The following is a 56779-nucleotide window of genomic DNA, read 5'->3' on the forward strand; positions in this document are numbered from 1 at the left end:
CCGATGAAGGAGGGTCGTACCCTTCATCACGATACGTTCGGTCACTACGGTGCCGGCAAGGTTGTTGTCCGTGCGGCTGAAGCCGGTACGGGTATCATCGCCGGTGGTCCGATGCGTGCAGTGTTCGAAAGCCTCGGCGTCAATGACGTTGTGGCCAAGAGCCTCGGTACGCGGAACCCGCACAACATGATCAAGGCAACCTTTGCTGCGCTTGAGAAGGCCAGCAGCCCGCGTCATGTTGCTTCCCGTCGCGGCAAGAAGGCTGCAGAACTGTTTGGCAAGCGCGAGCAGGGCCAGACGGAAGCGGAGGTGACAAATGGCTGAGAACGGCAAGACCGTCCAGGTTACGCAGATCGCATCGGTCATCGGTCGTAAACCGGGCCAGGCTGAGACCATCACCGGTCTTGGGCTGCGTGGAATTGGTTCCACGCGTACGCTGGAGGATACTCCGGCCGTGCGTGGAATGATCCGCAAGGTTGCCCACCTCATCAAGGTGGAGGGTTGAAATGAACCTCAACGAACTGCGCGATAACGAGGGCTCTCGTTATCGCAAGAAGCGTCTCGGACGCGGCATCGGGTCCGGCAAGGGCAAGACGTCGGGTCGTGGCGTCAAGGGTCAGAAGGCTCGTGAGGGCGTGTCCCTCAACGGCTTCGAGGGTGGCCAGCTTCCGCTGTACCGTCGTATGCCGAAGCGTGGCTTCGTGAACATTTTCCGCAAGGAATATGCTCCGGTGAACCTCGGTGCGATCTCCAAGGCCATCGAAAGCGGAAAGCTGGACAAGGCTGCAACCGTCAATGAGGAGGCCCTGCGCAAGGCTGGTCTCGTCAACGGTAGCAAGCTGGCCGGTGTCCGTCTTCTTGCCCATGGTGAGCTTTCGCATGGTGTGACCATCGAAGTGGCTGGCGCTTCCGCTGCGGCTCTGGCTGCGGTTGAGAAGGCTGGCGGCACCGTCAAGGTGCTCGAAACCAAGAAGGAAGCTCAGGCTGACGCCTGATATTTCTTCTCCGGGCTTGGGCCCGGAATAGGGTTGGATAGTGAACAGCGTCCCGTGCTCTCGTGCGGCGACGCTGTTTTCATGAAAGGACAGGTGGATGGCTTCCGCAGCAGAGCAGCTCGCCGCCAATCTCAATATGAGTTCGTTTTCCAAGGCGACCGAACTCAAGAAGCGCATCTGGTTCACCCTGGGTGCGCTGATCGTCTATCGGCTTGGCACGTATATTCCGGTTCCCGGCGTGGATGCGACCGTGATGGGGCAGCTTCTTGCCCAGCATCAGGGTGGTATCCTGGGGATGTTCGACATGTTCACGGGTGGTGCGCTTGGGCGTATGACCGTGTTCGCGCTGAACATCATGCCGTATATCAGTGCCTCGATCATCATCCAGCTTCTTTCCACGGCGCTTCCGTCCATGGAAGCAATGAAGAAGGAAGGTGAGGCGGGTCGTAAGAAGCTCAATCAGTACACGCGCTATCTTACGGTTTTCATCGCCCTTTTTCAGGCCTATGGCATTGCTGTCGGGCTTGAGAACATGACGGCGCATGGTGCGAATGCTGTGGTGGCCCCTGGGATGTTCTTCATTGCATCCTGCGTCGTGACGCTTGTGGGCGGCACGATGTTCCTGATGTGGCTTGGAGAGCAGATCACGTCCCGAGGTGTTGGGAACGGGATTTCCCTCATCATTTTCGCGGGTATCGTGGCGAACCTGCCGCATGCTCTGGCCAGTCTTTTCGAACTGGGACGGACAGGGGCTCTTTCGCCCATTTTCGTTGTGATCTTCCTTGTTCTGGCGATTGCCGTCATTGGCTTCATCGTCTTCATGGAACAGGCACAGCGCCGCGTCGTGATCCAGTACCCGAAGCGTCAGGTTGGAAACCGCATTTTTGGCGGTGACTCCACCCACATGCCGCTGAAGGTCAATACGGCCGGTGTCATTCCGCCGATCTTTGCATCCTCTGTTCTTCTGATTCCGGTGACCATCTCCGGCTTCATGAACGGGCATTCGATGCCGGGATGGCTCTCGGTTCTGGGTCAGCAGCTGGGGCAGGGACAGCCGCTGTACATGCTGTTCTATGCCGCGATGATCCTGTTCTTCTCCTATTTCTATGCGGCGATCACATTCAATCCCGAGGAAACGGCAGAGAACCTGCGCAAGCAGGGGGGCTTCATCCCCGGCATTCGTCCAGGTGCAAGCACTGCAACGTATTTCGACAAGATCCTGTCCCGTCTGACGGCGATCGGTGCGATGTACCTCGTGGTGGTCTGCCTGTTGCCGCAGATCCTGATCAGCAAATATAACGTGCCGTTCTATTTCGGCGGCACCAGTCTGATCATTATCGTGTCGGTCACGATTGATACGGTGACACAGGTTCAGTCCCATCTGGTGGCGCATCAGTATTCGGGCCTGATCCGCAAACAGCGTAGCCGCGGTTCCCGTGGTGGTATTCCGGGAGGCTCGAAGCGTCGATGAACATCATTCTTCTTGGCCCGCCGGGGGCAGGCAAGGGAACTCAAGCCAAACGTCTTGAAGCTCTCTATGGCCTCAAGCAGATTTCCACTGGCGACATGCTGCGGGCGGAAGTCGCTGCGGGTTCGGCGATTGGCAACGAAGCCAAGGCGATCATGGAGAAGGGGCAGTTTGTTCCCGATCCGATTATCGTCGCCATGATCCAGAACCGGATTGCACAGCCGGACTGCGAGCGGGGCTTTATTCTTGATGGCTTCCCGCGGACCGAAAGTCAGGCTGAGGCGTTGGACACCATGCTATCCGCTCGTGGCCTGACGATCGATGCCGTTATCCTTCTGGACGTCAACGAAGAAAAACTCGTTGAGCGGATCGCCAGTCGCTGCGGCGAAGATGGTACGCGGCGTCCGGATGACAATCCCGATGTGGTCCGTGCCCGTCTGGATGTCTATCGCAAGCAGACCGCGCCCATCCTTCCTTATTATGAGAGGGCCGGGCGTCTGCTGCATGTTGATGGTATGAAAGACGTTGAGAGCGTTGGCAAAGAGATCGATGCCATCGTTGCGGCAGCGAAGAAACACTGAGCATTCTGATGGAATCACGAAAAAGTGATCTCTATCATTTGACTCAGGTAGGGTGGGCAGTATATTGCGCGCCCTCGACACAGGTGCAGTCAGACCGTGTATGCGCATGCCGGAATCGGCAGGTGACAGGTCCGGCTGCGAGATAATCGACCTGGCCACGGCTAGGCACGTAACAGTCTGGTACGGCCCTGAGCCGTTCCAATGGGAGTAACAGGCGTGGCACGTATTGCCGGCGTAAACATTCCGACCAACAAGCGGGTCGTCATTGCCCTGCGTTATGTCTACGGCATCGGCCCGTCGACGGCGCAGTCCATCTGCAACAAGCTCGAAATCCCCGATGCCAAGCGCGTCAACGAGCTGTCTGACGATGAAATCGTGAAGATCCGCGAGCTGATCGATTCCGAACTGCGCGTTGAAGGCGACCTCCGTCGCGAGACCGCAATGAACATCAAGCGTCTGATGGACCTCGGTTGCTACCGTGGCCTTCGTCACCGTCGTGGCCTGCCGGTCCGCGGTCAGCGCACGCACACGAACGCCCGTACCCGCAAGGGCAAGGCCGTGGCGATTGCCGGCAAGAAGAAGGTCACGCGCTAATCCGCGCCTGACATCTTCATCGACGTTTTTCGTTAAACTTTTAGGACGACCTCTCTCATGGCCAAGGCCGCTGCTCCGCGTATCCGTAAAAAGGAACGCAAGAATATCATTTCCGGTGTTGCTCACGTGCTTTCCACGTTCAACAACACCATGATCACCATTTCTGACGCACAGGGCAACGCGATTGCCTGGTCGTCGTCGGGTGCGCAGGGCTTCAAAGGCTCCCGTAAGTCCACGCCGTATGCTGCTCAGGTCGCTGCAGAAGATGCCGGCCGCAAGGCACGCGAGCATGGCATGGAAACGCTTGAGATCGAGGTCTCCGGTCCGGGTTCGGGTTCGGGGCGTGAAAGCGCTCTCCGTGCCCTTCAGGCCGTAGGGTTCAACATTACGTCCATCCGCGACATGACGCCCGTGCCGCACAATGGTTGCCGTCCCCGGAAGCGTCGTCGCGTCTGAGTGATGCTTTGCTGCGTATCGTGCGCGATACGCAGCATCTGTAAGTGATTGCATCTTTTGCCGCACCTTCGGTGCGGGCCCAGGTGCCGCCAATTTCCCTTGGCGTGCTTCGTTGTTTGAAAGGCCACGACCTTGGTTCTCCAGAAAAACTGGCAGTCCCTCATCAAGCCGGAGAAGCTTGAAGTCGAGCCCGGACCGGTTGCCTCGCGCATCGCCACTGTCGTGGCCGAGCCTCTGGAACGCGGCTTCGGCATGACGCTCGGTAACGCACTGCGTCGTATTCTCCTGTCGTCGCTGCAGGGCGCCGCCGTGACTGCCATCCAGATCGATGGCGTGCTGCACGAGTTCTCCGCCGTGCCGGGTGTTCGCGAAGACGTCACGGACATCGTCCTGAACGTCAAGCAGCTCGCCCTGCGTATGCATGGTGAAGGCCCCAAGCGCATGATCCTGACGGCCACGGGCCCGGGTGAAGTGACGGCTGGCCAGATCCAGGCGGGTCATGACATTGAGATCATGAACCCCGATCTCGTGATCTGCACGCTCGATGACGGCGTGAAGCTCGGCATGGAATTCACCGTCAATATGGGCAAGGGCTATGTTGCAGCAGCGGCAAACCGTCCGGAAGATGCCCCGATTGGCCTGATTCCCATCGACGCGATCTATTCGCCGGTGCGTCGGGTTTCCTACAAGATCGAGCAGACGCGTGTCGGTCAGGTCACTGACTATGACAAGCTGCTGCTGACGGTCGAGACCAACGGTGCGGTGACGCCGGAAGACAGCCTGGCTCTTGCAGCCCGGATTCTTCAGGATCAGCTGCAGCTGTTCATCAACTTCGATGAGCCGCGTCCGGTCCAGCATGAAGAGCCGCAGGATGACCTGCCGTTCAACCGCAATCTTCTCCGCAAGGTTGACGAACTCGAGCTGTCGGTGCGTAGCGCCAACTGCCTCAAGAACGACAACATTGTCTATATTGGCGATCTGGTGCAGAAGTCCGAACAGGAAATGCTCCGTACGCCCAATTTCGGGCGCAAGTCGCTCAACGAGATCAAGGAAGTTCTCACCGGTATGGGGCTGTCGCTCGGCATGAGCGTCCCGGCCTGGCCGCCCGAGAACATCGAGGATCTGGCCAAGCGTCTCGACGAGACGTTCTGAGAACTTTCAAGGTAAGGAAAACTAGCAATGCGTCATGGTGTGAGCGGGCGTAAGCTCAACGTCACCTCTTCTCACCGCGCTGCCATGTTCCGCAACATGGCCGTGGCTCTCATCAAGCACGAGCAGATCACGACGACGCTGCCGAAGGCGAAGGAACTTCGCCCGGTGGTCGAGAAGCTGATCACGCTCGGCAAGCGTGGCGATCTGCACGCCCGTCGTCAGGCTTTCGCACAGCTGCGTGACGACGCCGTCGTGACGAAACTGTTCTCGGCTGTTGCCGAGCGCTACAAGGGACGTGCCGGTGGCTACTCCCGCGTCCTGAAGGCTGGCGTCCGTTATGGCGACAATGCCGATATGGCCGTGATCGAACTGGTCGATCGTGATGTCGCTGCAAAGGGCCAGGACAGCGGACCGAAGCAGAACGTTGCAGAGGAGCAGGAAGCCGCCTGAGGCTCCTTGTTTTCGAAGCTTTAAAAAAGGCCGGGGCAGGAATGCTCCGGCCTTTTTTGATTCGTGGTTTCTTTGCCACGATGTTGTGTGATATGCAGTCCCCACTCTTTGCAGACCCATTCCTGTCCTGTGTCGGGACAGCGTGAGATTCCGTTTCCTCACGGGAGCGGTTCCCGCCCTTTTTGGAGAACGTTCCGCCGTTCTTCGCGGTGGGTCTGCACAATTCTGAGAAACAGGTCCGAGCACTCTCGTAGGGCCTGCCACGACGCATCGAATATGTATCCTGGCAATGAGGCCCGGATGGGTTCGTGATGCGTCTAGCGTTTGGAGAGCGTTATAATGTCCGAATCTTCCCCCCCCAAGCACGGGCTTGCGGAAGCCCTTGGGATACCCAGAGCCCTGTTCTGGGCATTTGTGGGACAGCTCCTGTTCATGGTCGGTGATGGCGTGGAGGCGGGGTATCTCGATACCTACATGCTTCATCACGGCCATACGCAGGGTTTCGTGAACGAAATGTTCACTTTCTACGGAATCACCGTGATGATCGCCGCCTGGTTCTCCGGGCCGTTGTCGGATCTCATGGGGCCGAAGAAAGTCATGTGGCTTGGTCTCGTCCTGTGGGCCATTCTTGAAGTGGGCTTCCTGTCCCTGGGTCTTGGACCCAACAGCGGACCGATGATCCTGCTTTTCTATACGCTTCGCGGCTTTGCCTATCCGCTTTTTGCGTATGGCTTCCTTGTCTGGATTGCCGCTGCCACGCCGACCGCCATGCTGGGTTCGGCTGCTGGCTGGTTCTGGTTTTCCTTTTCGGCCGGCCTGCCGACGCTTGGCTCGCAGTTCGCGCGTTTTGCCATTCCGCAGATCGGTGAGCTTCGGACCTTCTGGTGCTCCCTCGGACTGGTGATCATTGGTGGTCTTGTCGCTCTGCTGTTTACGCATGAGCCGACCGGCAAGAAGCGCCTTCTGCCGGACCATGTTCCGACCAAGGACATTTTCTTTGGTTCCATGAGCATCATGTGGCGTGAGCCCAAGACGCTGATCGCCGGTATCGTCCGTGTGATCGACACGTCTTCGGAATATGCATTCCTGGCGATCATGCCGGCGTTCTTCGTCGACCATCTCGGCTTTTCCCTCGGCCAGTGGCTGAACCTGCTGTCGCTCATCTTCCTGAGCAACATCCTGTTCAACCTTGTCTCGGGTATGGTTGCCGATAGCCTTGGGCACCGGTTCGTTGTCGCCGTGTTCGGTGGCATTGGCGGCTTCATCGCCATTCCGCTGTTCTATTATGTGCCGCTGTGGTTCCCCGGAAACTTCTGGGCCGTGGCCGCCGCAGGCATCTTCTACGGTGCGACCGTCGCAGCGTTCGTTCCGCTGTCCGGCCTGATGCCGCAGATCTGCCCGCGTGAGAAAGCGGCGGCTCTGTCCATTCTGGGTCTGGGTGCAGGTGCATCCACTTGGGTTGGTCCGGCAGTTGTGGCCGGCTGTGAAGCGGTCTTCGGTCCGGGCATGCAGTATGTGATCTGGACCTTTGCCGTGATCTATCTGGCCTCTGCCGGCATGACGACGGCTCTGACCATCTCGCCGGAAGCACGTCGCTACAGCGAAGAAGCTGCAGCACGGGGCGAGAGCGCTCCAGTGGTTGGGCACTGAGTTCAGGGCATTTCGTCATTGCTCTGACACTGTAAAAGAAGGGGGCAGTCCGGGATCGGGCTGCCCCCTTCCGCGTTGGGAGGCAGTCATGTCAAGGAGAAGAGCTATGGACGCCGATCTGGAACAGTATCTGGAGGCAGGGGTAGGGCGGTTGCAGGACGATGCCAGCGCCTGTCCCTGGATGAACGGTCTTGAGAAAAAAGTTTCCAGTGCAGCAAGAGAAACTGAGGCACTTGTCAGCGATTTGATGGTGGATCAGCCACTGTTCTGGTTGCTGACCTCGTTTTTCATCGGGATTTTGTTGGGAAAAGGTCTTTTTCGGAAAAGTTAAACTTCCGCAGGCTCGTCACGTTACGACATGACCACGAACTCTTGGGCGAGGAGCCTGCGTCATGCTGCACTATGCGATTGTTTTCTTTATCATTTCCATCATTGCCGGTGTTTTCGGCTTTTCCGGTATTTCGGCCGCAACGGCTGGGATCGCCAAGCTGTTCTTCATCGTCTTCCTGGTGCTGGCAGTGCTGGCCATTCTCGCAGGTGTCGCGGGGCTGCACGCTCTCTGATTCCGGCAGACGGGGCGGATATGAAAAGGGCGGGTGCCAATGGCCCCGCCCTTTTTCTGTGCTTCAGTTTCCGTTCTTGTCCCTCTGGATGAAGGACGGAAGCAGCGGATTGTCCGTCTGGAGCGAGTTTTTGCTCGGAAGCTGCTGCGTGGTCCAGCCGCCGCCAAGATCCGTTATCAGCTTTACTTCGGCAAGGAACTGCTGCTGCCGCACGCTGAGCTGGGTTTCCTGATATTGCAGGGCATTCTGCTCGGCCGTGATGACCGTCGTATAGATCTGGGTTCCGGCAAGATATTCGTTCATCGAAACCTGAACCGCGGCCTCGGCGGATTTTACGGCAGCATTCTGCAGGGCCAGCTGCTGATCGAGATAATGCAGACCTGACATCTGATCCTCGGTGTCCTGCAGCGCGGCCAGGACTGTCTGACGGTAGGTGGCGACAGCGTTGTCGTAATCGGCTTCTGCACTGCGAACTGCAGCGGAGCGCGAGCCGCCCTCGAAGATGGTCTCCGTTGCCGCGGCGCCAAGGCTCCAGGTCCGGGTAGCGGTCTGGATCAGCTGCTGGAGCGGATTGCCGCTGTAGCCGTAGGATGCGGAGAGTGTGACCTGTGGGAAGAAGGCCCCGATCTCGTATCCGATTTCGGCATTATAGGCTTCCATGTTCCGCTCGGCCTGCGCCACATCTGGACGGCGCTGAAGCAGCATGGACGGGACCGCAGCAGGCGCCGGGGGGATCGTCTCGGGCAGAGGAGAGGGCGCCAGCGTGAGCTCTGCCGGAGCGCGGCCCGTCAGCATCGCGATGGCATGCTCATACTGCGAGCGGGCAATATGCGCGTTGGAGAGGCTGGCCTGTGTCGATTGCAGGAGATACCGGGCCTGAAGCACGCTTGCGGGATCGGCGACACCGGCTTCGAGCTGGTTCTGAAGGATCTCCAGGTTGTGGCGATACAGATCCACGTTGCGGGCATAGAGCGCAATCAGGCTGTCCTGATAACGCAGATCAAAATAATCCTGAGCCAGCTGGAGCTGATAGGACAGGCGCATGTTGGCAACCAGCGCGGCATCGGCCTGGGTTGCTGCAACCTGCTCCTGCACCTGACGGCGGATCATGCCCCAGACGTCCACGGTCCAGCTTGCGGAAGGGCCGGTCGTCCATGTGTTGGACGTGTAGGACCGGCTGGACGTGTAGGGAATGCCGTTGCTGGCATTCGAGGTGCTGCCGCCCTCCGAGTTGCGGTTGAAGCTGAACTTGCCGCTCAGGGTCGGGAACAGCTGCGCGCGGATCGAGTCAATCGTGGCGGCAGCCTTGCGGTACTGCGCCTCGTATTCCTTCAGGCTCTGATTGGATGTGGCAACCCGCTCTTCAAGATCGTTCAGGATGGGATCGTTGAAGATCGTCCACCAGTCTCCCTTGGGCATCTTTGCAAGATCCGGGGCGGCCATCTGCCAGCCGGGGGGCGGGGGGGCTTCCTTGAATTTGGCAGAGATGATGGCCTTCGGACGATGATAGTTCGGTCCGACCATGCCGCCGATGCAGCCGCTCAGGAAAGGCAGGGTCGCTGCCCCCAGCAGGGCAGTGCGCAGGGTAGACTTACGGAGGGCGGTCATCAGGACTGTGTTTCCCGGGAAGAAAGATGGAAGAAGGAGGCGATATGGGCCCGCAGACGGCCCATGGCGCGCCCGAACCGGTCGAGATACAGGAAAATGACGGGGGTGCTGTAGAGCGTCAGAAGCTGGCTGACCACGAGACCGCCAAGGATGGCGATGCCCAGCGGACGCCGCAGTTCACAGCCATATCCGTTGCCGATGATCAGGGGCACGGCGCCGAATGCGGCTGCCAGCGATGTCATGAGGATCGGGCGGAAGCGCAGATGGCTCGCCTGACGGATGGCATCCGTGGGGGACAGCCCTTCACGCTGCGCCACCAGGGCGAAGTCGATCAGCATGATGGCGTTCTTCTTGACGATACCGATCAGCAGGATCACGCCGATCATCGCCATGAGGGAAAACTCCTCACCACACACCTGAAGGGCCAGGATGGCGCCCACACCCGCAGACGGCAGGGTCGAGAGGATCGTCAGGGGGTGGATCAGGCTCTCATACAGAATGCCGAGCACGATATAGACGGCCGCGAGTGCCGCGAGGATCAGCAGGGCCTCGTTGCCGACCGACTTCTGGAAGGCCGCCGCGTTGCCGGCAAATCCGCCATGAATGTCCGCAGGGACATGCAGCTTGACCATGGCGGCCTGAACGGCATCGACAGCCGGACCAAGCGAGACGCCTGGGGCAAGGTTGAAGGAGATGGTCGTCGCGACGGACTGTCCGTCATGGCTGACGGTCAGGGTCGTGTTGGTGTTGCGGTGGCGCGAGACCACGGAGAGCGGCACCATCGTGGATGCGCTCGTGGCCACCGCGGAGCCGCTCGAGGCTGACTTGCCGCCGGCCAGCGCATTGGCCACCGAGTTCTGATAGGAGATTTCGCTCTCGGACAGGGTGGTGGTCGTGCTTGTGGCCTTGACGCGGATGTTGTTGGACGCCGTTCCGCCTGCGGCTGTCCCGCCCGAGATGCTGACCCACATCTGATCCAGCATTGACGGATCCTGCCAGTAGCGGGGGGCCGCTTCCATGACGACGCGGTACTGGTTGAGATTGCCGTAGATGATGGATGCCGAGCGCTGGCCGAACGCATCATAGAGCGTATTGGAAATCAGCTGCGGCGTGACGGAGTAGCGGGCCTCCGTATCGCGGTTGATCGCGATGTTGATGCCCTGTCCACCCTGTTCCACGTCCGAAGTGACGTCCATGAGTTCCGGCAGCTTCGAGAGCGCGGCCACGATCTTGGGCGTCCATTCGAACAGGTCCTCGGCGGAGGGGCCTTCCAGCGAATATTGATAGGCGGCATCGCCGGCGCGCGCGCCCATCCGCACGCTGCCCGGCGCCATCAGGCGGAGCTGTGCGCCGGGGATGTGGGAGAAGCGGCGGGTCAGGCGCTGAATGGTCGTGGCGAGATCGTCCGTGCGCTCGGATTTGGGCTTGAGGGCGACGAACATGTTGGCGGAGTTGGCCGAACGTCCGCCAACACCGCCCATGACGCCCACGACGTCACGATCGGATGCGACGGCTTTCATGGCCTTGACCACGATTTTCTGGAGCGCCTGGAACGAGATCGACTGGTCGGCAACGACGCGGCCCATGATCTGTCCCGTATCCTCGGACGGGAAAAAGCCCTTGGGCATCTTCACATACAGCACACCCGCAAGAACCAGCGTGGCGGGCAGGGACATCGCGATCAGGAACTGGTGCCCCAGCGCCCAGTCGAGGGAGCGTCCGTAACCTGCGGTAATGCCGTTGATCGAACGTTCGAGGAAGCGGCCGATCTTCTTCCACAGGCCCGGACCCTGATCGTCCGTATGGGTCAGGAGCTGGGCGCTGATCATGGGCGTCAGCGTCAGGGACAGGACCAGCGAGATGCAGAGCGTGATGACCATGGTCATCGCGAACTCGTGGAACAGGCGCCCGGCAATGCCGCCCATCAGCATGATCGGTGCGAAGACGACGATCAGCGAGACGGTGATCGAGACGACGGTGAAGGCCACTTCCGTCGTGCCCTTGATGGCGGCTTCCTGCCGTTCGTAACCCATCTCCATGTAGCGGGCGATGTTTTCCAGAACGACGATCGCGTCATCGACCACGAAGCCGGTCGAGATCGTCAGGGCCATCAGCGACATGTTGTCGAGCTGGTATCCCATCAGCGACATCGCGCCGAAGGTGCCAATGATCGAGACCGGAACCACGATGGCCGGGACCATGATGGCCGACAGGCTGCGCAGGAACAGCAGGACCACGACCACCACGAGCACGACGGCGATGATGAGCGTCTGTTTCGTATCGTCCAGCGAGGCCCGGATCGTTTTGGAGCGATCGATCAGGATCGAGATATCGGTGTTGCCAGGCAGGGCGGACTGCAGGACAGGCAGGCGGCTGCGGATGCCGTCGATCGTCTTGATGACGTTGGCCCCGCCCTGGGTGAACACGGTGCAGATGATGGCGGCCTGACCATTCAGGTAGCCAGCCTGACGGAGATCCTCGACGCTGTCATTGACCTCCGCAACATCCGTGAGACGGACGGGCTGGCTGTCACGGTAGGCGATGATCAGGTCGCGGTATTCTTCGGCCTTCGTGGCCTGATCGTTGGTGGAGAGCATCATGCGCTCGCCATTGGCGTCCAGAAAGCCCTTGGGCGTATGCGCGTTGGCGGATGCCAGGGCCGCGCGGAGATCCTCGAACCCGATCCCATAGCGGAACAAGCGCAAGGGGTTAATCTCGACGCGCACGGCCGGCAGGGAAGCGCCCCGGATGTTCACATCGCCCACGCCTTCGATCTGGCTGAGCTGCGGGATCAGGATATTGCTGGCGAAGTCGTAGAGTTCCTGCGGCGTCCGGGTGCTGGAGGTCAGCGTCAGCGCAAGGACGGGCGGCCCATTCGAGTTCGCCTTCCTATAGGTCGGGTTGCTGCGCAGGGTCGTGGGCAGATCCTGCCGCGCACCCTGCAACGCCGCCTCCACGTCACGCGCCGCGCCGTTGATATCCCGCGACAGGTCGAACTGCAGCGTGATGCGCGTCTGGTTGACCGTGGATTCCGACGTCATTTCGGTCACGCCGGAAATCGCGCCCAGATGCCGTTCCAGAGGGCCGGCAATCGTGCTCGCGATTTCGGACGGGGAGCCGCCGGGCTGGTTCGCGGTCACCATGATGACCGGGAAATCCACGTCCGGCAGATCGGCGACCGGCAGGGTAAAATACCCCATGATGCCGCCCATCACGAGAGCGACGGCCAGCAGCGTCGTGCCGACGGGCCTCAGGACAAAGAGGCGGACCAGATTCACGGAGCGCCTGTCTGCGGGTTGGAGGTCTGGGGCTTCGAAGGTGGGCTGCTGCGACGGTGACGCTTGATGAAAGCGCGGGTTTTCGTGCCGAGTTCATCCATGAACAGATAGATGACGGGCGTGGTGAACAGGGTCAGGAGCTGCGACATCATCAGGCCGAAGACAATGGCCACACCCAGCGGACGACGCAGTTCGGAACCGACACCCGTGCCAAGCAGCAGGGGCAGGGCGCCGAACAGGGCGGCCAGCGTGGTCATCAGGATCGGACGGAAACGGAGCATGGCCGCGCGCTTGATGGACTCAAGGGGCGTATGGCCTTCCAGACGTTCGGCTTCGAGCGCGAAGTCGATCATCATGATGGCGTTCTTCTTCACGATGCCGATCAGCAGCACGATGCCGATGATGCCCATGATGTCGAGATCCATCCCGAACAGATAGAGCCCGATCAGTGCACCGATGGCGGCCGAAGGCAGGGTGGAGAGGATCGTGATCGGGTGGACATAGCTCTCATAGAGAATGCCCAGCACGATATAGACCGCGATCACGGCCGCCATGACCAGCCAGACTTCGTTGGACAGCGACGAGCGGAACGCCGCGGCCGTGCCCTGGAAGGCGGTCTGGAACTCCGGCGGCAGGCCGATCTGCTTTTCCACGCGTTCGATGGCGTCGGTCGCGGTGCCCAGCGAATAGCCATTGGCCACGTTGAACGAGACGGTCGTGGCGGGGAACTGCCCGTAATGGCTGATCAGCAGCGGCGAGAGCGCATGGGTGATCGTCGTCACCTGCGACAGCGGCACGAGACCGGATGTCGGCTGGCGGGTCGGGCCGGACGTGCTGGCGCCGGCTTCGGACGAGATGCCCGGCAGGTAAAGCTGGCTCAGGGATGTCAGATCGGTCTGGAGCTTCGGATCGGCTTCCAGAATGACGCGGTACTGGTTGGACTGCGTGTAGATCGTGGTGATCTGGCGCTGGCCGTAGCTGTCATACAGAAGGTTGTCGATCGTCTGCGGCGTGATGGAGTAACGCGCGCCGGTCGGACGGTCGAGCGAGAGCTGGGCGACCAGCCCCTCGGCCTGAAGGTCGGACGTCACATCCGTCAGGGATGGCTCTTTGCGCAGCGCATCCACGAATTTCGGCACCCAGGTCTTGAAGGTGTCGTAATCCGGGTTTTCCAGCATGAACTGGTACTGCGTGGCGGAGATCGAGGAATCCAGCGACAGATCCTGGATCGGCTGGACATAGAGTTCGGCGCCGGTCACCTGCTGGCCGACGGAAAAGAGGTGGCGCAGGATCGTCTGAAGGTCGCTCGTCCGCTGTTCACGCGGCTTGAGGTTGATGAGGAAGCGGCCGACATTCAGCGTCATGTTCTGGCCGTCGATCCCGACGAAGGACGAGATGCTGGCGACGTCCGGATCCTTGAGGATCACGTCTCCAAGGGCGGCCTGACGCTCCTTCATGCCTTCGAAGGAAATGGCCTGCGACATCACGGAGATGCCCTGAATGACGCCCGTGTCCTGCGTCGGGAAGAAGCCTTTGGGAATGGTCCAGGCCAGAACGCCCGTCAGGATGATCGTGCCGACCGTGACCAGAAGGGTCGTGACACGGAAGCGCAGCACCACGTCGAGCCAGCGGCCATAGCCTGCGATCAGCGCATTGATGCCGCGTTCGGTGCTGTTGGACAGACGGCTCCAGAGCGTGTTCTTCGTGGACGGCGCGTGTGTATCGGAGAGCAGGCGCGCGCACATCATCGGCACCAGCGTCAGGGCGACGACGGCGGAAATGATGATCGTGATGGAAAGCGTCATCGCGAATTCATGGAAGAGACGCCCGACGACATCCTTCATGAATAGTAGCGGAATCAGCACGGCGATCAGCGAGACCGTCAGCGAGATGATGGTGAAGCCGATTTCGCCCGCGCCCTTGAGCGCAGCGGTATAGCGGTCTTCGCCAGCTTCGACATAACGCGCGATGTTCTCGATCACCACGATGGCGTCATCGACGACAAAGCCGGTCGCAATGGTCAGGGACATCAGCGAGAGATTGTCGAGCGAGAAGCCCAGCAGATACATCGCCGCCAGCGTACCGATCAGCGAGAGCGGAACGGACAGGCTCGGAATGATCGTCGCCGGAACGTTTCGCAGGAATACGAAGATCACGCCCACGACCAGCAGCATGGCCAGTGCGAGTTCGTATTCCACGTCATTGACCGAGGCGCGGATGGTGGTGGTCCGGTCGGTCAGGGGCGTGACGTCAATGCCGGGCGGCAGGTCGAGTTTGAGCTGCGGCAGGACGCGCAGCACGTTGTCCACGACGCCAATGACATTCGCGCCGGGCTGGCGCTGCACGTTCAGGATCAGCGCAGGCGTGCGGTTGGCCCAGGCGGCGAGCTGTGCGTTTTCCGCACCTTCGACGACGGTTGCGATGTCCCGCACGCGGATCGGACCGTTGTTCTGATACGCGATCACCTGATTCATGAGCTGTTCGACGGACTGGATCTGACCGTCGATGCGCAGGGAGGTGGAGCGCTTGGGACCGTCGAACGTACCGGTCGGGGAGTTGACGTTCACCGTGCTGATAATGGTGCGCAGCGTATCAATCGCGATGCCGTAGGATGTCAGCTTCGGGATGTTGACCTGGATCCGGTACGCCTTGCGGTTGCCGCCCGACAGGGTGACGAGACCGACGCCGGAAATCTGGCTGATCTTCTGCTCAAGACGTGTGTTGACGTAATCCTCGACTTCCGGAAGCGGCAGCGTCTTGGACGTGATGCCGAGCGTCAGGACGGGAGTGTCAGCCGGATTGACCTTTGCATAGATCGGGGGGGCGGGCAGATCGCTGGGGAGCAGGGAGGTGGCGTTGTTGATTGCGGCCTGAACTTCCTGTTCGGCCACGTCCATCGACATGTCGAGCCCGAAGCGCAGGGTCACGACCGAGGCTCCGCCCGAGGACTGGGACGTCATCTGGTCCAGCCCCGCCATCTGGCCAAGCTGGGTTTCCAGAGGGGCGGTGACGGACGTGCTCATCACGTCTGGCCCGGCGCCCGGATAGAAGGTCGAGACCGTGATCGTCGGATATTCGACCTGCGGCAGGGCTGACACGGCCAGGAAGTGATAGCCGAGCAGACCGCTCAGCAGGATGGCGAACATCAGGAGGCTGGTGGCAACCGGGCGCTCGATGAACAGGCGGGACGGATTCACGGTCTTGCTGTTCCCTAATCTTGCTGTTCTGGGCGGCGATCAGTGGTTGCCGGTATCGGCGGGCGAGGACGGATCGTTGGTTTTCTGCGGTGCGTCGGAGCTCTGCTGTCCGTTGTGGTGACGGCGGTGCTGACCGGCGGTCTGCTGCTCGGCTTCCGAGGTCTGCTTTGCTGCTGAAGACGTGTCGGGGATCGAAACTTTCTGGCCGGGGCGCAGATGGCTGACGCCGTCCGTCACAACACGGTCACCGTCGTTCAGGCCTTTCTGGATCACGGCGTTCGTGCTGTCGGTGGCACCCACGGTGACGGGAACGGTTTCCACGGTCATGTCGGATTTCACGCGGTAGACGAAGCGTCCGTCCGGACCGGTCTGCAGGGCATTGCCGGGGACGAGCAGGACATTATGCAGCGTCGTGACCAGCAGATGCGGATTGACGAACTGGTTCGGGAAGAGGCGTTCATCCTCGTTCGGGAAAATGCCACGCATCCGGACCGTTCCGGTCGAGGTGTCGATCTGGCTGTCGAGGGCCTTCACCGTGCCGGTGGCGAGTTTCTGGGTGTTGTCGCTGTTCCAGGCTTCGACCGTCAGTTCGCCGGATTCACGCAGATGGGTCGCGACTTCGCCAAGCTGGTTCTGCGGGACCGTGAAAATCACGGAGATCGGCTGCATCTGTGTCAGGATCGTCAGGCCGCCGGACTGACCCGCGGTGACATAGTTGCCCACGTCGAGCACGCGGATACCGACGCGACCTTCGACCGGCGCCACGATATGGCAGTACATCACGTTCAGCTCGGCATTGCGGACATTGGCGCGATCGTATTCGACCTGTCCTTCAAGCTGCTGCACCGTGAATTCCTGATCTCGGGCAGTCATGGCCGAGGTCGAGTTCTGCTTGATCAGGCGCTGGTAACGGGCATTGTCTACGCGGGCCTTTTCAAGCTGCGCAATATCGGCCGCAAGCGTGCCGCGATACTGCTCGAGCGTGGCCTCATAAGGACGCGGATCGATCAGTTCGAGCTCGTCACCCTTATGGACGTGCTGGCCTTCCTGATAATAGACGGCGGCGATATGGCCGTTGACGCGCGGTGTGATCGTCACGTTGGTGACCGGGACGACCGTGCCGATTTCCTGAAAAATGACGGGCATGTCGCCGATATGGGCGGTTGCGACAGCGACGGGCTGCACGCTTCCGTCAGCTGCTGCCCCGCGGGCGTGCTTGTGCGTTGCTCCATGGGGGCGGAAAACTGCGAACAGGATCAGAAGAGCGACCAGAAGGACAATTCCCCACAGGATCCAGCGCCGACGGGAGCGTGCGGGTGGGGAGGAGGACTGGGCTGTGCTGTTCGTAAGGCGGTCGTTTGAGCCGGCCGTCTGCTGATCCATGGTGGTTCTGTCTTTCCCGTATACCAGAGCACAGGGCTCTCAGGCGGCGATGCTGTGTGTTTTCATACCTATAAGGCAGGAGGCCAGCGCCTGCCATGACGCGACCTTAAATCCTGTTCAGTTTTGACAATGAAAATCAAAAAGAGCGCAAATGATACGCTTCGTTACCTTTTCCCGGGGCTTGTCTCTTCTGCGCTCAGGGATCATATCGGACAGGAACCGGATGCTCCCGTCGCGCGTTTGAATGCAGACACAGGTCTATCCGGACAGAGGAGAACAAGATGGCTGATACAACTGAGACGAAGGCCGAGGGCCTCCTGGACGAAGCCAAGGGCAAGGTCAAGGACGGTTTCGGCGGTCTGACGGGCGATGCGAAGCTCCAGGCCGAAGGCAAGTTCGACCAGCTTTCCGGCATGGCGCAGCAGGACTTCGCTGACCTGTACGACGAGGGTGAAACCAAGCTCGAAGCCGCGACGGCATTCGTTCAGGATCGTCCCCTGATCTCGCTGGTAATCGCGACGGTCGTGGGAATGATCGTGGGCGGACTGATGTTCGGTCGCAAAAGCTCCTGAGGGAGCAAGAGGCGCTTCGACCACAGCGGCGTCTTTGTGCTAGAAGCCTCCCGGAGTAATCCGGGAGGCTTTTTGCATGGAATGGTTTTACGAGAATAACGGGCAGCAGGCCGGTCCCGTCTCCCGTGAAGAAATTCTGCGTCTGATCATGCAGCAGCGCATCAGACCTGAGACGCTTGTCTGGACGTCGGAATTCGGAGACGTCTGGAAGCCGGCCAGCGCGGCGGGGCTGGTGTCTCCGCTGACGGGGCTGCTGCGCATGTCGGCCGGGATCTCGGAGCACTGGGCCTGGGTCCTGCTGGTCGGGCCATGGCTAATCCAGCGTCTGGCGCTTCTTGTTCTGGACTGGCGGCAGATCCCTGACAGCGAACGGATGGGGACTTTCTCCATCGTCGGAATGATGTCGCTGGCCCTGTTCTTTACGGCTTTCATGCTGGACCGGAACTCCATCCGTGAAAGCGGACAGACGCCGCCGGGCTTCTGGTGGTGGCTGTTTCTGCCCGGATATTTCTGGCGGCGCCGGCAGATTGTCGGGCGCGGACTGTCGCTCCTGATCGTCAGTCTTGTGCTGCTGGCGGCCAATGTGACGGAAAAAATCTATCAGCTGCCCCAGATCGAAACCGAGCTTCAGACCCGGCAGGGACAGCTGAATCAGCCTGCTCCCTCAACCCCGCCAGCCTCTGGTGAGGACAACGAGCAGGAAGAACTCTGACGGTGGTGGGAAAGAGTCTTTCCCACCACACTTGACAGATTAAACTTAGAAAACATGCATTTTTGGGCTTCCCTTTCGAGTCGCCATGATTCAAAACCGATTCGGTCACCTGGTTTCGGGGTGTCTGTCGGGGAGAATGCTCAGAAATGCCGGATTACGCCCTGGAAGCTGCCCATGGGGGGCTGGTCGTCGGGATCGACGAAGTCGGGCGTGGTCCTCTGGCAGGGCCGGTAGTGGCTTCTGCCGTAGCATTCACGGCTCCCCCCTCAGAAACCCTGTCTTCCCTCCTCGATGATTCCAAGAAACTGACGGCCCGTCGCCGGATGCTGGCCTATGAGGCCCTGATGGCCGATGAGCAGGCGCTGATCGGTATCGGCGCCGCATCCGTCGCGGAAATCGAGCGGATCAACATCGCCCAGGCCTGTTATCTGGCCATGCGGCGCGCTTTGTCCCGTCTGGGATGCACTCCCGATCTGGCGCTTGTGGATGGCAAACATGCCCCGAAGCTGCCATGCCCCATCAAAATGGTGATCGGCGGGGACGGGATCAGCCTGTCCATCGCCGCAGCCTCCATCATTGCAAAAGTGACGCGGGACCGCCTGATGGTGCGTCTGGCCGTGCGCCATGATGCTTATGGATGGGAGCGCAACGCCGGTTACGGCACGGCCGCGCACATGCAGGGTCTGAAGCTCCGGGGGGTGACACCCCATCACAGGCGCGGGTTCGCGCCGATACGAAACATGATTGAAGCAGAGGCACACGCAGCATGAGCGGTGAATTTCCCGTCGACCAGATCCTGCGTGGAGAATGCATCGAGACGATGAAGACGCTGCCCGATGGGAGCGTGGACTGCATTTTCGCCGACCCACCGTACAACCTTCAGCTGCGCGGTGAGCTGCGTCGTCCGGACGAAACCGTCGTGGATGGCGTGGATGATGACTGGGACAAGTTCGCGGATTACGCGACCTACGACAATTTTACGCGCGAATGGCTGAGTGAAGCGCGTCGTATCCTGCACAAGGACGGCACGATCTGGGTTATCGGGTCGTATCACAACGTCTTCCGGCTGGGTGCGATCATGCAGGATCTGGGGTTCTGGATCCTGAACGACATCGTCTGGCGCAAGTCCAACCCGATGCCGAATTTCCGCGGACGTCGTTTCACCAACGCGCATGAAACGCTGATCTGGGCCGCGCGCGGGCCGCAGAGCAAGTATCGCTTCAACTATCAGGCCATGAAGGCGCTGAACGACGATCTTCAGATGCGTTCGGACTGGTACCTGCCGCTGTGCACGGGCAATGAGCGTCTGAAAAATGAACATGGCCTGAAACTGCATCCGACGCAGAAGCCGGAAAGCCTGCTGCATCGCGTGCTGGTGGCCTCGACCAATGCCAATGACGTGGTGCTCGATCCGTTCTGCGGAAGTGGCACCACCCCTGCGATGGCGAAGCGCCTTGGTCGCCATTACATCGCTATTGAACGCCACCCGGACTACGTCAAAGCTGCCCGGGAACGCGTGGCGCGTGAAGAGCGCCTGACTTCCGAGCAGCTTGCGACGACGCCTGCCAAGCGCGAAATGCCGCGCATTCCGTTCGGCAGTTTCGTGGAAACCGGTGTCCTTCCGGCCGGGACGCTGCTTTACGACCGGCAGAAGCGGCTGAAAGCAACCGTCACGCCCGATGGCACGCTCGTGTCGGGCAATCAGCGCGGCTCGATTCACAAGCTGGGTGCGATGCTGACCAATGCACCGTCCTGCAATGGCTGGACGTTCTGGTATTTCGAGCGCGACGGCCAGTACGTCCAGATCGATGTGCTGCGTCAGGAAAGCCAGGCGCTCCGCAACGTCGGCTGACGCCCGGGGCAATGCTCATAAAAAAAGCCGGAGATCAGTCTCCGGCTTTTTTTATGTGTCTGGTGCAGAAATATCAGTGGCCTGCAAAACCAAGGAAGCCGACTGACGGGTCCGGTTTTCCACCGCTCGTATCGAAATGCGGCGACGCTGCGACGAGAGAGCGTTCCGGGGTGACGGATTTGCCACCGATCGTGAGATGGCCGCTGCCGTTCTTCATCTCGACGCCCTCGTCAGAGACGCTGTTCTCGATCTTGCCATCCGGGTTGTAGGTCCGCATCGACAGGAGCAGGAACATGATGTCCTTGCGGTTCAGGTCGATGGCCATGTCCAGCGGCGTCTGGTCCAGAACGTTGTGACCGCCCATGTCGGCACCGCGGTTGAGGGCTTCTTTCGCAGCATTGAGCGAGCCGCGGTTGATGGCATCGAACAGGGCGGTGGTCGGGTTCACGTCCGAACGGGCATGACCGGCATCGTCGTCGGATGCTTCTGCTCCGGGGAGGGCGGAAGGCGGTGCGGCGCGCTGGGCGGCCTTGCGGGCCTCGGCCTTCTTCTGGGCGGCTTCGGCTTCCTGTTCAGCCTCGGCGTCGTCGGCATCCTGAGCCTGGGCGTGATGCCAGGGTACGAGAATCGTCGGCGTCATTGCCAGAGCGGCAATGAGCAGCAGGCGGGGCAGGGTGGGGAGCAGTCGCATGATGCCAATATACTGTGATCGATCGTCCTGTGCGAGTCTGCAGATGCCTCTCAGGCGTGCCGGAATGTGACATTTTTTCAATGACCTTCCCGCCACCAGCCGATTGCGAGGAAAATCAGCGCCGCAAGCAGGGGCGCCCAGGCGGGAACGAGGTCTTTCGTGCGTGTCTCACCCGCGACGGCGGCGGTCGTGACGGGCAGGCCCATCCAGTCCGAACCACTCATGGCCGAACCGGTGGGAACCTGTCGCAGATGCGGCGTGTGATCCGCGATCCAGGAGACCGACCCGCCGGAGGCTTTGGCACTGGCGCCCATGACGGTCGCGGTGGCGCGCAGGTCCTGCCGCTCGATCGGATCATGAGAGACCGGGCTGGCAAAGGCGACGAGACCATCCTGCCGGACGCTCCAGATTCCGGGCATCGTGGCGGGGGCCGTGGCGTGCCAGACGCCATTCGTCCGGGTCAGCGTCAGGGGCTGGCGCTTTCCGTCCGGGGCGGTCACGAAAGCTTCCGGCGAAACGGGCTGGCCGGCGGCATGACGTTCGATTTCAAGCTGTCCGTTTTCAATCCGGGCCGTGAGGCGGTTTTCCTCCAGGTCCGGTTCCTTCATCAGCCAGTGCGACAGGCGACGCAGAAGTTCGGCCTGCGGTCCGCCGCCACCTTCCCCCCGCGACCAGAGCCAGAGCTGGTCCGACAGCAGCATGGCCACGCGCCCCTGATCCACCCGGTCCAGCAGAAGAAGCGGCGCGCCATCGGGACCATGCATCAGGTCTTCGCCGTGTGACTGGTCCGGATGAAGGGCGCGATACCAGGGGCCCCAGTCTTCCGTCAGGCCCGCAGTCACAGGATGGGTCTTGCCGAGATCGGTCAGGGAAGGGCGGAAGGCGCGGGTGACGATTCCGTCCGTGCTGACATGCGCGGGGAGAACCTGCGCGAGGCTGGTGTCCTGAAGCGTACCGTCCTGTGTGAATTCCGGCCCTGCCGTTACCAGCAGGCCGCCGCCATTGCGCACGTAATCGGCGATATTGGTCAGGTACTCGTCAGGCAGAATGTTGCTGTTGCGAAAGCCGTCCAGAATGATGAGGTCGAAGCTGCGGATCTTTTCCTGAAACAGTTCGCGGATCGGGAACGGGATCAGCGCCAGATCCGACAGCGGTGTGCCGTCATCAGTGTTGGGGGAGCGCAGAATGGTGAAGTGCACGAGATCGACAGAGGGATCGGCCTTTAGCAGCCGGCGCCAGACGCGCTCGCCCTGATTGGGCACGCCGGAAACCAGAAGTACGCGCAGCCGGTCCCGGACACCACGGATACGCACGACTTCACTGTTGTTCTCGGTGGATGCTTCCCCGGCCAGAGGGGAAACGGACAGCCCAACCAGCGTTTCGCCGGGATGCTGGACCGGGAGCGTGATGTCCTGCGGCGTACCGGTCTGGATGGGGCGTGTCTGCGGCGGGGCGTCGCCGGAGCGGATCGTGAGAATGGCGTCCGAAGCGCTCGGGGCGCCCAGATCGTCCACCTGAACGCGGATCGTGGCGTTCTGCCCGACGATCGCATAGGGCGGCGTGCGCAGGATGCGCAGGCGCCGGTCCTGTTCCTCGCCATGTGCCGTCAGCAGAAGATGTAGCGGAAGCGTCTGGCCGTTTGCGCCATGAAAGCGGGGCGCCAGATGGGGTGGAACGTCATGATCCATGCCATCGGTCACGACGATGGCACCCGCGAAACGGCCCTGCGGCAGATCGGCGTGGTCGAGAGCCTCGAACAGGCGCGTTCCGTGACCGGTGCCGCCCGGCACATCGACGCGATGCAGCGTCAGGCCCGGAAGATGAGCCACGTCCTGCATGATCTGTTCGGCAGCATGGTCAGCGATGGCAGAGCGGTGGCCGACTTGCATGGAGGCAGAGCGGTCCACGACCAGAAGCGCATCCTGCGGCACGGGACGCAGCACCGGATGAAGCGAACGCGGTCCGGACAGCCAGCCCAGCAGGGCCAGCACAGCCAGCGCCCGCCAGAGCATGCCGCGCGCACCACGCAGTGCACCGTAAATTGCGCCCGCAACAGTCAGGACTGCCAGTGTTGCCAGAAGCCAGACCGGCAGCATGGGAGACAGGTCGAACATCATGGTGCGTCCTCCTCGTCAACGCTGTCGGGGCTGGTTGCGGCGGCTCCATTGTCGGGCGTGCCGAGGCGGCGAAGCATTTCCGGATACTGCGCCTGATCGTTCTTGTAGTTTCCGGTCAGGGCATACAGCACCATGTTCATGCCAAAACGATAGGCCTGCGTGCGCTGGTCCTCGCCACCGGGAATGACGGCGAAGGGATGGTTGCCCGAACCATCCACGGCCCAGGCATGCGCCCAGTCACCATTGCCGATGATGACCGGGCTGACGTCATCATTCGCCTCATCGCCATTACGCGCGACATAAACCGGCTGTCCGGCAACGCGGCCAGGAAAGCCGCTGTGCAGCAGATAGAAGGTGTGGGCCAGAACGTGCTTTTCCGTCAGCTTGGCGAGTGGCGGCACGACGAGACCATCCGTGACGCGCTGAAGCGCAGCCCGGGCCGCGGAACTGGTTCCAGAATCCGTATCGGTGCCCGCGCCCTGTTCGTCGATCAGCAGGATCCCACCATGATCCATAAACGCATTGAGGGCTTTCGTGCGCTCGGGGTCGGGCTGGGCATCGGGCGTGACCGGCCAGTACAGGAGCGGATAGAACGCCAGATCATCCTTGCCCGGAACGACGCCATCCGGATGGCCAAGCGTTGCGGAACTGCGTGCAGTCGTAAAATCGGAGAGGCCCTGAAGCCCCTCGCGGGAGACGGTATCGATATCGTCATGGCCCGTGATGACATAAGCCAGCCGTGTATCGAGCGCAGCCTGTGGCACAGTTGTCGGCAGGGGGGGCATCTGCGTCGGGGTCTGGGCATGGGCCACGGGCAAGATCAGCAGACAGGCCACGCCCAGAGCCCCCAGCAGCCCGCGACGCCGCAGGGACAGGATCAGGTCCAGCAGCAGAAGCAGCAGACCGGCCGTCATCAGCGCCGGGCCAAGCGGACGGTCCGTATGGGCGCCATCCGGTGAAATCCTGGTTCCGAGCAGGGCTTCTTCCTTCATTGTGGGGGCAGAGTCGGAAAGGTTCAGCGCATGCGTTCCATGGGCCGGGCCATAAAGTCCGGCGGGATGGGTGACGGAGACAGGCGTATGCGCCAGATCCGAGACGCGGATGGAGCGTGTGGCCTGTGGGGGCATGATGAGCCCACCGTCACTTCCGACAATACGCCAGGGTGCAAGTTCCGAAGGCCCACCGCCCGCAACGCCGGCCGAACGCTCGATCAGGCGCTCCAGCATGTCGGGGAACAGGCCGGACAGCGGCACATTGGACCAGTCGGGGGAGGCCGTGACATGGAACAGGACGATCTCGCCATTCCCTTCCGCCCGGGCGGTCACGAGAGGGGTGCCATCGCTCAGGGCCGCCCAGACATGATCCGTCAGGCCCGTTTCGGGCTTGGCCAGAACCTGCCGGGAGACGGTGACATCGGGCGGAATCGTCAAGTCGGAAAACGGCGAGGTCTCGGGGAAGGGCGCCAGTGTCTGCGGCTTGCCCCAGGACATGGGGCCGCCGAGCTGCCGCATCCCGCTCATGAGATGGACGGGCAGAAGCGCGTCTGACGTGGCGTCGGAAGCGGCACCCTGATCGGCGGCGAGTCCGGGACCGGCAAAGCGGACGAGCATGCCGCCATGACGGACCCAGTTCAGGACACGGCTGCGCGTCTGATCGCCGGAAAGCGCGCCATCAGTCGCGATCAGGACAGACAGGGGCGCACCTAGCAGGGCCGTTGCATCCCCGCTATGCAGGTCTGAAATCGGCTGCAAGGCGCGGTTCAGGAAGAACGCCGAGCCGACAAGCGGTGTGGCATCGCCGGGCGTCTGAAGAATGCCGACGGGGCGGCGATGATCGGCCTGTCCCATCAGATGCACGGCAGCGGGGCCGGTCGCGCCTTCCAGCGTCAGATGATCAAGCTGGTTCCGCAGGAGAGGCGGGAGCGAAATGGTCTGGTCCTGCCCGGTCCTGACGGGGTAGGCGGCGAGCGTTCCACCATTGGCATTGGCGGCATGGAGCGTCAGGGTCCGCGTGGGACAGGAGAGCGTGTCCACTCTGGCATGCAGGGCGCCGTCCTGACCGGTGGACGCGGCAAGACGCAGAATATCGCAGCCATTCCAGCGCATGTCCTGCACGGAACGGGCCTTTGCGAGCGCGTCATGCAGGGCATTGTCTCCGTCCGTCGCCAAGCCGTCCGACAGGATCATCACGCGCTGGCCAGACAGGTCCCGGTGCTGGAGCAGGGACGCCAGAGCCTGACGGTCCGTGGGCCAGGGCTGAGGCCGCAGGCGGGACAGATGTTCGGACAGGGCGTGCGCATCATGCGTCGTGAAGGCTTCGGGCATCGCGCCATCAGGCGCCCGTGCGGCGTGCAGGAGCGTTACGTCCTGACCATTGCGGATGGCGGTTTCACCAAGCGCCAGAGCCGCGGAAATACGCTCGTTCCAGTGCGGAATGGCTGCCCAGCCGTCATCGAGAACGAGTGTCAGTGGGCCGTTGCCGGTTTCGGCCTGATGCGGGGTCAGGACAGGCCGGGCCAGTCCGAAAATGACGAGGGCCACGGCGGCCATGCGCAGAAGCAGAAGCCAGAGCGGCGAACGGGCCGCATCCTCACGCCGGGCCGTCAGCCGGTTCAGGATGAGCAGGGACGGAAAGCGTTGATCCTGCGGGGCAGGCGGCGTGGCGCGGACCAGCCACCACAAGGCGGGCAGCGTAAGAAGACCAAGCAGCAGGAACGGGGCGAGAAGGATCATCGGCCGCCTCCCAATGCCATGTGAAGTGCCAGCAGGGCCGGAAGCGGGTTCTGCGACGTATCATGCATGATGCAGTCGGCATGGAGCGAGGCCGCACTCTGCTTCAGCGCTGCCAGATGGGCATTCATGGCCTGTTCATAGGCCGAGCCAAGGCTTTCCATCGCCGGAAGCGTCAGAACGCCGCCTTCCAGCCCTTCAAACCGGATTCGACCAGAGCGTTTCAGTTCCCGTTCCGCAGGATCGAGAATGCAGAGAAGATGGGTTCGCACGGGGCGGCTGGCGCAGGTCTTGAGAAATGCGTCGATCCGGTCTTCGTCCCACAGAAAATCGCTGATCACGACCAGATCGGAGCGGGCGGGAACGAGTGCCATGCGCGGAAATTCGGGTTCGTCCGCATCCGGATGCAGAAGGGAAGCGGCCAGCCGAGGCAGGACCTGTCGGCCAGCTAGCGCACGTCCTGCCTCGATCCCGGTCAGCAGCCCTGCCTGTTCGCCACCCCGCAGGGACGCGGACGCCAGCGCCAGCGTGCAAAGCTGCGCCCGCTCCGCCTTGGTGGACAGGGCATCGGATGAGCGCCACTGCATGGAGGGCGACGGGTCGCACCACAGCATCAGCGACTGGGCATTTTCCCGCTCGCGCTCACGGACCCAGAACGTGTCTTCGACCGGAGAGCGGGCAGACTGCCGCCAGTCGATGGACGTTGCAGGCTCGCCGGCGTGATAGGGGCGGAACTGCCAGAAATCCTCACCCGCGCCTGAACGCCTGCGGCCGTGAACACCGCTTTGCAGGCTCGCAGCAATCTTTTCGGCTTCAAGAACGAGCGCTGGCAGGGCGAGGCTTTCCGCCTGCACAACCGGAGCGCTGAAAGCGGCGCTCCGGTTGCGGCGGAAGAGACGGCGCAGAGTATCGGACGGACTTTTCACGGCGATCAGAGGAGGGCCTGTGCCTGCTTGCGGATCAGGGCTTCGCGATCTGTCCCCGATGCGCGCGCGCCAAAGCCCAGCCCGATACGATGGGACAGGACCGGGCTTGCGAGGGCCACGACGTCATCGAGGCTCGGCGCCAGACGGCCGTCGAGCAGTGCGCGGGCGCGGGTTGCGATCATCAGGGCCTGTGCCGCACGGGGGCCGGGACCGTAGGAGACGGCATCACGCACTTCCGGTGAGGCGGATGGATCTTCCGGACGCAGCGAGCGCGTCAGTGTCAGGATCGCATCCACGATCTGGTCACCAACCGGCAGACGGCGGACGAGATTCTGGGCCGCAAGAAGGCTTTCGGCATTCATCAGGGCAGAAGCCGTCGGCGTCGTGGCGCCCGTGGTCTGAAGCAGCATCTGACGTTCTGCATCCCGCCCCGGAAATCCGAGGCTGATCTGGAGCATGAAACGGTCGAGCTGGGCTTCGGGAAGCGGATAGGTGCCTTCCTGCTCGATCGGGTTCTGGGTTGCGAGAACGTGGAAAGGACGCGGAAGGGCATAGTCCTTGCCGCCCTGCGTCACGCGACGTTCCGCCATGGCCTGAAGGAGGGCGGACTGGGTACGCGGGCTGGCACGGTTGATTTCGTCGGCCAGAACGAGCTGACCGAAAATCGGGCCGGGCAGGAAGCGGAAGGCGCGGCGTCCGTCCGCATCCTGATCAAGAATTTCCGCACCCGTGATGTCCGACGGCATCAGGTCGGGCGTGAACTGGATGCGCGTGGCGTCCAGACCCAGCACGCGCGACGCTGTATTGACCAGAAGCGTCTTGCCCAGACCGGGTGCGCCCATCAGAAGCGCGTGACCACCGGACAGGATCGTGACAAGCACCTGTTCAATGACGCTGTCCTGGCCCAGAACAATCCCGCCAATGGCCTGACGGACATGACGGAGAACCGGGGCCAGACGGTCGGCTTCAGCCACGTCCGCCTCGCCCTGCAGGGTGCCGGCGGAAACGCCGGAAGAATATTGCTGCTCGCTCATGACGCCAGTCTGACAGGTGTGGGGGTTTCATCAAGGCTCGATTGCACCCAAGTTGGTGTGAGAAGAGAGTTTTTATGCAGTTGGAGGGAAAATTGAGCGATCATCAGTTCCGGCAGGCGGCCCGACCTGACGCCGCCCTGTCTCCAGATCCCCTGATGCCTCCGTCTTCCTTTCCCGGAACGCCTGGTACAGGTCCCCGGCTGCTGCCTTTTCTCATTCAGCGCGACGGCACCTGGCTCTACCGGGGCTCTGCGATCAAACGCAAAGCCATGCTGTGCATGTTCTCTTCGATGCTCACCCGCGATCCTGAGGGAACCTACTGGCTGAAAACGCCGATGGAACAGGGGATCATCCAGGTCGAGGATGTGCCATTCGTGGCGGTCGAGCTGGACTTCCGTGGCACCTGTGGCCGGCAGCAGAATCTCTGTTTCCGCACCAACATGGATGAGTTGATCTGTATCGGCCCTGAACATCCGCTCTCCTGTGACTGGGACCGCCCGTCGGACGAGTGCGCCAGCGTACCCTATGTCCATGTCCGTGACGGCGAGGGGGCTTTCCCCATCCTCGCGCGGGTGACCCGTGCGGTGCATTACGAACTCGCGGCCCTTGCGGTTCCCGGACATGTGAAGGGTGAGCCCTGTCTCGGTGTCTGGAGCCAGGACTGTTTCTTCCCGCTTTCGCGCCCTGCATGACGCAGAACTCCGGCCTGCTGGAGCGGCTGCCAGATCGTACGGGACTGGATCGCATCTGGTCGGTCCTGCCTGAGGCTCGCCTCGTCGGCGGATCGGTGCGCGATCTGCTCGCCGGTGTTGCTGTCCATGATCTGGATCTCGCGACTCCGGAACCGCCAGACGATGTGCAGCGCCGGCTGGAACAGGCCGGCATTCGCGTGATTCCCACCGGACTGGCGCATGGGACCGTCACGGCCTTGCTGGACAGTGTGCCCTACGAAATCACGACCCTGCGTCGGGACGAGGAAACGGACGGGCGCCACGCGATCGTGGCCTGGACGCAGGACTGGGCGGAAGACGCGGCCCGGCGGGACTTTACGATCAATGCCATGTCGCTGGACCGTCATGACCGGCTCCATGATTATTTCGGCGGCCGTGAGGATATTCAGAACCATCGGGTGCGGTTCGTTGGAGACGCCTCGCGCCGGATCGCGGAAGACGCGCTGAGAGCCCTTCGTTTCTTCCGGTTCGATGCGCGATACGGGCATGGCGTTCCTGACCGGAAGGCATGTCAGGCCGTCTCGGAGCAGCTTGGACTGATTGGCACGCTCTCGGCTGAACGGGTCGCCTCGGAGCTGCTGAGAATTCTGTCCGGCCCCCGCCTGAACGAAACGATCGGGGCAATGGCATCGGTCGGCCTGCTTCAGGTACTTCTGCCAGAGCCGGACCAGCATTTCCTGAACCGTCTGCTGGCCTGTGAGGCCCCGGTGTCTTCCCTGCTCAGGCTGTTTGCGCTGTGTCACCGGAACAGCCCCGAGCTGGCTGGGCGCCTGAAATTGTCCAACGCGGATGGCGCGAAGATCGAAGCCTGGGCGTCAGCTCAGCCGGCCTTGCATCCGGAACTGTCCGATGACGATCTGCGTCGTCTGCGGGTGCTACAGGATCTGGACCTGCTTGTAGAGCGGAGCTGGTTGCAGCAGGCCCGTCTTGTGGGCGCGCCTGACAGCGTGTGGGACCGGTTCCGTTCACGGTTGCAGGCCATGCCGCAGCCCGAATTCCCGCTATCGGGCAAGGATGCCATTGCACAGGGTGTCCGGCCAGGGCCGGGTATGGGGCAATGGCTGAAAACGGGGCGGGACTGGTGGATGGCACAGGGATGTCTGCCGGACCGGAGTGCGTGTCTGGCCTATCTTGCCACGCAGAAATGAAGCGGCGGTTTCGCCCTTTTCGCAAGGCCTGCTAAACCCCCCGATATGACGAAAACGACAGCTCTTGATACGGACAGCCGCGTCCTGATGAAACGCATCTGGCGTGAGGAAATGCGCCAGCATGTGGGACGGATCATTTCCGTCATTGTTCTGACGGTCCTGATGGCAGGGCTGACCGCGCTTTATCCCGCGGTCATCAAGCGGGCCGTGGACATGTTCGCGGCGCATGATTCCCGAATCCTCTATCAGGTGCCGGCTCTGGTCGTGATCGTGACTGGACTGAAAGCCGCGTCCCAGTACGGGCAGACGATCGCCGTGCAGGGACTGGTTCTGGCTGTAATCCGCGGGTTGCAGTCGCGCATGTTCGCCCATGCACTTCAGGCGGACGTCTCGACCATCGAAAAGGATGCCCCCGCCAAATGGGCCGCCCGTTTCACCACGGATGCCATTTCGATCCGCGAGGCCATGATCCGTGTGGTCAATGCGCTCGGTGATGCGGTGACGGTGGTGGGGCTCGTCATTTCCATGATCGTCACGGACTGGGAACTGAGCCTGATTGCGCTCGTGCTCTACCCGGTCGCGGCCGTACCCATCCAGAAGCTGGGCAAGAAAGTGCGCCGGGCCTCGGGCGGCATGCAGGAGCAGATCGGCGAGACCTCGGCCCTGCTCAACGAAAGTTTTGCCCTGGCCCGGCAGGTCCGCATCTACCGGATGGAAGAGCGGGAAAGCACGCGCGTCGATCACTCGCTGGATCTGCTGCACTCGGCCTTCCTGCGGATTGCCAAAGGGCGCGCGCGTGTCGATCCGGTTCTGGAGGTTCTGGGTGGTGCCGCTGTGGCTGCCGTGCTGGGCTTTGCGGGCTGGCGCGCGGCCCAGGGTGGTGCGACACTGGGGGACTTCACCGCCTTTATTGCCGCTCTCCTGACTGCCGCCCGGCCGATCCGGGCGCTGGGTTCACTCAATACGGCTCTTCAGGAAGGGCTGGCTGGTCTGTCGCGGGTTTTTGCCGTGATCGATGAACCCCCGGCTGTTGTGGAACGTCCGAACGCGAAATCCCTGCCGTCCGGAAAAGGACATCTGGCGTTTCAGCAGGCCAGCTATCGTTACGAGGATGGGAGGGTCGGTCTGCAGAACCTCACCTTCGAGGTTCAGCCTGGGAAAACCGTTGCGCTCGTAGGGCCGAGCGGTGCCGGAAAATCCACAGCACTTTCCCTGATCCCGCGTCTGCACGATGTCAGCGCGGGCAGCATCCGTCTTGAAGGCGTGGATCTGCGGGATCTGACCCTGTCCTCCCTTCGGGACGCCATTGCGTATGTCAGTCAGGATACGACCCTGTTTGACATGTCCGTGCTTGAAAATATCTGGATTGGGCGGCCTTCCGCATCCCGTAGCGAGGTCGAAAAGGCCTGTGCCATGGCGGCGGTCGATTTCCTCGATAATCTGCCGGCCGGTCTGGAAACCCGGGTCGGGCCGGGAGGACGCCGACTGTCCGGTGGCCAGCGTCAGCGCGTGGCTCTGGCCCGCGCCCTGCTTCGTAACCCGCGTATCCTGCTGCTGGATGAAGCGACGAGTGCGCTTGATTCCGAAAGCGAGGCGCGGGTGCAGAATGCTCTGGCAAACCTGCGTTCAGGCCGCACGACAGTGATCGTCGCGCACCGGCTTTCCACCGTGCAGGCTGCCGATCTGATCGTTGTGATGGATCAGGGGGCCGTTGCCGAAGCTGGCACCCATGCCGAACTTCTCCGCAAGGACGGCCTTTATGCGCGGCTGGTGCGGACCCAGTCCCTGGCAGCAGCCTGAAAAAGGGCTGCCAGTTCAGGAATCAGCTCGGCATAGAGGGCTTTCTTGAAGCCCAGATTGCGGTTCAGAACCGCCTGCGGGTCGACCCACTCCCAGGCGTCGAATTCGGGCGGGTCCTGAAGGTCCAGACGGATATCGGAATCCTGTCCTTCGTAACCCATCACGAACCATTTCTGGGTCTGCCCCCGGAAACGTCCCCCCAGGGCCTTTCCGATCAGGTCGGACGGCAGATCATAGGAAAGCCAGCCACTCCGTTCGGCCAGAATGCGCGCGTTCTGGGTTCCGATTTCTTCTCCCATTTCCCGCAGGGCAGCGACCTGTGGTGTCTCACCTTCATCAATACCGCCCTGTGGGCACTGCCAGACGTCCCCCGGAAGGTCTGTGCGCCGGGCGATGAACAGCTTGCCGTCACGGTTGAAGAGCGCAATTCCCACATTCGGGCGGTAGGGAAGGGTCATGGGATCGGTCATAGGGGCGCTACCGGATTGGAAGGTGAAAGATTGGCGGCCTGATCGTTGCTGATGCCGCTATCCGCGAAAGCCGATGGCGGTACAACGACGAAGTTCTGCGCGGCCGGGCCTTTAAGCCAGTTTGCGAGACGGTCGATCATGACAGGCGTGATCGGCCCGACCATCAGCAGGATCTTTGCCGGCTTTCCATCCTGAGGCAGCAGGGCAGCGAGACGGCTGTCCAGAGTGGCGGCGTCGGTATCCCCGTCGATCCAGGCAGTGGCCGTCATCCCGCGCGTGCGACGGCCATCCTGCGCGGAGCCTGCCAGATAGAGCAGGCCCTTGCTGCTGATGGCACTGGCAATCGGGGAGAAATCGGGCGAAGTCGCGTAGCCGCCGCCCGGCTGGTCGTCCCCGTTTTCAGACGCATCCGTCAGTCCTTCCGCGCCAGCGGCACGGGAGAGGCACCATTCCAGTTCGCGCTGATCGTCAGCAGCGGAGTTTCCATATCCCAGCGCATGTGGGCCTTCATCGACCCGTTCGGGATGGGCGCTCTGCATGGGAAGGGTGACATAGACTTCCCTGTGGCTGGCATGGGCCCGCGCAATGATGTCGCTGATATTGCTGACATAAGGCGAAATCCCAACTGCCACAGGCGCGGGAATACGCGAAAGAACGTCGTAGGTCAGGGCATCGGAATAGCCAAATCCCTGCAGCACGATTGCGATGGCGGTTTTGTCGGTCGGGAGGGGCGCTGATGCTTGTGGAGAAGGGGAAGCGGCAGAGGACACGACCGGTGGCAGGGCCTGTTGTGTCACAGCGGTCGAAGATCCCGCTGGTGAAGGCGGGACAGCCTTGGCGGGAATGGGGGTCGCCACTGTCGGTAACGCCATGTCAGCCGGCTTTGCCACAACCGGAGCGGCGGTGGCCTGCGCTCCAGCGGCTGCCACCGTTGTCTCTTTTGGTGCCGGAGTGGAAACAATGGAGGAATTGGCCGGGGAGGTGGGCTGCGCAGGCAGAGGCGGTTTCGACTGCGGAGTAACCTTGGCGAGAACAGCAGGTTTCTGCTGGTGCCACAGAAACGCCGCTGCGCCGGCTCCACCGGCCAGAAGAACGGCCCAGAACGCGATCAGAAGGCGTCCAATAACGGGAAGTCGTTGCCAGAGCCCTGGTCGGCTGGAGGCGGGACGGTTCTGCACGATCCGGGATGTCCTTGTCAGTGGTGGGCTTCAGGCGGTTTGGGGGCGGTCGGCGCGGCAGCCTTGACCTCTGTTGCCGGCGCGGTGGCCGGCGCAGGGTTTGAGAGGCCCGCCATGGCGTTGATCACCTTGATCGCCTGCTGAAGCTGGAAATCGGTTGCAGGCTTCGTGGCATCGAACGCGGGCCAGCTGGCATCCGGCATCTTCGGAATGGATTTTGCGATCGGCGGAATATCGGTGCGCGGCGTTTCGTTCGTCCGGTTGCCGCCGATATTCGTCAGGATATGGGACAGATCGGCCTCACGATAACCATACGCATCATCATCCTTGGTCTCGGCCACAGGGATATCGGGCGTGATGCCAAGTCCCTGAATGGAGCGGCCGGACGGCGTGTAATAACGCGCTGTCGTCAGACGTACGGCACCCTGGTCGCCAATGGGAATGAGGGTCTGGACCGAACCTTTGCCGAAGGTCTTTTCGCCAAGAATGATGGCACGGTGATGATCCTTCAAAGCGCCGGCCACGATTTCACTGGCCGAGGCCGAACCGCCATTCGTCAGGACGACGATCGGCAGGCCATTGGTGATGTCCGTGCCCTTGGCATCCCAGCGCTGGTTATTCTCGGCATGACGGCCACGGATCGAGACGATTTCACCGTCCTTGATGAAGTCGTCCGAAACGGCAATGGCCTGATCGAGCTTGCCCCCCGGATTGGAGCGCAGGTCAAGGATGATACCGGTCAGCTTGCCGCCCGACGCCTTGGTAGCCTGTGCCTTGAGCTTGTCGAACGCGGCATGCATGGCGCTTTCGAGATCATCATCGAACTCGGTCAGGCGGATATAACCCGTGCTGCCATACAGCGCGGACTTCACGATCTGGACGTGCACGATCTCACGCGTCATGTCGAAAGTGAGCGTCTTACCCGTCTTGGGGCGCACGATCGTCAGGCTGATTTTCGTGCCCGGATCACCACGCATCTTGCGGACGGCCTGATCAAGCGTCAGGTCATCAATGCTCTTGTGGTCCACCATCGTGATAAAGTCGCCGGGCTGGATGCCAGCGCGTGCGGCCGGGGTTCCGTCGATCGGGGAGACCACGCGGACATGTCCGGATTCACCCTGAACCTGAAGGCCCAGACCGCCGAACTTGCCCGAGATCTCGGTCTGCATGTCGTGGAACTGGGCCGCCGTCATGTAGGACGAATGGGGATCGAGATTGCCCACCATCCCGTCAAGCGCGTTATTGATCAGGTCCTTGTCGGAGACGGGGTGGACATATTCCGCCTTCACCACGTCCATGACCGTTCCCAGCAGCGTCAGCAGACGGACGGTTTCCGCGCTGTTGTCATGGGAGATTTCACGGGCGAGGGCTGCACCCGGAAAGTCGCCGGAGCCAGCAAGACGCAGGGCTCCCGGTCCGACGGCCAGTCCGGCCAGAAAGGCGGTGCCCAGCAACAGGCCACTGCGAAACTTCATGTGATCTCCATCCTCGGGAACGAAGGAACGTACTGACCGTCGTCGCCTCGGAGGCAGACTAGGCCGGTTCGGGTTGCCAAATTATTAAGAAACGATCCTACAAGGTCAGACGCGCTCGGCAAACCGGATCAGAGGAAAGGAGCGGGACTGACAACCTGCGTACCATGCCGGAGCTGGACAAAAAGCATTCCGTCGGAAGCAGGCATCTGGCCCAGTGTGGCAGCTTTCCTGATGCTTTGGCCACCCGAAACATTCAGCTGTCCCAGTCCGGAAAGCACGAAGCGGTAATTCCGCCCGCAGTCCAGGATCAGCATCTGTCCGAAGGAGCGAAAGGGGCCGGCAAATTCGACTCGGCCCGTGCAGGGGGCCTGTACGGGTGCGGAAGAGAGGGCGGCGTAGGTGATGCCGGTTGCGGGGCCGGCTTCGGTCGTCTGGCCCCAGCGGACGGCAACACGGCCTGAGACGGGGGCGTGACCACTGCCGCTGGAAACGCCCTGTCCGGCCGAAGAGAGCGCTTGGGCCTGCGACCGTGCATGGCGGGCGCGTTCGAGCTGGTGCTGACGTGTCAGGGCGGCGGCTTCCTTTTCCAGCTCGGCGCGGGCCTCGGCTTCCTGCCGGACAAGCGCGTCGATTTCAGCGGACAGATCCGCTGCGGCCTGCATGGCGTCGGCCACGGCCTTGCGGGCCTTCTGGGCGCCCTGATCCGCGACGGCTTCCTGCCGTGCCGCAATTCGGGTCCGGGCTGCGGCCGCATTGCGCTCGCGGGTCTGCTGCGCGAGGAGATCTGCTAGTTCTTTTTGCCGGTTGTCCAGATCAATGCCGATTGCATGCAGTTCGTCTTCGCGCGACTGAAGCGCCTGGGCACGTTGCTGCGTCAGGCGGGAGAAGCCACCGAGGACGGAGAGCGCGGTGACGCTTTCCGACGCTGTTTCCGGAGAGGCCAGCAGTGCGGCATCCGGTGCGATGGACAGGCGTGCTGCGACGGGAAGCAGCGGTTGCAGGGCGGCATTCTGCTGGCGGATATCCGCTTCGACAGCCGTCCGCTTGTCCATCAGTTCCGCAATACTGGCCTTGAGTGCAAGAATGCGGCTCTGGGTCGTATCTACGGCGGACTGGGCCGTGTGGGTCTGGGCCGTGAAGGCGAGGGTGCGTGCACTGTCCTGCCGCGCCTTTGCTTCGGCTTGTGCCGAGGCAATCTGTTTTGCCTTCAGGGCTGCTGCTTCATCCGCCTGCCGTTTTTCCAGAGCGCGTCGCGCGGCCTGGGCGCGGGCGAGGGCTTTCTGGCCCTCGCTGGGCGCGGTGGCCGCCGGTTTTCCCGTATGTTGGAGGTGATGATGAGACGCATGCCGTGCTGTCGCCCAGGCAGGCGACAGGAGCAGGGCGAGCGGCAGGAGATATCGCGGATCAGGCGCTTTCAAGCAGAGAGACACCCGTCATAGCATCAGGCTGTTTCACGCCCATCAGCGCCAGCATGGTCGGTGCCAGATCGGCCAGACGGCCGTCATGGATGGTCTCCCCCCTGGCATGCGCCAGGATGACGGGCACCACGTTGAGCGTGTGGGACGTGTGTGCGCCCCCCGTCACGGGGTCTCGCATGGTTTCGCAGTTGCCGTGATCGGCGGTGACGAGCAGAACGCCGCCTGCTTTGACGATGGCATCATTGATGCGGCCCAGCCCCTGATCGACGGTCTCGCAGGCCTTGATGGCGGCGGACAGGGAGCCGGTGTGACCGACCATGTCCGGATTGGCGAAGTTCAGGACGATCATGTCGAATTTGCCGCTTTCGATGGCAGCGACGGCCTTGTCCGTCAGTTCGGGGGCGGACATTTCGGGCTGAAGATCGTAGGTCGCAACCTTGGGGGAGGGGACCAGAATGCGCTCTTCACCGTCGAACTGGACTTCGCGGCCACCGTTCAGGAAGTAGGTGACGTGCGGATATTTCTCCGTTTCGGCCATGCGGAGCTGGGTCCGGCCGGCCTTGGCGACCACGTCTCCAAGCAGGTCATCGAGCGGCACCTTGGGGAACAGGATGCTCATGTAAGGTGCCAGATGGTCGGAATAGCGCGACATGCCGCAGACGGCTGCGAATTTCACCTTCCGGCCACTGTCATACTCCGTGAAATCCGGCAGGACGAGGACGTCGAGCAGCTGGCGGATGCGGTCTGCGCGGAAATTACAGGCCAGAATACCGTCTCCGTCCTTCATGCCGGCGTAATCGCCCAGAACGGTGGGAAGAACGAATTCGTCTCCCTTGTCGCTGGCGTAGCTGGCCTGAAGGGCCGAGAGCGCATCCTTCGCGTGGGGACCTTTCGCGTCCCGGATGGCCTCGACGGCGAGGGCGACGCGCTCCCAGCGGCGATCGCGATCCATGGCGTAATAGCGGCCGCTCAGCGTTGCGATCTGCACGCTGTCAGGCAGCTCCTTCAGGAATTTCCCGATGAAGTCCTCACCCGAGCGCGGCGCCGTATCGCGACCATCGCTGAAGATGTGAACGGCCACGGGCACACCCGCTGCGCTGACGATTTTTGTCAGGGCGACCACATGATCCTGATGGGCATGCACACCACCGGGCGAGATCAGGCCCATGAGGTGGCAGGTTCCGCCAGACGCCTTCAGAGCAGCGATGAACTCCAGAAGTGCGGGGTTCTGTGCCAGGGAGCCGTCCCGGGCGCTGCGGGAGATGCGGGGGAGTTCCTGCATTACGACACGGCCGGCGCCGATATTCAGATGTCCGACTTCGGAATTGCCCATCTGCCCGTCCGGCAGGCCGACATCCTCGCCCGAGGTTTTCAGGAAGGCGTGGGGGCTTGTGGCCCAGAGGGTGTCGAAGGTCGGAGTGTTTGCGAGACGGACCGCATTGTCGGACTCATCCTCGCGCCAGCCGAAGCCGTCGAGAATGACGAGCATGACGGGGCGGGGTGTCGAAGATGCGGACATGGGATGTCTCCTGCAGGAAAGGAGGAATGGGACTGTTGTCCATCATGCCATCATTCCCCACAAATGCGAACGCCCGCCATGACGGCGGGCGTTGCATTGTGATCGGGGGGACAGGCTTCAGAGCTTGTCGATGCCGCTCTTGACCGCATTCTTGGCGTCGCCCGTGGTCTTCTGGACCTTGCCCTTGAGGTTCTGGGCCACGCCTTCGCCTTCAAGTTCCTTGTCGTTCGTCATGTGACCGACTTCTTCCTTGACCTTGCCGGTCACCTGATTGGCAACGCCCTTGATCTTGTCTTCGATGGAACTCATGACCGGATCCTTCCGTCTTGATGTTGTGCAATCCCTAACGGGCGTCTTCGTGTCGGGTTGCGTCATGACAGCTTAAGATGCGTGACAAAATACGGCCGCGCTTTCATACATCGTCAGAAGACGCCTTTCAGATTTTCCGGAGAACCAGCATGACCCAGAGTTGCGGCCCGAACGGGCAGACCGGTGGCGGTTGCGGTGTTGGCCTGACACCGGAACAGCGGCGTATCCTTCACGAACACGGAACGGAACGACCCGGCTCCAGTCCCCTCAATGATGAGAAGCGCGCGGGGATTTATGCCTGTGCGGCCTGCGGGCGCCCGCTTTTTGCTTCGGAAACGAAATATGATAGCGGCAGTGGCTGGCCCTCGTTCTTCCAGGCTCTGCCGGATGGCGTCGAAACCACGCAGGACAGCCGCTATGGCATGGTCCGCACCGAAGTCCACTGCGCGAACTGCAAGGGCCATCTGGGGCACGTCTTTCCCGATGGTCCGCCGCCTACGGGACTTCGTTACTGCATGAACGGTCTGGCGCTCGATTTCCGCCCGGCCGAAGGAGAAAAAGCATGAGTCAGGCGCTGCCGCCTATCGTCCTCGACCACCCGCTGGTGCGCCACAAGCTGACCCGTCTGCGTGACCATAATACGTCCACAGCCGGTTTCCGCCGCCTGACGCGCGAACTGAGCCTGCTGCTGGCCTACGAAGCCACGCGCAATCTGTCGCTGGCGCCGCGGCATATCGAGGCGCCGAGCGGCCCGATGGAAGGCGAGGAACTGGACGGCAAGAAGCTGTGTTTCGTTTCCATCCTGCGCGCCGGTAATGGTCTGCTGGATGGCATGCTGGATCTGGTGCCGTCCGCGCGTGTCGGCCATATCGGTCTGCGCCGCGATCACGAGACGCTGGAAGTCAGCGAATACTATTTCAACATGCCCAGCGATGTTCCGGGACGGACCTGCATCGTGCTCGATCCGATGCTGGCAACAGGGCACTCCGCCGCTGCTGCGCTGACGCGCGTGAAGGCTGCCGGTGCGACGAACCCGATCTTCGCCTGCCTGCTGGCAGTTCCCGAGGGCATTGCCCACATGGCGGAACTGCATCCGGATGTGCAGATCGTGACCTGTTCGATCGACAGTCATCTGGACGAGCACGGCTATATCGTTCCGGGCCTCGGCGATGCGGGTGACCGTCTGTTCGGTACGCGCTGAGGCTTTGGCACACGCTCTTGTGTGCTGAAACTTCCGCGGTTTTGTGGCGGGTATGGAGGCTCATCCAGAAGGGAGCGTTCCATGCCTGCCTATGCTGTATTCATTCGTGAAAAGCTGACCGACCCGGCCGAATTCCAGAAATATTCGGAAGTGGTGGGTGAGACCTTCAAGGGTTTTCCAGCCAAGATCCTCGCTGCTTACGGCAAGCAGGAGAAACTTGAAGGCACCGAGCCTGATGGTGTCGTGATCATCGAGTTTCCGGACGCGGCCTCGGCCCGGGCCTGGTATGTAAGCCCGGCCTATCAGCAGGCCGCCGCGCATCGCTGGAAGGCCGGGCCCTATAACGTCGTTATCGTGGACGGTCTCTGAAAATTCAGTCGCGCCGGACGATGTAATGCCGTGCCAGATCGGTCTCGATCTGGTGGGCATGTTCGGTGTCGCGGGCTTCCACCATCACCAGCAGTTCGGCCGTCTGAACGGACGGGGAGGCGAACAGGCGGTGATGGGAGACTTCGATGATGTTTCCGCCATAATTGCCGATGCGGGCCGAAATATCCGCCAGCATGCCTGGACGGTCGGGGATCTGGAAGATCAGCCGCAGGATCCGTCCGTCCCGGAGAAGGGAGCGCAGGATTGTGTTGGCAAGGATACGGGCGTTGATGTTGCCGCCAGACAGGGGCAGGGCAACGCGGCGTCCCTTGAACAGCTCCGGATAGGCCAGAACTGCAGCAAGGCCCGTGGCGCCCGCACCTTCACAGACCTGCTTGGCCTTTTCAGCCAGCGTCGTGATGGAGCTTTCGACCTGAAGCTCGCTGACAACGAGGATCTTCGAGATCTTGTTGCGAAAGGCGTTCAGGCAGTGATCGCCGAGCCTTGTGACGGCGATACCTTCCGCGATGGTTGAGCCGCCCTGAGTCGGGCCGTCTTCCTGCGGGTAGTTTGACAGCGAGGCATAGGCCTCGACCTGTACCCCAATGACCTCGACATCCGGACGCAGCGCCGCCATGACGGTCGCAAACCCACCGATCAGGCCACCGCCGCCCACGGGCACGACGACCGTATCGATGTCCGGAGCATCTTCCAGAAGCTCCAGCGCCGCAGTGCCCTGACCGGCGATGACGGCCGGATCATTGAACGGGTGGACGAGAACGCGGCCGTCCTGCTTCTGGAGCTCGGCAGCGGTCTCGCTGGCCTGTGCGAAATCGTCCCCTGCGAGCACGACATTCGCGCCCCAGGCCTGCGTTGCCGCGACCTTGGTGGCCGGCGTGAAGCGCGGCATGACGATGGTCGCATCAATACCAAGAAGACTGGCCTGACGGGCCACACCCTGTGCGTGGTTGCCTGCCGAGACGGTAATGACGCCGCGCGCCCGCTCTTCCGGCGTCAGGAGGGCCATCTTGTTGGCCGCTCCGCGCTCCTTGAAGGAGCCGATCGCCTGAAGGTTTTCGAGCTTGAGCGTAATCTCCGCGCCTGTCAGCCGGGAAAGGGCCGGGCAGGCGATGGTCGGCGTGCGGACCACCGTGGACGCGATGCGCTCATGGGCGCTCTCGATGTCCGCGATGGTCACGACAGGGGTGGTGGACGTCAGGACGTCAGACATCAGCGATATGTGACCTTGAGGATTTCATAGGTCCGGTCTCCGCCAGGGGCGGGAACGGAAACGGAGTCACCGACATCCTTGCCGATCAGGGCCTTGGCCAGAGGCGAGGAAATCGAGATCAGGCCCTGCTTGATGTCGGCCTCATGAACGCCAACGATCTGGTACAGGGCTTCCTTGTCGGTCTCTTCGTCGACGAGTTCGATATGCGCGCCAAAACGGACGCGCGTTCCGGTCAGCGTCGAAGGGTCAATCACCTCGGCATTGGAGATGATGCCTTCCAGCTCCAGAACGCGGCCTTCGATGAAGGACTGGCGGTCACGGGCGGCGTGGTACTCGGCGTTTTCGGACAGGTCACCATGTTCGCGGGCTTCTGCAATGGCACGGATGACGGCCGGGCGGTCAACGCTCTTGAGGGTCCGCAGCTCGTCTTCGAGACGCTGCTGTCCCTTCGCGGTCATGGGGATCTTCTGCACTCTGAAATCCTCGAAAAAGCGTGACTGAAATTATGATGAAGCCAGACAACCTAGGGTTTGCCGGGGTTTTTTGCAAGGTGGGGCGGTATGATGCCTGTGTATGTCAGGCCTGATGCTGTTCCCATAGGCCGGGGTGGCTCATGGGCTGAACTGCGTGAAAGTGCAGGCCCGGCGCGAGGCAGTCTGTGTAAGATCAGGCTTTCTTCTGGCGTTCGCTCAGGACCAGCCAGCCAAAGCAGGCGGCGAGCCCGGCTGCAAAGAAAATGGCCATTTTCACGCTGATGAGAAACCGCTGTCCCATCCCGATATGCACGGACGTCTCATTGGTATCCCACAGGTCGGGAACGTCATGGGCATGGGGATTGTTGCTGTGGATGACGCCATGGGACAGGTAGTGTCGCATCAGTTCATGCGACGAAATCACGCCCTGATGAAAATGATCGAGGATCAGGACGATGACCAGAAACGACAGTCCGGCGGGACCGGCGATGAAATGGTCGCCTGCAAGGCAGCGCTTCAGCAGTCTGAACTGGATGAAGAGGACGCCGATAAAGAAGATCCAGAGCATCGGTGTGGGCAGTGTCAGCCACAGTCCGATCTCGATGGCCGCCAGGGCCGCAACCGCTAGATAGACCATAAGATCGGTCCGAAGCGGAAAACCGCTGATGGCGAGCCTGAGCATCATGATGTCCTGCATGGAGAGTGGAGTTCCGGGACGTCCAGACTATCCGCTCCCTCCTTTGCGCGACAAGCCCGATGACCCCTTCCGGAAAGGCTGTGATCCCCTTGTGGGACAGCCGGGCCGGAAGGGTGTCGATAGGGTCAGAACTTACCCTTGAAGTAGGATTGGAGCGGGGCGACGCCCAGATTGTCTTCCTTCAGGACCGCGATGGCATAGGTCGCGGCGCGGGCACCAGCGATCGTGGTGTAGTGCGGGACGCCCATGGTCAGGGCGCTGCGACGGATTTCGTAGCTGTCCTGCGCGGCCTGACCACCCTGCGAGGTGTTGATGACCATCTGCACGTCACCCGAGCGGATAGAGTCCACACAGTTCGGACGGCCCTGCATCACCTTATTCACGCGCTTTACGGGAATATCGGCGTCCTCCAGACGGGCTGCCGTGCCGCTGGTGGCGAGGATCGTGAAGCCCATGGCGACCAGCTTGCGGGCCAGCGGCTGGACATGCGCCTTGTCGCTGTCGCGAACAGAGAGGAACACCGTACCCGAAAGTGGCAGCGTCACGCCGGCTGCAAGCTGCGACTTGGCAAAGGCGCGCTCGAAGCTGGAATCCAGCCCCATGACTTCGCCCGTGGACCGCATTTCCGGGCCGAGGATCGTGTCGGCATTGGCAAAGCGATGGAACGGGAACACGGCTTCCTTGACCGCGACATGCGGAGAGACCGCACCGCCATCAAGCTGGAACTCGGTCAGCTTCGCACCGGCCATGACGCGTGCGCCGATCTTGGCAACCGGAACGCCGGTAGCCTTGGCGACGAAGGGCACGGTCCGGGAGGCACGCGGGTTCACTTCGAGCACGAAGACTTCCTGATCCTTGATGGCGTACTGCACATTCATCAGGCCACGGATGCCCAGTTCGCGGGCCATGGCTTCGGTCTGCGAGCGCAGTTCCGTCCCCAGTGCCGGGGAGAGCGTGTAGGGTGGCAGGGAGCAGGCGGAGTCACCGGAATGGATGCCGGCTTCCTCGATATGTTCCATGACGCCTGCGACATAAACGTTCTCGCCGTCGCAGATGCAATCCACGTCCGCTTCGATCGCGTCGTTAAGATAGTGGTCGAGCAGGACGGGGCCGGTCGAGACTTCGGGGCCGGCAGCGCGCAGGACTTCGTTGAGGTAGCGTTTGAGGCCCGGCTTGTCATAGACGATTTCCATCGCACGGCCGCCCAGAACGTAGGACGGACGGGCGACGACCGGGTAGCCGACCTCTTCCGCGATCTTCTCGGCTTCTGCCGGGCTGCGGGCGATGCCATTGCGGGGCTGGCGCAGGCCGAGCTTGCGGAGCATGGCCTGGAAGCGCTCGCGGTCTTCGGCGCGGTCGATCGCGTCGGCCGGGGTGCCGAGCAGCGGGATGCCGGCTTCTTCAAGCGCGCGGGACAGCTTGAGCGGGGTCTGGCCGCCATACTGCACGATACAGCCCAGAACCTTGCCGCCCTTTGCTTCGGTGCGGATCAGGGCGATCACGTCCTCGGCGGTCAGGGGTTCGAAATACAGGCGGTCCGAGGTGTCGTAATCGGTGGAGACCGTCTCGGGGTTGCAGTTGACCATGACCGTCTCGAAACCGGCTTCGCGCAGGGCGTAAGCGGCATGGACGCAGCAATAGTCGAACTCGATGCCCTGACCGATACGGTTCGGGCCACCGCCGAGGATGACGATCTTGTCGCGGTTCGTCGGGCGGCTTTCGCAGTCCGGGGTGCCGAACCCGCCTTCATAGGTCGAGTACAGGTAGGGGGTGTCGGAAGCGAATTCGGCGGCACAGGTGTCGATGCGGCGATAGACCGGCGTGACAGCCAGTTTTTCGCGCAGGGCTGCAACATCTTTGACGCTCTGGTCTGAGAGGCGGGCGAGCTGGGCGTCGGAGAAGCCCTGGGCCTTGAGGCGGCGCAGGTTGTAGGCGTCCTTCGGCAGGCCGTTCTTTTCGATCTCGCGCTCGGAGGCCACGATGTCTTCCAGCTGGCGCAGGAACCACGGCTCGAACTTGCAGGCTTCGTTGATCTGCTCGACGGACAGCCCGGCGCGCAGGGCCTGTGCGGCCATCAGGATGCGCTCGGGGCGCGGCTCGGCCAGAGCGGCGAGATAGGCGTTGTGTGAACCGTCGCCGAGGGCTTCGACCGGATCGAGGCCGGTGAGGCCGGTTTCCATTGAGCGCAGGCCCTTCTGGATGGCTTCGGCGAATGAGCGGCCGACCGACATGGCTTCACCGACCGACTTCATGGACGTCGAGAGCAGGGCGGGGGAGCCGGGGAACTTCTCGAAGGTGAAGCGGGGGATCTTGGCGACGACATAGTCGATCGTCGGCTCGAAGGAGGCCGGGGTCGTTTTCGTGATGTCGTTCTTGAGTTCGTCCAGCGTGTAGCCAACGGCCAGCTTGGCGGCGATCTTGGCGATCGGAAAGCCGGTGGCTTTCGATGCCAGCGCCGAAGAACGGGAGACGCGAGGGTTCATCTCGATGACGACCAGACGGCCGTCCTTTGGATTGACGCCGAACTGCACGTTGGAGCCGCCGGTCTCGACGCCGATCTTGCGCAGGCACGCGATCGAGGCGTCCCGCATACGCTGATATTCCTTGTCGGTCAGCGTCAGGGCGGGGGCGACGGTGATGGAGTCACCGGTATGCACACCCATCGGGTCGATGTTTTCGATGGAGCAGATGATGATGCAGTTATCCGCGGTGTCGCGGACCACTTCCATCTCGTATTCTTTCCAGCCGAGAACGGATTCTTCGATCAGGACTTCGGTCGTGGGCGAGGCATCGAGGCCGCCCGTGACGATCTGGTCGAACTCTTCACGGTTATAGGCGATGCCGCCACCTGCGCCGCCCATGGTGAAGGACGGGCGGATGATGGCGGGCAGGCCGACATCGGCCAGTGCCGCGCGGGCTTCTTCAAGCGTATGGGCGATGGTGCTGCGGGGGCTTTCGATCCCGATCTCGTCCATGGCTTCACGGAACTTCTGGCGGTCTTCCGCGCGGTCGATGACTTCCGCGTCCGCGCCGATCAGTTCCACATTGTGCTTTTTGAGGAAGCCGGACTTGTCGAGCGCCATGGCGGCGTTCAGGGCGGTCTGGCCACCCATCGTCGGCAGGACGGCGTCGGGCTTTTCCTTGAGGATGATGCGCTCGACGAATTCCGGGGTGATCGGCTCGATATAGGTCGCATCCGCCAGACCGGGATCGGTCATGATGGTGGCGGGGTTCGAGTTGATCAGGATGACGCGATAGCCTTCCTCACGCAGGGCCTTGCAGGCCTGTGCGCCGGAATAGTCGAATTCGCAGGCCTGTCCGATGACGATCGGGCCAGCGCCGATGATCAGGATGGACGAAATGTCTGTCCGTTTTGGCATGGCTCAGGCTCCTGCGTTCGTGCTGTTGGCGGCGCGACGGTCCATGACCGCGACGAAACGCTCGAAAAGATAGAAACTGTCGGACGGGCCGGGGCTCGCCTCGGGGTGGTACTGGACGGAGAAGGCGTCTTTCGTGGTCGACGCGATGCCTTCGTTGGAGCCGTCGAACAGGCTCACATGCGTCACCTTCACATCGGCAGGCAGCGACTTCTCGTCCACGGCGAAACCGTGGTTCTGGCTGGTGATTTCCACGCGGCCGGTCTCGACGTCCTTGACCGGCTGGTTGGCGCCGCGATGGCCGCGCTCCAGCTTGTAGGTCTTGCCGCCCAGTGCCTGTGCGAGAAGCTGGTGGCCGAGGCAGATGCCGAAGACGGGAACGTTTGCGTCCAGAACCTTGCGGATGGCGGGGACGGCATAGGTGCCGGTCGCGGCCGGATCGCCGGGGCCGTTGGAGAGGAACACGCCTTCGGGCCTGAGTTCCAGAATTTCTTCGGCCGTGGCCGTGGCGGGCAGGACGGTGACGTCACAGCCGGCGGTCACGAGGCAGCGCAGGATGTTGTCCTTGGCACCGTAATCCATGGCGACGACGCGGCGGCGGTTTTCGCGCACAGGCTTTGTGGAGTGCCACACGCCTTCGGTCCAGACCCGCTTGGGCCGGGTTACTTCCTTTGCGAGGTCCATACCTTCGAGGCCGGGCCACTGGCGGGCGCGGTTCAGCAGGCTGTCCGTGTCGATACGGCCGTTTTCTGGGAAAGCGAGGATGGCGGTCTGCGGGCCGTTGTCGCGCAGGGTGCGAGTGATGGCGCGGGTATCGATGCCGCTGATGCCCGCACGGCCATGATCGCGGAGCCATGCGGCGAAGGGCTCGTGGGAGCGCCAGCTTGCCGGGGCGGTGATGTCTTCCTTCACGACGGCACCGAGGGCGGCCATCTTCGGGGCCTCGTTGTCATCGGCGTTGGTGCCGACATTGCCGATATGCGGGAAGGTGAAGGTCACGATCTGTCCGGCGAAGGACGGATCGGTCAGGGTTTCCTGATAGCCGGTCATGCCGGTGGAGAAGCAGAGTTCTCCGACGGCGCCTTCGGTATGGGCACCGAAGCCACGGCCCCACAGGACCGTCCCATCGGCAAGGACAAGGGCGGCGTTGGCGCCGGGAGGGCAGGGATTGGACACGTCCGTCTCTCTTTCTTGTTCTTGCTGGGTTTCAGTCGTGGTGAGGTCTGCTGTCAGATCCTGCAGGGCGATTCCCGGCACGCGCAGCAGGGCCGGCCAGTGCTTGGTCGGGACCATGCGGGACTGGCGCCACTTGCGGACGGCTTCCAGTCCGACGCCGGCAAGAGCGGCGATTTCGTCCGCGCCTCCGGCTTTTTCGATGATTCTGTCGATGTCCATGGTCGCCCCGTTGCTGGCTGCCGGATGTACTTCTGGGGGCTCTGAATAAGGGATCGGAAACGGAATGGGAAGTTTTTTCCCACTGCCTGTTTTGCGTTTCGGAACGGGGTGGGAAGTTTTTTCCGAATGGCTTGTTTTGCGGCCACAGGGGCTGCCGGATTGTTGCAAACCGGCTTTTGTGCGATTTTGCCGCCATTCAAGGAATGAGGGACGGCTCGCCGAGGGAGTTTCCTGCGGGCTGTCCGATGTAAGGAGAACGGCGATGTCGCTTCGCAAGCAGATCATGGATGACCTCAAGACAGCCATGAAGGCCGGTCAGTCCGAGACGGTGGCCCAGATCCGCGGGATCACGGCCAAGATCAAGGATCTGGACGTTGCCGCCCGCGCCAAGAGTGCTGAGGTGACGGATACGGACATCATTTCCGCCCTGCGCTCCATGATCAAGTCCCGCACGGAATCCGCCACGATGTATCGTGAAGGTGGCCGTCCGGAGCTGGCGGAAAAGGAAGAGGGCGAGATCGCGACGATCAAGTCCTACCTGCCGCCGGAGCTGGACGAAGCCACGCTGAAGGCCGGAATTGAAGACGCCGTGAAGAAGACGGAAGCGGCCGGCATGAAGGACATGGGCAAGGTCATGGCCGCGCTGAAGGAGCGTTTTGGCGCGGATCTGGACCCGGCGAAGGCCAGTGCGCTGGTGAAGGCGCATCTTTCGGCCTGATCCGTTGATCAGTCGTATCGTGTGACGAAAAAGCCGTTCCTTCGGGGGCGGCTTTTCTGTTTTCAGGGTGTCCGGCAGAGCCTGGCGTAATCGCTGGGCCGGTAGCCCGTGTTTTTGTGGAAGGCCGTGGCGAAGGCGCCGAGGCTTTCATAGCCGACGTCCAGTGCCACGCTGGCCACGCTCTCACCGCGGGCCAGTTTTTCCTGAGCGTTCAGGATGCGCAGGCGCTGTCGCCAGACCGAGAATGGCAGTCCCGTCTCAAGCGTGAAATGACGGACGAAAGAGCGGAGCGACATGGCGGCGAGTTCGGCCCAGTCTTTCTGGTCCCGATTGTCTGCGGGGTTGTCGCTCAGGGTGTTGGCGACGCGGCAGAACTGTTCGCTTTTCGGGAAAGGCAGGGACACGGAGGCGCGTGGGGCGGCCAGAAACTCGTGCCAGAAACATTCCGCAAGGCAGCTGATCTGGGCGTCCCATCGTGTTTCGTCGGCGTCGTGGGAGAGACGGTCCGCCAGAGCGGTGAGGAGGCGTGTTCCGCCAGCGAGAAAGGGTTCGTCCGGCAGGTTGGAGCATCGCGCTGCGCTGACATACAGGCTCCAGCCCGCGACGGCGCCGTGGGAGCGGGCTTCGTGCGGAATGTGAGGCGGAAGCCAGAGGCACTGGCCGGGGCCGATCAGCCAGTAGGCATGCTCGGTACGGATGGCCATGACGCCGCTTTCAATACCGAAGATCTGGCCGCGTGCATGGGCGTGGCGTTCGGCGATCCGGCGCGTTTCCTGCTTCATGTGTCCACCAAGGAGCCACGGCGTTCCGGCGTCTGGGCAGTCTGCGGCGGCAGGGGTCATGAAGGAATTGGCGCACATGAGTCGAACTATGGCCTGAGAGCGTGAGAACGCCAAAATGACTTTCGCTAGAACTGTGGTCTCCGGGCGGGTTTGAAACCTGAACGGAGTGTTCAGCGGGAGATCAGGATCATGAAAGTCGGCTTTGTGGGCCTCGGGGCCATGGGGCATGCGATGGCGGAGCGTCTTCTCAAGGGAGGGCATGAGCTTGTCGTGACCAACAGGACGCGTGCGAAGGCGGATGATCTGGTGGCACAGGGTGCTGTTTTTGCCGAAACGCCTGCGGATGTGGCGCGGCAGGTGGAGGCCGTGTTCTCCATGCTGTTTGATGATGCGAGCACGGAAGAGGCTGTTTTCGGGGAGCACGGAATTGCCACGGCTCTGGCGCCGGGCGGTATTCATGCGTGCAGCAGTACGCTGTCCCTGGAGCAGGCGCGCCGTCTGCGGGACGGGCATGCGGAACATGGGCAGGTTTATGTCAGTGCGAATGTGCTGGGGCGCCCGCCAGCCGCAAAGGCGGGTGAGCTGTTCGTCGTGACGGCGTGTGCGGATGAGGCGCTGAAGCGTCTGCGGCCTTTGCTGGAGTGTTTCGGGTCGAAGATTTTTGAAGTGGGGCAGGATCCGGTTCAGGCCAATCTGGCCAAGCTGTCTCTGAACTTCATGATCTATTCGACGATCGAGCAGATGGCGGAAGTCTTTGCGCTGAATGAAAAGGCCGGGACGGATCCGCATAAGATTTTCGAGATCATGACGGGCAGTTTCTACAATGCGCCGGTCCACAAGAATTACGGAAAGCTGATGGTCGATCATGAGTATGACCATCCGGGCGCGCCGGTGACGCTGGGGCTCAAGGACATGGAGATGTTCCTCAAGGCTGGAGGTGAGCATGCTGTGCCACTGCCTTATGCCTCGGTGGTACGGGACCGGTTGCTGAGTGCGATCAGTGCCGGGGATGCCGGGCGGGATTTCGTCGTGCTGCTGGAGCGTGCGCGGCAGGACAGCGGGCTGAAATAGGGGGCGGGCATGTCAGGACATATTGGGGTGGTCGATCATGCGCCGGAAAAGATCATCCGGGACATGTTCACCATGTTTGCGGATTTCGGGTCCGATCTGGATGCGCTGACGGCGTTCATGACGCCCGATTATCGGCAGCTTGTGGATGGGCGGGAAATGACGCTGGCGAATTTTCGCGCTCATGCGTTGGCTCTGCGGGAGGGACTTTCGTCTCTGGAAATCGATATCCTGCATCTGGTCTGTGAGGCGGATCGGGCGGCGACGGTTCATCTGGCTTCGGCGACCCGGCCGTCGGGGGCGCGGAGCGTGATCCGGGTGGTGGCGTTCTATCAGTTCCGTGGCGGGCGGCTCTGTCTTGTGGATGAACTGACGCGTGTCCAGCAGGGCCATGACGGCGATGATGCGTTGGGAAGCCTGCAATAGGGTGGGCAGGGTTTGACAGCGCGGCGGCGAGGTCCTCACTCTGAAATCCTGTTTTGCGGATGAGGCCAGAATGTCGGCAGGTGGTTCAACGAAGGTCGTTTTCATTGCGCTGGGGGTCAATCTTGCGATTGCCTGCGTGAAGGGTGTGGCGGCTCTACTGACCGGGTCGGCCGCGATGCTGGCGGAGACGGTTCATTCCTTTGTCGACTGCGGCAACCAGCTTCTGCTGCTGGTGGGCATGAAGCGTGCGGCGGCTCCGGCGACGAAGGAGCATCCGCTGGGGCATCACCGGGAGCTTTATTTCTGGACGCTGGTGGTGGCGGGTGCGCTGTTCATTGGCGGCGGGGTCGCCTCCCTGCATGAGGGCTGGGAGAAGGTCTGGCATCCTGCTGCGATGGATCAGGTCCGGGTGCTGGGGCATGTCTTTCCCGGCTGGTGGCTGAATGTCGCCATTCTCGGGATTTCGGGCAGCATGGAAGGCTACGGGTTTCTGGCGGCCATGAAATCCCTGCCGTCCGGGAAAGGCTCCCTGTGGACCATGATTCGCCGCAGTACCGATCCGGGGCTGTTTGTCGTGCTGTTCGAAGATGGGGCGGCGCTGGTCAGTCTGACGATCGCGCTGGTCTTCACCGTGCTGTCCGTCGTGACGGGGTGGCATGTGCTCGATGGGGTGGCGTCGCTGCTCATCGGGGTGGTTCTGGTGATTGTTGCGGTGCTGCTGACGAACGAGACGCGCTCCCTGCTGGTCGGGGAGAGCAGTCCGGAAATCGATGCGTTCGTGCGGGCGCAGGCGGCGAAGCTGCCGGGCGTGGTCGGGGTCAACGAGGTCGTGACCGAGGCGCGGGGGCCGGGGAGCATCATTGTCCTGCTGTCGCTGGACTGGGACGATACGCTGACGGCCGGGCAGGTGGAGCAGGGAGTTTCGGCGCTGGAGCGGGTGACGCGGGCGCGGTATCCGTCGGTGCTGCGGATGTATGTCGAGGCGCAGGACAAGCGCGACAGTGCTCCGGATATTGCCGTGCAGCACCCCTGAACGCAGATCGGGCCCCCTTTCGGGAGCCCGACACCGTCAGCCGTAATGGACTGGCAGGATCTTACTGCTGCGGCTGCGTGGCCGGAGCCGCGGGAGCTCCCGGAGCCGGAGCGGCAGCGCCCGGCTGGGTCGTGCTGTTCATCTGGCCGGGGGAGGTCGAGTGCTCGACATCGTAGGCGGTGGCCTTCTCGATGTAGGTGCCCTTCGCGCCCGGATGTTCCTTGTCGTACAGGGCAGCCTTTGCGCGGGCTTCCTTGCGGTAACGATGACGCACATACATGCCGGTTGCACAGCCGCCCATGGCGCCCAGGACGCCATGATGGTTGGCGACATGTCCACCAACGGCGCCGGCAGCGCCGTATTTGAGGCAGCCACCCGGTTCTGCTTCGGCCGTCGTGATCGACGTTGCCAGCAGACCGGCTGCGGCGGCAAGCATCAGGTACTTTTTCATGAGTGCTTCCTGTTTTTCCAAAGCTGTCGGGTCACCCGGCAGCACAGAGACGGCTGCCAGCATGCCCCAACCCGGCGTTCAGAACAACCGGGAGGGGCAGCGCACCACGTTTTCGGCCGGCGCGCTGAAAGTCCAGACGGTGCCGTCCGGTTCATGGGCGCAGGAACTGCTGGCGCCGGGGATCGAGCGGGGATTGTGTTCGATGACGATCGATCCGAAGCCGCGCCGTTCGGGTCTGGCGACGGTGGGGCCGCCGGTCTCTTTCCAGCACATCCGGAAGACGGGTTTGTCTTCTTCGTCGTGCAGACCCCAGCTGACGGTTACGGTTCCGGTGTCGTTCGACAGGGCGCCGTATTTGATGGCGTTGGTGGTCAGCTCGTAGATGGCCAGGCCGATGCGGTCGGCGGTGTCGGGGACGAACTGAAGTTCCGGATCGCCTTCGATCCGCAGGCGCGTGGCAGGGAAATCGCCGGCCACGGCGGTCTGGGATGTGACGACATCGTGGACCGTGGCGCCCGTCCATTCGCCGTGGATCAGAAGGTCCTGACTGCGGGCGATGGAGGTGATGCGCTCTTCCAGAACCTTGACGAAGGGGACCGTGGGGTCGGGGACGGTGCGCCGGATCAGGGCCTGGAAGATGGCGAGCATGTTCTTGGAGCGATGGTTCAGCTCGTTGAGCAGCAGGGCGATCCGTTGTTCGTGTTCGCGCTGGATCGTCACGTCGCGCGAGACGCAGAGAATGGCTTCGACGCTCTGATCGGGGTTCAGGAGCGGGGTCAGCATGTTGTCCCAGTGCCGGACGGGCTGACCGGGGAGCTGGCTGACGCCCATGAAGCCGGCGTTCTGTCCTTCGGCGGCGTCCTTCAGGGCCTCGCCGCCGGGAACATGCGCTTCCGGCGGGAGCAGGCCGAGCCAGCGCATGCCGAAGCCTGAGGTGCTGTCCACGCCGAGGGCCTCGCAGCCCGCGGTGTTCATGTGAACCAGCGTGCCGTCTTTCGCGATTTCCTTGATGCAGTCCACGCTGACATTGAGCATCCGGTCGCGGATGTCGGCCTTCTGAAGCAGGGCTTCCTCGTGACGTTTCTGCTCGTGAATGTCGGTCAAAATGAGGAGGCGGACTGTGTGTTCGTCGCTGGTGGCCGGGCGCTGGACGAGGCGCAGGAGGAACCAGCGGGTGTGGCCGTCAGGATTCAGGATGCGGAAGCTTGTGCTCCGGAGCTGGTCTGAGGGTGTGGTGTCGCGGAGGATGCGGGTGATCTCGACCAGATCGGCGGGAGCAATGAGCGGGAGCCACTCTGAAAAAGCGAGCGGTACGCCAAGGGATGCGGCCTGCTGCTTCCAGGCCGTGTTGAAGTGCATGGCGCCTGTATTGCTGACAGGCTCCATGCAGATCAGATCAGGCAGCAGGTCGAAGGCGGGACAGGAAATGTCGGGTGGGGCGGTCTGTGTCTGTCCCATATCTCTTTCTGACGGTAGCGCGCAGTATTGCGATGGTTTCAGGATCCATGCGCGATACTTTTGGTCGCGCTTTGAGACGTTTATCCCGAAAATTCATCTTTCCGGAACCTGCTTTTGGCGCGGATCACGGCAGCAATACGGCGGCACCGTCGAAACGGCCGTGCCGGAGGTCATCGAGGGCCTGATTGGCGTCTTTCAGGGCATAGGGCGTGTTGGTCACCTTGATGCCGACTTCCGGGGCGATTTTCAGGAACTCCAGACCATCCTGACGGGTCAGGTTGGCGACGGAGACGATTTCGCGCTCTTCCCACAATGTGTCGTAGGAAAAGGCCGGGATTTCGCTCATGTGGATGCCGCCGCACACGACTTTTCCGCCCTTGCGGATGGCTTTGAGACCCGCGGGGAGCAGGGCGCCGACGGGGGCGAACAGAATGACGGCGTCCAGTGGTTCAGGCGGGAGTTCGTCCGAGCCACCGGCCCAGACGGCGCCGAGGGAGCGGGCGAAATCCTGTTTCTGCGTATCGCCGGGCGATGTGAAAGCGTAGACCTCGCGGCCCTGCCAGCGCAGGACCTGCGTGATGATATGGGCGGCCGCCCCGAAGCCGTAGAGACCGATCTTTTTGCCGTCCCCTGCCTTTTTCAGGCAGCGCCAGCCGATCAGCCCGGCGCAGAGCAGGGGCGCGAGATCCTTGTCCTCGCCCTTGTCGCCCATCGGGAAGGCGTAACGGGCATCGGCGACCGTCATGGTCGCGTAGCCGCCATTGCGGGTGAAGCCTGTGAAGAGGGGATGGTCACAGAGATTTTCCATCCCATGCGTGCAGTAATAGCAGTGCCTGCAGGTATGTCCGAGCCAGGGCACGCCGACCCTCTCGCCCACCGACAGACCCGTGACATTGCTGCCGAGCTTGTCGATCCGGCCGACGATTTCGTGGCCGGGGATGATGGGGAGAGTGGCGTGGGGGAGTTCGCCATCCACGACATGCAGGTCTGTCCGGCACACGCCGCAGGCACCGATCCGGATGCGGATTTCATCGGGGCCGGGTTCGGGATCGGGGAGTTCGACCCATTCCAGAGGGGTGTGATGGGCTTTGAGCTGCATGGCGAACATGGCGTGTTCTCCTGTGGCTTATAGTTCAGGACCGGAAGTCGAGCACTGTCCGGCCTTCGAGGCGACCATTCTGCAGATCGTCGAAGATCGTATTGATGTTTTCAAGTTTTCCGGGGGTGACGACGGATTTGACCTTGCCGCGGGCGAAGAAATCCATGGCCTCGATCATGTCCAGCCGTGTTCCGACGATGGAGCCACGGATGGTGGTGCCGTTCATGACCATGTCGAAGATCGAGACCGGGAAATCGCCGGGCGGCAGTCCGTTCAGGACGATGGTGCCGCCGCGGCGGGCATAGCCCATGGCCTGCGAAAACGCCGTCCGTCCGACAGCGGTGACGAGAGCGCCATGTGCGCCGCCGATCTGCTGCTGGATGAACCTGGCCGGGTCCGTGTCCTTGGCGTTGACGGTCAGGGATGCGCCGAGCTTTTTGGCTGTGGCGAGTTTTTCGTCATCGATGTCCACCGCGACGACATTCATGCCCATGGCGACGGCGTACTGCACGGCCATCTGGCCGAGACCGCCGACGCCCGAGACTGCGACCCACTGGCCGGGGCGGGCCTCCGTCATTTTCAGGCCCTTATAGACCGTCAGCCCCGCGCACAGGACCGGCGAGGCCTGAAGCGGGTCGATGGTCGAGGGCAGGTGTGCGACGTAGTTCGGGTCTGCCACGACATATTCGGCGAAGCAGCCATTGACGGTGTAGCCGGTGTCGTCCTGCTTTTCGCAGAGTGTTTCCCAGCCGCCCAGACAGTGTTCGCAGTGACCGCAGGCGGAGTAGAGCCAGGGCACGCCCACGACATCGCCGGTCTTGACGAAATCGCCGACCTGACTGCCGACGGCGACGATGTGTCCGACGCCTTCATGCCCGGGAATGAACGGCGGGTTGGGCTTGGACGGCCAGTCCCCGCGCGCGGCGTGCAGGTCAGTGTGGCAGACGCCACAGGTATCGACCTTCACGAGGATCTGGTGGGGCTTGATGTCCGGGATGGGTAGCCGCTCGATGGAGAGCGGCTTGCCGAATTCACGGACGACGGCGGCGAGCATTGTATCAGCCATGGAAAAGACTCCTTCTGGCGGGTGTTACGAGGCGGAGAGGCCCTTGACGGCCTCCACCATCTTGGAAAGCACGGCCTGCGCATCGCCAAAGACCATGGCGCAGTTGTCCTGGAAGAACAGCGGGTTCTGGACTGCCGAATAGCCCATGCCCATGCCGCGCTTGATGACGAAGACCTGACGGGCCTTGTCGGCATTCAGGATCGGCATGCCGTAGATCGGGGAGGACTTGTCCGTCCGGGCGGAGGGGTTCACCACGTCGTTCGCGCCGATGACGAGGGCGACGTCGGTATCGGCGAAGCTGTCGTTGATGTCGTCCATGTCGTAGATCATGTCGTACGGCACGCCGGCTTCGGCGAGCAGCACGTTCATGTGGCCCGGCATGCGTCCGGCGACCGGGTGGATCGCGAATTTCACGTCCACGCCTGCGGCCTGAAGCAGTTTGACGAACTCGTAGAGCTTGCCCTGGGCCTGTGCGACGGCGAGGCCGTAGCCCGGCACGATGATGACCGTGGAGGCATAGCGCATTGTGGTTGCGGCATCGCTGGCGCTGACGGATTTGGCTTCCTTCTGCGGGCCGCTGGCGGTAGCAGCGGTGGCTTCACCGAAATTGCTGAACAGGACGTTGGTGATGGAGCGGTTCATGCCCTTGGCCATCATGACCGTCAGCAGCGTACCGGCCGAACCCACGACCATGCCGGCGATCATCAGGGCCGGATCGGCCATGACATAGCCTTCAAGACCCACGGCAAGACCCGTGAAGGCGTTGTACAGCGAGATCACGACCGGCATGTCCGCACCGCCGATGGGAACGGTCATGCAGATGCCGCAGAGCAGCGCGCCGATGAAGAACAGCAGGGCGAACAGGCCACCGCCGGGCTGGTGGTACTGGGCGACGGCCATGACGCCGAGCAGGATCGTCAGCATGAAGACGGCGGCGTTGACGATGCGCTGGCCGCCGAAGCGGATCGGCTTGTTCATGCGGCCATCAAGCTTGGCCCAGGCGATCAGGGAGCCGGAGAGCGACATGCTGCCGATCAGGCCACCGGCGACGGTGACGAGAAGCTGGCCAACGCCCGTGTCTTTCGGGCCGGTGAGGGCGATGACGGACACGGCTGCGGCCGCACCGCCGCCCATCCCGTTGAAGAGGGCGACCATCTGCGGCATCGCCGTCATGGCGACGCTACGGCCTTTCCAGCCGGCCCAGCCGCCACCGATGACCAGGGCGAGCACGGCCAGGATGACGTTCACGACGATATGGGGTTGGGCTGCGTCAGAAACGCTGAAGATCTGCAGGAAGCTGGCTGCGACGACGAACAGCATACCCCAGCCTGCGGTCACAATGCCGGAGACGGCCGTGACGGGGGAGGACATGCGCTTGAGGCCATAAACCAGCAGGCCGGAAGCGATCAGGCCGCTGAGGGCCACGATATAGGCGAGCAGGATCATGACTTGGCTCCTGATGCCGGAGCCGATGCTGCGGGTTTCGTGCTGGGTTTGAACATGGCCAGCATCCGGTCGGTCACGACATAGCCGCCGACTACGTTACCGGCGCCGAGCATGACGCCCAGAAAGCCGACGACCTGCTCCAGAACGGAAGAGGCGTTGAACAGTGCGCCGAGAGCGCCGACGACCACGATGCCGTGCACGAAGTTCGAGCCGGACATGAGCGGTGTGTGCAGGATGGAGGGGACGCGGCTGATGACCTCATAGCCCGTGAAAGCCGCGAGCATGAAGATGTACAGGGCGATGACGAACGTCATTGCGGTACTCATTTTGCGGTCTCCTTGCCCGCGTCGTTTGCGGCGGGAGTTGTGGGCGCGGGAGTGGCGGTGGGAGCAGGGGCTGGCGCGGGCGGGGCTGGCGAATTCGGATCCACGGC

At 62.2% G+C, this 56779-nt stretch carries 54 protein-coding genes (2 of these 54 only partly in view); 26 read left to right on the forward strand and 28 right to left on the reverse strand.

The window, feature by feature from the left end; all coding sequences use genetic code 11:
* From rpsE to GOX01_RS01235, 12 genes are all read left to right on the forward strand, one after another.
* Positions 1-324, forward strand: the 3' portion of a protein-coding gene (gene rpsE / locus GOX01_RS01180) for a 30S ribosomal protein S5 (protein WP_011251949.1). It extends 252 nt beyond the left edge of the window; only the last 324 of its 576 coding nucleotides appear in the window; its start codon lies beyond the left edge, outside the window; it ends in the stop codon at positions 322-324.
* Positions 317-505 carry a 50S ribosomal protein L30 gene (gene rpmD, locus GOX01_RS01185; protein WP_011251948.1) on the forward strand — a complete coding sequence of 63 codons (189 nt, stop codon included), beginning with the start codon at positions 317-319 and terminating at the stop codon, positions 503-505. The genes rpsE and rpmD overlap by 8 nt, the downstream gene beginning before the upstream one ends.
* A 1-nt stretch (position 506) precedes the next feature.
* The gene (gene rplO / locus GOX01_RS01190; RefSeq protein WP_011251947.1) at positions 507-995 is read left to right on the forward strand and encodes a 50S ribosomal protein L15; all 489 of its coding nucleotides are present in this window, start codon (positions 507-509) and stop codon (positions 993-995) included.
* 97 nt (positions 996-1092) lie between these two features.
* The gene (gene secY, locus GOX01_RS01195; RefSeq protein WP_011251946.1) at positions 1093-2466 is read left to right on the forward strand and encodes a preprotein translocase subunit SecY; all 1374 of its coding nucleotides are present in this window, start codon (positions 1093-1095) and stop codon (positions 2464-2466) included.
* Positions 2463-3044, forward strand: a complete 582-nt coding sequence (locus GOX01_RS01200; protein ID WP_011251945.1) for an adenylate kinase — start codon at positions 2463-2465, stop codon at positions 3042-3044. Before secY ends, GOX01_RS01200 begins: the two co-directional genes overlap by 4 nt.
* A gap of 216 nt (positions 3045-3260) precedes the next feature.
* Positions 3261-3638, forward strand: coding sequence for a 30S ribosomal protein S13 (gene rpsM / locus GOX01_RS01205; RefSeq protein ID WP_011251944.1), 378 nt, complete (start codon positions 3261-3263; stop codon positions 3636-3638).
* Between the two features lie 57 nt (positions 3639-3695).
* Entirely contained in the window at positions 3696-4094 is a 399-nt protein-coding gene (gene rpsK / locus GOX01_RS01210) for a 30S ribosomal protein S11 (RefSeq protein ID WP_141259239.1), read from the forward strand.
* 132 nt (positions 4095-4226) lie between these two features.
* On the forward strand, positions 4227-5246 hold the full coding sequence (locus tag GOX01_RS01215) for a DNA-directed RNA polymerase subunit alpha (RefSeq protein ID WP_011251942.1): 1020 nt from the start codon (positions 4227-4229) through the stop codon (positions 5244-5246).
* Positions 5247-5273: 27 nt separating this feature from the next.
* Positions 5274-5696 carry a 50S ribosomal protein L17 gene (gene rplQ, locus GOX01_RS01220; protein ID WP_011251941.1) on the forward strand — a complete coding sequence of 141 codons (423 nt, stop codon included), beginning with the start codon at positions 5274-5276 and terminating at the stop codon, positions 5694-5696.
* Between the two features lie 339 nt (positions 5697-6035).
* Complete coding sequence (locus GOX01_RS01225) at positions 6036-7346, forward strand: MFS transporter (protein WP_011251940.1); 1311 nt, start codon at positions 6036-6038, stop codon at positions 7344-7346.
* Positions 7347-7452: 106 nt separating this feature from the next.
* Positions 7453-7677 (forward strand): hypothetical protein, encoded by a 225-nt coding sequence (locus tag GOX01_RS01230; protein ID WP_024717238.1) that lies wholly within the window; start codon positions 7453-7455, stop codon positions 7675-7677.
* A 61-nt stretch (positions 7678-7738) separates the two neighbouring features.
* Positions 7739-7909 carry a DUF1328 domain-containing protein gene (locus tag GOX01_RS01235; RefSeq protein ID WP_011251938.1) on the forward strand — a complete coding sequence of 57 codons (171 nt, stop codon included), beginning with the start codon at positions 7739-7741 and terminating at the stop codon, positions 7907-7909.
* A 63-nt stretch (positions 7910-7972) separates the two neighbouring features.
* On the opposite strand, the gene GOX01_RS01240 is transcribed toward GOX01_RS01235, so the two are convergent.
* From GOX01_RS01240 to GOX01_RS01255, 4 genes are read right to left on the reverse strand one after another with little or no spacing between them, the layout of a single operon-like run.
* A complete protein-coding gene (locus GOX01_RS01240) occupies positions 7973-9517 on the reverse strand; it encodes an efflux transporter outer membrane subunit (RefSeq protein ID WP_011251937.1) in 1545 nt (514 codons plus the stop codon).
* Entirely contained in the window at positions 9517-12795 is a 3279-nt protein-coding gene (locus GOX01_RS01245; RefSeq protein WP_062269168.1) for an efflux RND transporter permease subunit, read from the reverse strand. The genes GOX01_RS01240 and GOX01_RS01245 overlap by 1 nt, the downstream gene beginning before the upstream one ends.
* Positions 12792-15992: an efflux RND transporter permease subunit gene (locus tag GOX01_RS01250; protein WP_062269163.1), complete on the reverse strand. Its 3201-nt coding sequence runs from the start codon at positions 15990-15992 to the stop codon at positions 12792-12794. Before GOX01_RS01250 ends, GOX01_RS01245 begins: the two co-directional genes overlap by 4 nt.
* Before the next feature lie 39 nt (positions 15993-16031).
* Positions 16032-17375, reverse strand: coding sequence for an efflux RND transporter periplasmic adaptor subunit (locus tag GOX01_RS01255; protein WP_011251934.1), 1344 nt, complete (start codon positions 17373-17375; stop codon positions 16032-16034).
* A gap of 281 nt (positions 17376-17656) precedes the next feature.
* On the opposite strand from GOX01_RS01255, the gene GOX01_RS01260 reads away from it, so the two are divergent.
* From GOX01_RS01260 to GOX01_RS01275, 4 genes are all read left to right on the forward strand, one after another.
* A complete protein-coding gene (locus tag GOX01_RS01260; protein WP_011251933.1) occupies positions 17657-17947 on the forward strand; it encodes a CsbD family protein in 291 nt (96 codons plus the stop codon).
* A gap of 76 nt (positions 17948-18023) precedes the next feature.
* The gene (locus GOX01_RS01265) at positions 18024-18659 is read left to right on the forward strand and encodes a DUF4339 domain-containing protein (protein ID WP_011251932.1); all 636 of its coding nucleotides are present in this window, start codon (positions 18024-18026) and stop codon (positions 18657-18659) included.
* 146 nt (positions 18660-18805) lie between these two features.
* Entirely contained in the window at positions 18806-19429 is a 624-nt protein-coding gene (locus GOX01_RS01270) for a ribonuclease HII (protein WP_011251931.1), read from the forward strand.
* The gene (locus GOX01_RS01275; protein ID WP_011251930.1) at positions 19426-20511 is read left to right on the forward strand and encodes a site-specific DNA-methyltransferase; all 1086 of its coding nucleotides are present in this window, start codon (positions 19426-19428) and stop codon (positions 20509-20511) included. The genes GOX01_RS01270 and GOX01_RS01275 overlap by 4 nt, the downstream gene beginning before the upstream one ends.
* Positions 20512-20584: 73 nt before the next feature.
* Here the strand turns inward: GOX01_RS01275 and GOX01_RS01280 are convergent, their stop codons facing one another.
* The 5 genes from GOX01_RS01280 to GOX01_RS01300 form a co-directional block, all read right to left on the reverse strand.
* The gene (locus GOX01_RS01280) at positions 20585-21202 is read right to left on the reverse strand and encodes an ankyrin repeat domain-containing protein (RefSeq protein ID WP_062269802.1); all 618 of its coding nucleotides are present in this window, start codon (positions 21200-21202) and stop codon (positions 20585-20587) included.
* Between the two features lie 77 nt (positions 21203-21279).
* Positions 21280-23319 carry a DUF7408 domain-containing protein gene (locus GOX01_RS01285; RefSeq protein ID WP_062269804.1) on the reverse strand — a complete coding sequence of 680 codons (2040 nt, stop codon included), beginning with the start codon at positions 23317-23319 and terminating at the stop codon, positions 21280-21282.
* Positions 23316-26051: a DUF4159 domain-containing protein gene (locus GOX01_RS01290; RefSeq protein WP_062269806.1), complete on the reverse strand. Its 2736-nt coding sequence runs from the start codon at positions 26049-26051 to the stop codon at positions 23316-23318. The genes GOX01_RS01285 and GOX01_RS01290 overlap by 4 nt, the downstream gene beginning before the upstream one ends.
* Entirely contained in the window at positions 26048-26974 is a 927-nt protein-coding gene (locus GOX01_RS01295) for a DUF58 domain-containing protein (RefSeq protein WP_062269808.1), read from the reverse strand. Before GOX01_RS01295 ends, GOX01_RS01290 begins: the two co-directional genes overlap by 4 nt.
* A gap of 5 nt (positions 26975-26979) precedes the next feature.
* On the reverse strand, positions 26980-28008 hold the full coding sequence (locus GOX01_RS01300; protein ID WP_011251924.1) for an AAA family ATPase: 1029 nt from the start codon (positions 28006-28008) through the stop codon (positions 26980-26982).
* Between the two features lie 155 nt (positions 28009-28163).
* Here GOX01_RS01300 and GOX01_RS01305 point away from each other — a divergent pair, with 155 nt between their 5' ends.
* From GOX01_RS01305 to GOX01_RS01315, 3 genes are read left to right on the forward strand one after another with little or no spacing between them, the layout of a single operon-like run.
* Entirely contained in the window at positions 28164-28700 is a 537-nt protein-coding gene (locus GOX01_RS01305; RefSeq protein WP_011251923.1) for a DUF1285 domain-containing protein, read from the forward strand.
* Positions 28697-29887, forward strand: coding sequence for a CCA tRNA nucleotidyltransferase (locus GOX01_RS01310; RefSeq protein WP_062269810.1), 1191 nt, complete (start codon positions 28697-28699; stop codon positions 29885-29887). Before GOX01_RS01305 ends, GOX01_RS01310 begins: the two co-directional genes overlap by 4 nt.
* A 45-nt stretch (positions 29888-29932) precedes the next feature.
* Positions 29933-31687, forward strand: coding sequence for an ABC transporter ATP-binding protein (locus tag GOX01_RS01315; protein ID WP_024717235.1), 1755 nt, complete (start codon positions 29933-29935; stop codon positions 31685-31687).
* On the opposite strand, the gene GOX01_RS01320 is transcribed toward GOX01_RS01315, so the two are convergent.
* The 6 genes from GOX01_RS01320 to GOX01_RS01345 all read right to left on the reverse strand — a co-directional run bounded on the left by GOX01_RS01320 (position 31645) and on the right by GOX01_RS01345 (position 38056).
* The gene (locus tag GOX01_RS01320) at positions 31645-32157 is read right to left on the reverse strand and encodes an RNA pyrophosphohydrolase (RefSeq protein ID WP_011251920.1); all 513 of its coding nucleotides are present in this window, start codon (positions 32155-32157) and stop codon (positions 31645-31647) included. The genes GOX01_RS01315 and GOX01_RS01320 overlap by 43 nt on opposite strands.
* A complete protein-coding gene (locus tag GOX01_RS01325; protein WP_024717234.1) occupies positions 32154-33335 on the reverse strand; it encodes a divergent polysaccharide deacetylase family protein in 1182 nt (393 codons plus the stop codon). The genes GOX01_RS01320 and GOX01_RS01325 overlap by 4 nt, the downstream gene beginning before the upstream one ends.
* Before the next feature lie 17 nt (positions 33336-33352).
* A complete protein-coding gene (locus tag GOX01_RS01330) occupies positions 33353-34810 on the reverse strand; it encodes a S41 family peptidase (protein ID WP_011251918.1) in 1458 nt (485 codons plus the stop codon).
* Positions 34811-34938: 128 nt separating this feature from the next.
* The gene (locus GOX01_RS01335) at positions 34939-36228 is read right to left on the reverse strand and encodes a murein hydrolase activator EnvC family protein (protein WP_024717233.1); all 1290 of its coding nucleotides are present in this window, start codon (positions 36226-36228) and stop codon (positions 34939-34941) included.
* Positions 36215-37747, reverse strand: coding sequence for a 2,3-bisphosphoglycerate-independent phosphoglycerate mutase (gene gpmI / locus GOX01_RS01340; RefSeq protein WP_011251916.1), 1533 nt, complete (start codon positions 37745-37747; stop codon positions 36215-36217). Before gpmI ends, GOX01_RS01335 begins: the two co-directional genes overlap by 14 nt.
* Before the next feature lie 117 nt (positions 37748-37864).
* Positions 37865-38056 (reverse strand): CsbD family protein, encoded by a 192-nt coding sequence (locus tag GOX01_RS01345; protein ID WP_011251915.1) that lies wholly within the window; start codon positions 38054-38056, stop codon positions 37865-37867.
* Between the two features lie 149 nt (positions 38057-38205).
* On the opposite strand from GOX01_RS01345, the gene msrB reads away from it, so the two are divergent.
* From msrB to GOX01_RS01360, 3 genes are all read left to right on the forward strand, one after another.
* Positions 38206-38622, forward strand: coding sequence for a peptide-methionine (R)-S-oxide reductase MsrB (gene msrB, locus GOX01_RS01350; protein ID WP_011251914.1), 417 nt, complete (start codon positions 38206-38208; stop codon positions 38620-38622).
* Positions 38619-39257 (forward strand): uracil phosphoribosyltransferase, encoded by a 639-nt coding sequence (upp, locus tag GOX01_RS01355; RefSeq protein ID WP_011251913.1) that lies wholly within the window; start codon positions 38619-38621, stop codon positions 39255-39257. The genes msrB and upp overlap by 4 nt, the downstream gene beginning before the upstream one ends.
* Before the next feature lie 81 nt (positions 39258-39338).
* Positions 39339-39626, forward strand: coding sequence for a DUF1330 domain-containing protein (locus GOX01_RS01360; protein ID WP_062269812.1), 288 nt, complete (start codon positions 39339-39341; stop codon positions 39624-39626).
* Positions 39627-39630: 4 nt separating this feature from the next.
* Here GOX01_RS01360 and GOX01_RS01365 read toward each other — a convergent pair whose 3' ends face one another.
* The 5 genes from GOX01_RS01365 to carA all read right to left on the reverse strand — a co-directional run bounded on the left by GOX01_RS01365 (position 39631) and on the right by carA (position 46799).
* On the reverse strand, positions 39631-40857 hold the full coding sequence (locus GOX01_RS01365) for a threonine ammonia-lyase (RefSeq protein WP_011251911.1): 1227 nt from the start codon (positions 40855-40857) through the stop codon (positions 39631-39633).
* A complete protein-coding gene (gene greA / locus GOX01_RS01370; protein ID WP_011251910.1) occupies positions 40857-41330 on the reverse strand; it encodes a transcription elongation factor GreA in 474 nt (157 codons plus the stop codon). Before greA ends, GOX01_RS01365 begins: the two co-directional genes overlap by 1 nt.
* 193 nt (positions 41331-41523) lie before the next feature.
* Positions 41524-42027, reverse strand: coding sequence for a hypothetical protein (locus GOX01_RS01375; protein ID WP_062269813.1), 504 nt, complete (start codon positions 42025-42027; stop codon positions 41524-41526).
* Between the two features lie 125 nt (positions 42028-42152).
* Positions 42153-45407, reverse strand: a complete 3255-nt coding sequence (gene carB, locus GOX01_RS01380; RefSeq protein WP_062269815.1) for a carbamoyl-phosphate synthase large subunit — start codon at positions 45405-45407, stop codon at positions 42153-42155.
* Positions 45408-45410: 3 nt separating this feature from the next.
* A complete protein-coding gene (gene carA / locus GOX01_RS01385; RefSeq protein ID WP_024717231.1) occupies positions 45411-46799 on the reverse strand; it encodes a glutamine-hydrolyzing carbamoyl-phosphate synthase small subunit in 1389 nt (462 codons plus the stop codon).
* 262 nt (positions 46800-47061) lie between these two features.
* Between carA and GOX01_RS01390 the strand changes: the two genes are divergently transcribed.
* Positions 47062-47517 carry a GatB/YqeY domain-containing protein gene (locus GOX01_RS01390; protein WP_041110791.1) on the forward strand — a complete coding sequence of 152 codons (456 nt, stop codon included), beginning with the start codon at positions 47062-47064 and terminating at the stop codon, positions 47515-47517.
* 62 nt (positions 47518-47579) lie between these two features.
* Here GOX01_RS01390 and GOX01_RS01395 read toward each other — a convergent pair whose 3' ends face one another.
* The gene (locus GOX01_RS01395) at positions 47580-48359 is read right to left on the reverse strand and encodes an AraC family transcriptional regulator (RefSeq protein WP_011251906.1); all 780 of its coding nucleotides are present in this window, start codon (positions 48357-48359) and stop codon (positions 47580-47582) included.
* Between the two features lie 90 nt (positions 48360-48449).
* Here GOX01_RS01395 and GOX01_RS01400 point away from each other — a divergent pair, with 90 nt between their 5' ends.
* The 3 genes from GOX01_RS01400 to GOX01_RS01410 all read left to right on the forward strand — a co-directional run bounded on the left by GOX01_RS01400 (position 48450) and on the right by GOX01_RS01410 (position 50826).
* Entirely contained in the window at positions 48450-49370 is a 921-nt protein-coding gene (locus GOX01_RS01400) for an NAD(P)-dependent oxidoreductase (protein WP_327049917.1), read from the forward strand.
* 9 nt (positions 49371-49379) lie between these two features.
* Positions 49380-49793, forward strand: coding sequence for a nuclear transport factor 2 family protein (locus tag GOX01_RS01405; RefSeq protein WP_011251904.1), 414 nt, complete (start codon positions 49380-49382; stop codon positions 49791-49793).
* A gap of 70 nt (positions 49794-49863) precedes the next feature.
* Entirely contained in the window at positions 49864-50826 is a 963-nt protein-coding gene (locus GOX01_RS01410) for a cation diffusion facilitator family transporter (protein ID WP_011251903.1), read from the forward strand.
* A 61-nt stretch (positions 50827-50887) separates the two neighbouring features.
* Here the strand turns inward: GOX01_RS01410 and GOX01_RS01415 are convergent, their stop codons facing one another.
* From GOX01_RS01415 to GOX01_RS01445, 7 genes are all read right to left on the reverse strand, one after another.
* On the reverse strand, positions 50888-51277 hold the full coding sequence (locus GOX01_RS01415) for a hypothetical protein (RefSeq protein ID WP_034954607.1): 390 nt from the start codon (positions 51275-51277) through the stop codon (positions 50888-50890).
* Positions 51278-51355: 78 nt separating this feature from the next.
* A complete protein-coding gene (locus GOX01_RS01420) occupies positions 51356-52735 on the reverse strand; it encodes a sensor histidine kinase (RefSeq protein WP_011251901.1) in 1380 nt (459 codons plus the stop codon).
* A gap of 124 nt (positions 52736-52859) precedes the next feature.
* On the reverse strand, positions 52860-53843 hold the full coding sequence (locus GOX01_RS01425; RefSeq protein WP_062269818.1) for a zinc-dependent alcohol dehydrogenase family protein: 984 nt from the start codon (positions 53841-53843) through the stop codon (positions 52860-52862).
* A 25-nt stretch (positions 53844-53868) separates the two neighbouring features.
* Positions 53869-54900, reverse strand: a complete 1032-nt coding sequence (adhP, locus tag GOX01_RS01430) for an alcohol dehydrogenase AdhP (RefSeq protein WP_011251899.1) — start codon at positions 54898-54900, stop codon at positions 53869-53871.
* A 24-nt stretch (positions 54901-54924) separates the two neighbouring features.
* The gene (locus tag GOX01_RS01435) at positions 54925-56346 is read right to left on the reverse strand and encodes an NAD(P)(+) transhydrogenase (Re/Si-specific) subunit beta (protein ID WP_011251898.1); all 1422 of its coding nucleotides are present in this window, start codon (positions 56344-56346) and stop codon (positions 54925-54927) included.
* A complete protein-coding gene (locus tag GOX01_RS01440; protein WP_011251897.1) occupies positions 56343-56672 on the reverse strand; it encodes an NAD(P) transhydrogenase subunit alpha in 330 nt (109 codons plus the stop codon). Before GOX01_RS01440 ends, GOX01_RS01435 begins: the two co-directional genes overlap by 4 nt.
* A protein-coding gene (locus tag GOX01_RS01445) for an NAD(P) transhydrogenase subunit alpha (RefSeq protein ID WP_062269819.1) crosses the window boundary here: on the reverse strand, positions 56669-56779 show its 3' end. The gene runs 1116 nt beyond the window's last position; the window shows 111 of its 1227 coding nt (coding positions 1117-1227); the start codon falls outside the window, past its right edge; the stop codon is at positions 56669-56671. Before GOX01_RS01445 ends, GOX01_RS01440 begins: the two co-directional genes overlap by 4 nt.

It is taken from the genome of Gluconobacter oxydans (assembly GCF_006539685.1).
Lineage (GTDB): Bacteria > Pseudomonadota > Alphaproteobacteria > Acetobacterales > Acetobacteraceae > Gluconobacter > Gluconobacter oxydans.

Coding starts and splice junctions, on each gene's coding strand:
- GOX01_RS01225 (WP_011251940.1), top strand. CDS start 6,036: ATGTCCGAATCTTCCCCCCCCAAGCACGGGCTTGCGGAAGCCCTTGGG.
- upp (WP_011251913.1), top strand. CDS start 38,619: ATGAGTCAGGCGCTGCCGCCTATCGTCCTCGACCACCCGCTGGTGCGC.
- GOX01_RS01310 (WP_062269810.1), top strand. CDS start 28,697: ATGACGCAGAACTCCGGCCTGCTGGAGCGGCTGCCAGATCGTACGGGA.
- gpmI (WP_011251916.1), bottom strand. CDS start 37,747: ATGTCCGCATCTTCGACACCCCGCCCCGTCATGCTCGTCATTCTCGAC.
- GOX01_RS01260 (WP_011251933.1), top strand. CDS start 17,657: ATGGCTGATACAACTGAGACGAAGGCCGAGGGCCTCCTGGACGAAGCC.
- GOX01_RS01420 (WP_011251901.1), bottom strand. CDS start 52,735: ATGGGACAGACACAGACCGCCCCACCCGACATTTCCTGTCCCGCCTTC.
- GOX01_RS01415 (WP_034954607.1), bottom strand. CDS start 51,277: ATGAAAAAGTACCTGATGCTTGCCGCCGCAGCCGGTCTGCTGGCAACG.
- GOX01_RS01395 (WP_011251906.1), bottom strand. CDS start 48,359: ATGACCCCTGCCGCCGCAGACTGCCCAGACGCCGGAACGCCGTGGCTC.
- GOX01_RS01290 (WP_062269806.1), bottom strand. CDS start 26,051: ATGATCCTTCTCGCCCCGTTCCTGCTGCTTGGTCTTCTTACGCTGCCC.
- adhP (WP_011251899.1), bottom strand. CDS start 54,900: ATGGCTGATACAATGCTCGCCGCCGTCGTCCGTGAATTCGGCAAGCCG.
- GOX01_RS01240 (WP_011251937.1), bottom strand. CDS start 9,517: ATGACCGCCCTCCGTAAGTCTACCCTGCGCACTGCCCTGCTGGGGGCA.
- msrB (WP_011251914.1), top strand. CDS start 38,206: ATGACCCAGAGTTGCGGCCCGAACGGGCAGACCGGTGGCGGTTGCGGT.
- GOX01_RS01320 (WP_011251920.1), bottom strand. CDS start 32,157: ATGACCGATCCCATGACCCTTCCCTACCGCCCGAATGTGGGAATTGCG.
- GOX01_RS01280 (WP_062269802.1), bottom strand. CDS start 21,202: ATGCGACTGCTCCCCACCCTGCCCCGCCTGCTGCTCATTGCCGCTCTG.
- GOX01_RS01315 (WP_024717235.1), top strand. CDS start 29,933: ATGACGAAAACGACAGCTCTTGATACGGACAGCCGCGTCCTGATGAAA.
- GOX01_RS01255 (WP_011251934.1), bottom strand. CDS start 17,375: ATGGATCAGCAGACGGCCGGCTCAAACGACCGCCTTACGAACAGCACA.
- GOX01_RS01330 (WP_011251918.1), bottom strand. CDS start 34,810: ATGAAGTTTCGCAGTGGCCTGTTGCTGGGCACCGCCTTTCTGGCCGGA.
- GOX01_RS01275 (WP_011251930.1), top strand. CDS start 19,426: ATGAGCGGTGAATTTCCCGTCGACCAGATCCTGCGTGGAGAATGCATC.
- GOX01_RS01435 (WP_011251898.1), bottom strand. CDS start 56,346: ATGATCCTGCTCGCCTATATCGTGGCCCTCAGCGGCCTGATCGCTTCC.
- carB (WP_062269815.1), bottom strand. CDS start 45,407: ATGCCAAAACGGACAGACATTTCGTCCATCCTGATCATCGGCGCTGGC.
- carA (WP_024717231.1), bottom strand. CDS start 46,799: ATGGACATCGACAGAATCATCGAAAAAGCCGGAGGCGCGGACGAAATC.
- GOX01_RS01230 (WP_024717238.1), top strand. CDS start 7,453: ATGGACGCCGATCTGGAACAGTATCTGGAGGCAGGGGTAGGGCGGTTG.
- GOX01_RS01345 (WP_011251915.1), bottom strand. CDS start 38,056: ATGAGTTCCATCGAAGACAAGATCAAGGGCGTTGCCAATCAGGTGACC.
- GOX01_RS01425 (WP_062269818.1), bottom strand. CDS start 53,843: ATGTTCGCCATGCAGCTCAAAGCCCATCACACCCCTCTGGAATGGGTC.
- GOX01_RS01365 (WP_011251911.1), bottom strand. CDS start 40,857: ATGTCTGACGTCCTGACGTCCACCACCCCTGTCGTGACCATCGCGGAC.
- secY (WP_011251946.1), top strand. CDS start 1,093: ATGGCTTCCGCAGCAGAGCAGCTCGCCGCCAATCTCAATATGAGTTCG.
- GOX01_RS01410 (WP_011251903.1), top strand. CDS start 49,864: ATGTCGGCAGGTGGTTCAACGAAGGTCGTTTTCATTGCGCTGGGGGTC.
- GOX01_RS01305 (WP_011251923.1), top strand. CDS start 28,164: ATGCCTCCGTCTTCCTTTCCCGGAACGCCTGGTACAGGTCCCCGGCTG.
- rpmD (WP_011251948.1), top strand. CDS start 317: ATGGCTGAGAACGGCAAGACCGTCCAGGTTACGCAGATCGCATCGGTC.
- GOX01_RS01300 (WP_011251924.1), bottom strand. CDS start 28,008: ATGAGCGAGCAGCAATATTCTTCCGGCGTTTCCGCCGGCACCCTGCAG.
- GOX01_RS01405 (WP_011251904.1), top strand. CDS start 49,380: ATGTCAGGACATATTGGGGTGGTCGATCATGCGCCGGAAAAGATCATC.
- GOX01_RS01200 (WP_011251945.1), top strand. CDS start 2,463: ATGAACATCATTCTTCTTGGCCCGCCGGGGGCAGGCAAGGGAACTCAA.
- GOX01_RS01390 (WP_041110791.1), top strand. CDS start 47,062: ATGTCGCTTCGCAAGCAGATCATGGATGACCTCAAGACAGCCATGAAG.
- GOX01_RS01285 (WP_062269804.1), bottom strand. CDS start 23,319: ATGATGTTCGACCTGTCTCCCATGCTGCCGGTCTGGCTTCTGGCAACA.
- GOX01_RS01440 (WP_011251897.1), bottom strand. CDS start 56,672: ATGAGTACCGCAATGACGTTCGTCATCGCCCTGTACATCTTCATGCTC.
- GOX01_RS01265 (WP_011251932.1), top strand. CDS start 18,024: ATGGAATGGTTTTACGAGAATAACGGGCAGCAGGCCGGTCCCGTCTCC.
- GOX01_RS01270 (WP_011251931.1), top strand. CDS start 18,806: ATGCCGGATTACGCCCTGGAAGCTGCCCATGGGGGGCTGGTCGTCGGG.
- rplQ (WP_011251941.1), top strand. CDS start 5,274: ATGCGTCATGGTGTGAGCGGGCGTAAGCTCAACGTCACCTCTTCTCAC.
- rpsK (WP_141259239.1), top strand. CDS start 3,696: ATGGCCAAGGCCGCTGCTCCGCGTATCCGTAAAAAGGAACGCAAGAAT.
- rplO (WP_011251947.1), top strand. CDS start 507: ATGAACCTCAACGAACTGCGCGATAACGAGGGCTCTCGTTATCGCAAG.
- GOX01_RS01235 (WP_011251938.1), top strand. CDS start 7,739: ATGCTGCACTATGCGATTGTTTTCTTTATCATTTCCATCATTGCCGGT.
- GOX01_RS01360 (WP_062269812.1), top strand. CDS start 39,339: ATGCCTGCCTATGCTGTATTCATTCGTGAAAAGCTGACCGACCCGGCC.
- GOX01_RS01375 (WP_062269813.1), bottom strand. CDS start 42,027: ATGCAGGACATCATGATGCTCAGGCTCGCCATCAGCGGTTTTCCGCTT.